At 58.3% G+C, this 57,671-nt stretch carries 48 protein-coding genes (1 of these 48 running past the window's edge); 42 read left to right on the forward strand and 6 right to left on the reverse strand.

Going from position 1 to position 57,671, the window contains the following annotated elements:
* From TX82_RS02525 to neuC, 17 genes are all read left to right on the forward strand, one after another.
* Nucleotides 1–280 (forward strand): hypothetical protein (locus TX82_RS02525; protein WP_222822950.1); only part of this gene is annotated, 280 nt, incomplete at its 5' end.
* Between the two features lie 152 nt (nucleotides 281–432).
* Complete coding sequence (locus TX82_RS16120) at nucleotides 433–600, forward strand: hypothetical protein (protein ID WP_005006459.1); 168 nt, start codon at nucleotides 433–435, stop codon at nucleotides 598–600.
* A gap of 13 nt (nucleotides 601–613) precedes the next feature.
* Complete coding sequence (locus TX82_RS02530; RefSeq protein WP_005006461.1) at nucleotides 614–1,018, forward strand: hypothetical protein; 405 nt, start codon at nucleotides 614–616, stop codon at nucleotides 1,016–1,018.
* Nucleotides 1,019–1,092: 74 nt separating this feature from the next.
* The gene (gene murJ, locus TX82_RS02535) at nucleotides 1,093–2,619 is read left to right on the forward strand and encodes a murein biosynthesis integral membrane protein MurJ (protein ID WP_005006463.1); all 1,527 of its coding nucleotides are present in this window, start codon (nucleotides 1,093–1,095) and stop codon (nucleotides 2,617–2,619) included.
* A gap of 11 nt (nucleotides 2,620–2,630) precedes the next feature.
* A complete protein-coding gene (locus tag TX82_RS02540; protein WP_005006465.1) occupies nucleotides 2,631–3,188 on the forward strand; it encodes a sugar transferase in 558 nt (185 codons plus the stop codon).
* Between the two features lie 92 nt (nucleotides 3,189–3,280).
* The gene (locus TX82_RS02545; RefSeq protein ID WP_005006467.1) at nucleotides 3,281–5,044 is read left to right on the forward strand and encodes a hypothetical protein; all 1,764 of its coding nucleotides are present in this window, start codon (nucleotides 3,281–3,283) and stop codon (nucleotides 5,042–5,044) included.
* 38 nt (nucleotides 5,045–5,082) lie between these two features.
* Nucleotides 5,083–6,768 carry a hypothetical protein gene (locus TX82_RS02550; protein ID WP_005006473.1) on the forward strand — a complete coding sequence of 562 codons (1,686 nt, stop codon included), beginning with the start codon at nucleotides 5,083–5,085 and terminating at the stop codon, nucleotides 6,766–6,768.
* Between the two features lie 117 nt (nucleotides 6,769–6,885).
* Nucleotides 6,886–8,226 (forward strand): hypothetical protein, encoded by a 1,341-nt coding sequence (locus tag TX82_RS02555; RefSeq protein WP_005006476.1) that lies wholly within the window; start codon nucleotides 6,886–6,888, stop codon nucleotides 8,224–8,226.
* An 8-nt stretch (nucleotides 8,227–8,234) separates the two neighbouring features.
* A complete protein-coding gene (locus TX82_RS14985; protein ID WP_052338178.1) occupies nucleotides 8,235–9,014 on the forward strand; it encodes a class I SAM-dependent methyltransferase in 780 nt (259 codons plus the stop codon).
* A gap of 49 nt (nucleotides 9,015–9,063) precedes the next feature.
* Nucleotides 9,064–9,723 carry an LbetaH domain-containing protein gene (locus TX82_RS02565; protein WP_005006482.1) on the forward strand — a complete coding sequence of 220 codons (660 nt, stop codon included), beginning with the start codon at nucleotides 9,064–9,066 and terminating at the stop codon, nucleotides 9,721–9,723.
* Between the two features lie 8 nt (nucleotides 9,724–9,731).
* A complete protein-coding gene (locus TX82_RS02570; RefSeq protein WP_005006483.1) occupies nucleotides 9,732–10,964 on the forward strand; it encodes a hypothetical protein in 1,233 nt (410 codons plus the stop codon).
* Between the two features lie 121 nt (nucleotides 10,965–11,085).
* Entirely contained in the window at nucleotides 11,086–12,063 is a 978-nt protein-coding gene (locus TX82_RS02575; protein ID WP_005006485.1) for a Gfo/Idh/MocA family protein, read from the forward strand.
* Nucleotides 12,060–12,431, forward strand: a complete 372-nt coding sequence (locus tag TX82_RS16460; RefSeq protein ID WP_222822951.1) for an acylneuraminate cytidylyltransferase family protein — start codon at nucleotides 12,060–12,062, stop codon at nucleotides 12,429–12,431. The genes TX82_RS02575 and TX82_RS16460 overlap by 4 nt, the downstream gene beginning before the upstream one ends.
* The gene (locus TX82_RS16465; RefSeq protein ID WP_222822953.1) at nucleotides 12,410–12,751 is read left to right on the forward strand and encodes a glycosyltransferase family protein; all 342 of its coding nucleotides are present in this window, start codon (nucleotides 12,410–12,412) and stop codon (nucleotides 12,749–12,751) included. Before TX82_RS16460 ends, TX82_RS16465 begins: the two co-directional genes overlap by 22 nt.
* Entirely contained in the window at nucleotides 12,738–13,547 is an 810-nt protein-coding gene (locus TX82_RS02585; RefSeq protein WP_005006488.1) for an SDR family oxidoreductase, read from the forward strand. The genes TX82_RS16465 and TX82_RS02585 overlap by 14 nt, the downstream gene beginning before the upstream one ends.
* Entirely contained in the window at nucleotides 13,541–14,587 is a 1,047-nt protein-coding gene (gene neuB, locus TX82_RS02590; protein ID WP_042250395.1) for an N-acetylneuraminate synthase, read from the forward strand. The genes TX82_RS02585 and neuB overlap by 7 nt, the downstream gene beginning before the upstream one ends.
* Complete coding sequence (gene neuC, locus TX82_RS02595; protein ID WP_005006492.1) at nucleotides 14,584–15,714, forward strand: UDP-N-acetylglucosamine 2-epimerase; 1,131 nt, start codon at nucleotides 14,584–14,586, stop codon at nucleotides 15,712–15,714. Before neuB ends, neuC begins: the two co-directional genes overlap by 4 nt.
* 10 nt (nucleotides 15,715–15,724) lie before the next feature.
* On the opposite strand, the gene TX82_RS02600 is transcribed toward neuC, so the two are convergent.
* Together TX82_RS02600 and lhgD are read right to left on the reverse strand one after the other, a co-directional pair.
* Nucleotides 15,725–18,361 (reverse strand): YfhO family protein, encoded by a 2,637-nt coding sequence (locus TX82_RS02600; protein WP_005006493.1) that lies wholly within the window; start codon nucleotides 18,359–18,361, stop codon nucleotides 15,725–15,727.
* A gap of 107 nt (nucleotides 18,362–18,468) precedes the next feature.
* Nucleotides 18,469–19,743, reverse strand: coding sequence for an L-2-hydroxyglutarate dehydrogenase (gene lhgD / locus TX82_RS02605; protein WP_005006495.1), 1,275 nt, complete (start codon nucleotides 19,741–19,743; stop codon nucleotides 18,469–18,471).
* Nucleotides 19,744–19,924: 181 nt separating this feature from the next.
* On the opposite strand from lhgD, the gene TX82_RS02615 reads away from it, so the two are divergent.
* Complete coding sequence (locus TX82_RS02615) at nucleotides 19,925–21,148, forward strand: O-antigen ligase family protein (RefSeq protein WP_187291896.1); 1,224 nt, start codon at nucleotides 19,925–19,927, stop codon at nucleotides 21,146–21,148.
* A 68-nt stretch (nucleotides 21,149–21,216) separates the two neighbouring features.
* Here the strand turns inward: TX82_RS02615 and TX82_RS02620 are convergent, their stop codons facing one another.
* Complete coding sequence (locus TX82_RS02620; RefSeq protein WP_005006506.1) at nucleotides 21,217–21,822, reverse strand: DapH/DapD/GlmU-related protein; 606 nt, start codon at nucleotides 21,820–21,822, stop codon at nucleotides 21,217–21,219.
* A gap of 192 nt (nucleotides 21,823–22,014) precedes the next feature.
* On the opposite strand from TX82_RS02620, the gene TX82_RS02625 reads away from it, so the two are divergent.
* From TX82_RS02625 to TX82_RS02675, 11 genes are all read left to right on the forward strand, one after another.
* The gene (locus TX82_RS02625) at nucleotides 22,015–22,857 is read left to right on the forward strand and encodes a glycosyltransferase family 2 protein (RefSeq protein ID WP_222822956.1); all 843 of its coding nucleotides are present in this window, start codon (nucleotides 22,015–22,017) and stop codon (nucleotides 22,855–22,857) included.
* A gap of 296 nt (nucleotides 22,858–23,153) precedes the next feature.
* Nucleotides 23,154–23,912, forward strand: coding sequence for a glycosyltransferase family 4 protein (locus TX82_RS17125; protein ID WP_371828204.1), 759 nt, complete (start codon nucleotides 23,154–23,156; stop codon nucleotides 23,910–23,912).
* A gap of 141 nt (nucleotides 23,913–24,053) precedes the next feature.
* A complete protein-coding gene (locus TX82_RS02635; RefSeq protein WP_005006518.1) occupies nucleotides 24,054–24,578 on the forward strand; it encodes a glycine cleavage system transcriptional repressor in 525 nt (174 codons plus the stop codon).
* Between the two features lie 2 nt (nucleotides 24,579–24,580).
* Nucleotides 24,581–25,108 (forward strand): peptide deformylase, encoded by a 528-nt coding sequence (gene def, locus TX82_RS02640; RefSeq protein WP_005006521.1) that lies wholly within the window; start codon nucleotides 24,581–24,583, stop codon nucleotides 25,106–25,108.
* 156 nt (nucleotides 25,109–25,264) lie between these two features.
* On the forward strand, nucleotides 25,265–26,077 hold the full coding sequence (locus tag TX82_RS02645) for an ABC transporter permease (RefSeq protein ID WP_005006523.1): 813 nt from the start codon (nucleotides 25,265–25,267) through the stop codon (nucleotides 26,075–26,077).
* On the forward strand, nucleotides 26,077–27,459 hold the full coding sequence (locus tag TX82_RS02650; protein WP_042250406.1) for an ABC transporter ATP-binding protein: 1,383 nt from the start codon (nucleotides 26,077–26,079) through the stop codon (nucleotides 27,457–27,459). Before TX82_RS02645 ends, TX82_RS02650 begins: the two co-directional genes overlap by 1 nt.
* Nucleotides 27,452–28,747, forward strand: a complete 1,296-nt coding sequence (locus TX82_RS02655; RefSeq protein ID WP_005006533.1) for a class I SAM-dependent methyltransferase — start codon at nucleotides 27,452–27,454, stop codon at nucleotides 28,745–28,747. The genes TX82_RS02650 and TX82_RS02655 overlap by 8 nt, the downstream gene beginning before the upstream one ends.
* A 118-nt stretch (nucleotides 28,748–28,865) precedes the next feature.
* Complete coding sequence (locus tag TX82_RS02660) at nucleotides 28,866–31,796, forward strand: B12-binding domain-containing radical SAM protein (protein WP_005006538.1); 2,931 nt, start codon at nucleotides 28,866–28,868, stop codon at nucleotides 31,794–31,796.
* Between the two features lie 97 nt (nucleotides 31,797–31,893).
* Nucleotides 31,894–32,814, forward strand: coding sequence for a glycosyltransferase family 2 protein (locus TX82_RS02665; RefSeq protein ID WP_005006541.1), 921 nt, complete (start codon nucleotides 31,894–31,896; stop codon nucleotides 32,812–32,814).
* Complete coding sequence (locus TX82_RS02670; protein WP_005006543.1) at nucleotides 32,811–33,659, forward strand: SDR family NAD(P)-dependent oxidoreductase; 849 nt, start codon at nucleotides 32,811–32,813, stop codon at nucleotides 33,657–33,659. The genes TX82_RS02665 and TX82_RS02670 overlap by 4 nt, the downstream gene beginning before the upstream one ends.
* A 16-nt stretch (nucleotides 33,660–33,675) precedes the next feature.
* Nucleotides 33,676–35,511 carry a tetratricopeptide repeat protein gene (locus TX82_RS02675; RefSeq protein WP_005006546.1) on the forward strand — a complete coding sequence of 612 codons (1,836 nt, stop codon included), beginning with the start codon at nucleotides 33,676–33,678 and terminating at the stop codon, nucleotides 35,509–35,511.
* A gap of 11 nt (nucleotides 35,512–35,522) precedes the next feature.
* Here the strand turns inward: TX82_RS02675 and TX82_RS02680 are convergent, their stop codons facing one another.
* Nucleotides 35,523–37,391 carry a radical SAM protein gene (locus TX82_RS02680; RefSeq protein ID WP_005006549.1) on the reverse strand — a complete coding sequence of 623 codons (1,869 nt, stop codon included), beginning with the start codon at nucleotides 37,389–37,391 and terminating at the stop codon, nucleotides 35,523–35,525.
* A 127-nt stretch (nucleotides 37,392–37,518) separates the two neighbouring features.
* Here TX82_RS02680 and TX82_RS02685 point away from each other — a divergent pair, with 127 nt between their 5' ends.
* The 13 genes from TX82_RS02685 (at nucleotide 37,519) to TX82_RS02745 (ending at nucleotide 52,854) form a co-directional block, all read left to right on the forward strand.
* Complete coding sequence (locus TX82_RS02685) at nucleotides 37,519–39,693, forward strand: glycosyltransferase family protein (protein ID WP_005006552.1); 2,175 nt, start codon at nucleotides 37,519–37,521, stop codon at nucleotides 39,691–39,693.
* Between the two features lie 343 nt (nucleotides 39,694–40,036).
* A complete protein-coding gene (locus TX82_RS14990; protein WP_005006556.1) occupies nucleotides 40,037–41,500 on the forward strand; it encodes a glycosyltransferase family 2 protein in 1,464 nt (487 codons plus the stop codon).
* 212 nt (nucleotides 41,501–41,712) lie between these two features.
* Nucleotides 41,713–43,206 (forward strand): B12-binding domain-containing radical SAM protein, encoded by a 1,494-nt coding sequence (locus TX82_RS02695; RefSeq protein ID WP_005006560.1) that lies wholly within the window; start codon nucleotides 41,713–41,715, stop codon nucleotides 43,204–43,206.
* Nucleotides 43,207–43,250: 44 nt separating this feature from the next.
* Nucleotides 43,251–44,276, forward strand: a complete 1,026-nt coding sequence (locus tag TX82_RS02700) for a thiamine pyrophosphate-dependent dehydrogenase E1 component subunit alpha (RefSeq protein ID WP_005006562.1) — start codon at nucleotides 43,251–43,253, stop codon at nucleotides 44,274–44,276.
* 15 nt (nucleotides 44,277–44,291) lie between these two features.
* Nucleotides 44,292–45,332 (forward strand): alpha-ketoacid dehydrogenase subunit beta, encoded by a 1,041-nt coding sequence (locus TX82_RS02705; RefSeq protein ID WP_005006564.1) that lies wholly within the window; start codon nucleotides 44,292–44,294, stop codon nucleotides 45,330–45,332.
* Between the two features lie 42 nt (nucleotides 45,333–45,374).
* Nucleotides 45,375–46,307: an NAD-dependent epimerase/dehydratase family protein gene (locus tag TX82_RS02710; RefSeq protein WP_005006566.1), complete on the forward strand. Its 933-nt coding sequence runs from the start codon at nucleotides 45,375–45,377 to the stop codon at nucleotides 46,305–46,307.
* Nucleotides 46,308–46,354: 47 nt separating this feature from the next.
* Nucleotides 46,355–47,371 carry a GHMP family kinase ATP-binding protein gene (locus tag TX82_RS02715; protein WP_005006570.1) on the forward strand — a complete coding sequence of 339 codons (1,017 nt, stop codon included), beginning with the start codon at nucleotides 46,355–46,357 and terminating at the stop codon, nucleotides 47,369–47,371.
* Complete coding sequence (locus TX82_RS02720; RefSeq protein ID WP_005006572.1) at nucleotides 47,368–48,084, forward strand: nucleotidyltransferase family protein; 717 nt, start codon at nucleotides 47,368–47,370, stop codon at nucleotides 48,082–48,084. Before TX82_RS02715 ends, TX82_RS02720 begins: the two co-directional genes overlap by 4 nt.
* A 17-nt stretch (nucleotides 48,085–48,101) precedes the next feature.
* Nucleotides 48,102–49,274: a DegT/DnrJ/EryC1/StrS family aminotransferase gene (locus TX82_RS02725; protein ID WP_005006574.1), complete on the forward strand. Its 1,173-nt coding sequence runs from the start codon at nucleotides 48,102–48,104 to the stop codon at nucleotides 49,272–49,274.
* Nucleotides 49,271–50,200, forward strand: coding sequence for a GDP-L-fucose synthase family protein (locus tag TX82_RS02730; RefSeq protein WP_005006576.1), 930 nt, complete (start codon nucleotides 49,271–49,273; stop codon nucleotides 50,198–50,200). Before TX82_RS02725 ends, TX82_RS02730 begins: the two co-directional genes overlap by 4 nt.
* Nucleotides 50,201–50,249: 49 nt before the next feature.
* The gene (locus tag TX82_RS02735) at nucleotides 50,250–50,846 is read left to right on the forward strand and encodes an NUDIX hydrolase (protein WP_005006578.1); all 597 of its coding nucleotides are present in this window, start codon (nucleotides 50,250–50,252) and stop codon (nucleotides 50,844–50,846) included.
* Complete coding sequence (locus TX82_RS02740; protein WP_005006580.1) at nucleotides 50,843–51,865, forward strand: glycosyltransferase family 2 protein; 1,023 nt, start codon at nucleotides 50,843–50,845, stop codon at nucleotides 51,863–51,865. Before TX82_RS02735 ends, TX82_RS02740 begins: the two co-directional genes overlap by 4 nt.
* Nucleotides 51,862–52,854, forward strand: a complete 993-nt coding sequence (locus TX82_RS02745) for a glycosyltransferase family 2 protein (protein ID WP_005006583.1) — start codon at nucleotides 51,862–51,864, stop codon at nucleotides 52,852–52,854. The genes TX82_RS02740 and TX82_RS02745 overlap by 4 nt, the downstream gene beginning before the upstream one ends.
* Before the next feature lie 7 nt (nucleotides 52,855–52,861).
* On the opposite strand, the gene TX82_RS14995 is transcribed toward TX82_RS02745, so the two are convergent.
* Nucleotides 52,862–55,534 (reverse strand): sigma 54-interacting transcriptional regulator, encoded by a 2,673-nt coding sequence (locus TX82_RS14995; protein ID WP_005006586.1) that lies wholly within the window; start codon nucleotides 55,532–55,534, stop codon nucleotides 52,862–52,864.
* A gap of 19 nt (nucleotides 55,535–55,553) precedes the next feature.
* Nucleotides 55,554–57,671, reverse strand: the 3' portion of a protein-coding gene (locus TX82_RS02755; RefSeq protein WP_005006588.1) for a DUF4384 domain-containing protein. 36 nt of this gene lie beyond the right edge of the window; 2,118 of the gene's 2,154 nt are visible here — the last part of the coding sequence; the start codon falls outside the window, past its right edge — the gene reads right to left on this strand; it ends in the stop codon at nucleotides 55,554–55,556.

Consider the following 57,671-nt stretch of genomic DNA (forward strand, 5'->3'; position numbering starts at 1 on the left):
GGCTTTCCTCTTATTGAAAACCCCCGGACAGGGACCCACCCTGATTTTTCTTTTACGGGGCCCCGCCGTACCGCATACTGGTAACATGACCCCCGTGCCGGAGACCCCCGACTCCCCGTTCAACGCATTTGAATTCCTGGTGAGTTTCCTTTGCGGCATGGTCGCGTTTGCCGTCCTGACCCTCCTGTTCATCGCCGCGGTGTTTCTCTACATCTACCTTGTTTTCGATGTGCTCCCCTTCATCGGCCGGGAGTGCAAAAATTTTTCCTGCCTTCCCTGACCTGAACCACGCCCCGGAGTTTTCCAATGCGAGGAAATTTCAACACTTCTCCCAATCCAGCTTCCGCTCTCTCCCGCAATGCCCCCATTTTTTTGCGCCCGGAAACGCATTTTTTTCTCACGGTATGCCGATGTTGACCGCATAATGTTTTCATGACCTGGCCGCAAGACACACCACCACCGCCTGCAAAACCCCGGTTCCATGCCCGGGATTTTTTCAACAGCTACCTGTACGGCCTGTTCACGTTTCTGGGCATCGCCGCCATCATCGGGGGCATCATCGCGGTGTTTCTGTTTTACGTAATGGGAAAGATGTCCTGACCGGGAGCGACGCGTGAAACTGTTTCCACCCTTCATTTTTCAGAACCGCTGGAACGTCGGCGGTTTCGTGCTGGGATTCATCACCCTGCCCCTTCTGTGGTGGATCCTCTCCAGCCTGGACAGCGAGGAGGCCATGATGCAGCGTTTTTACAAGGGGGAAGCGGAGTCGGTGCTGGGCGGCATTTACTGGACCTGCAAGATGCACTGGGACGACCACGACCCAAAAGACGATTGCACGCGCGAAATCATCACCAGCGACGACTACCCGTTCGAGCCGGCGGACATGGTTGAGTTCGAACTCAAGGGCAACGCCACCACCTTTCGCGCCACGGCCCGGCATACCGGCGACCCGCTCCGCATCGTTTACTCGATCGATGCCGACGGCAATATCCATGACGGCGTGCCCGGGCCGGGTTGATTTTCATTCCGTTCCTTCCAAGGTACAATGGCCGACGGTTTGAAGGCCATGTTTCCAACCCGGGGTAGCTTTTCATGGAATCAAAATCGGTATTCCGCCAACTGCTTTCGGCAGGCCTGTGGGTCTCCGGAGGCGTCCTGCTGGGCCGCATGGCTGGATTCGTGCGCGAGATCGCCATCGCCTCGCAGTTCGGCGTCTCGGAGGACGCGGACGTGGTGCTGTTCGCCCTCACCCTGCCGGATTTCCTGATCAGCATCCTTCTGGGAGGTGCGCTGGCGGCCGCCCTCATACCGCAGTACCAAAGCCACGCGCAAAAAGAGAAAAACGCCCTTCTCCTGCAGTCGGCCGCGGTCGTCGGGCTGACGTTCGTGGTGCTGGCACTGGGACTGATCGCCGCCGCCGAATTCGTGGTCGCCGTATTCGCACCGGGGTTCGAAGCCGAGGCGGCACGCAAGGGAGAGTCCCTGCTTGCCATCGTACTGTGGCTGTTGCCGCTCACCGCACTGGCGGGGGTGACCACGGGATTCCTCCAGGCACAGGGGCATTTCGCGGTGCCCGCACTGGGCACACTGATCTTCAACCTCACCCTGATCGGAGCGTTGTGGGGATTCCTGGACGGACCCAACGGTCTCGTTCTGTTCGCCGGGGCGATGATCGTGGGTGGACTCCTGCGCCTGCTGTCACAGGTGCTGTGCCTGCCGAAGTACGGCGTGATGCAGGGCACGGCGCCGGGATGGTGGATCGATAAAGGTCTCCTGCTCCGCTACGGGCAGGCGTTGGGCGCGGGAAGCCTGTTGTTCCTGCTGCCGGTGATCGCCCGCGCGCTGGCGTCGCTGGAAGGGCCCGGCGGGTTCGCAACGCTCAACTACGCAACCAAGCTGATCGACCTGCCGATGGGAGTCGGCCTCGGCGTGTTCTCGGTGGTGTTGCTGCCCAAAATGTCGGAATGCTTCATCCAGGGACGCGATGAAGAAGGCGTGTCGCTGGCTCGCAACGGCGTGCTCGGCATCTTCGCCATCTCGTACACCTTGATCCTGATTTTCGCCTGGTGGGGCGACGCGTTGACCGAGATCGTGTACGGCTGGGGCGCGATGTCGGAGCAGGATACGAAAGAGATCGCGTTCCTTGCGGTGCTCGGCATGACCCTGCTTCCGGCACAGGGTGCGGCCACGCTTCTGGCCGCCACGGCCAACGCCAGAAAAGACACGGCGCTGGCTTTCCGTGCCAGCGTGGGGGGCCTGGTGGTGTTCCTGCCGGTGGCCTGGTTCGCCGCAAGCGCCTTCGGCCTGACAGGCATCGTGGCGTCCCTCATTCTCACCTACTGGGTGGTGATGGGGTACCAGTCGATCCTGTTGAAAAAACGGCACGGGATTCATCTGCTTGACGGCCCGCTGGCCCTCGATCTGCTGCGCATCGGCCTGGTGTGCCCGCTGGCCTTGGCCCCGTTTGCGCTGGCCACCACCGCACTGGAATCCGGCCTGCCCGGCATTCTGCTGTTTGCGTCGCTGGCCGGGGTGACGCTCCTGTTCGTCAGCGGTGCGGCGATCCCGCGCTACCGCGAGTATCTCATCAACCGATTGCGTCCGCGCCCGGACGCCTGACCCGGAGTGCCATGAAACGTTTGTTCGACCTGACCGCCAGCCTGTTTGCGCTGACTTTCCTGTGGCCGGTGTTCCTTGCAGTGGCCGTGGCCATCCGGCTGGACTCGCCCGGCGGCATTTTCTATTGCCAGGAACGGGTGGGGCGCGGCGGCCACTCCTTCCTCATGTTCAAGTTCCGCACCATGGTGGCGGACGCCGACCAGGTGGGGTCGCACCAGACCGCCTTCGGCGACCCGCGCATCACGCCGGTCGGTGTGTTCCTGCGCAAGACCAGCCTCGATGAACTGCCGCAGTTGCTCAACGTGGTGACCGGCGACATGAGCCTGGTGGGACCGCGCCCCGACGTGCCCGCCCAGCGCAGTGATTACACCGAGGAACAATGGAGAAAGCGCACCAGCGTCCTTCCCGGCATCACCGGGCTGGCGCAGGCAACAAAACGGTCGCTGGCGACCCCTGAAGAACGGCTGGCGCTGGACCTGGAATATGTGGAACGCCAATCTTTTTGGTTTGATATGAAGGTCATTCTCCTTACAATCAAACAGGTTCTGAATATCAAAAGCGCCAGTTGAACGAACCGAACGCGTCATGCCCCGATCCCCGGCATGAACCAGGCAGAACATCCAAATTTTAATAAAACCCGGTTTCACCAACCCAGACGCCTTTGACCCTTTTGCCCGCGACATCCAAACCCTGGAAAGATTACGCAGGCCTCGTCGGCATCGCCCTGCTGGCACACGGGCTGGTGCTGATCAACGACGGCAACTACGCCGACGGCTGGCTGTTCAACTTCTTCGCCGAGCGGGGCGACTGGGACCGGATGAAAGCCATGTGGTACGAGATCGGGCGGCCGTTTGCGTTCTGGTGGGTGTACCTGCCGTTTGAAAATTTTTTCAACATTTACCTGTTCAAGTTTTTGTCCCTGCTCCCGCTGGTGCTGGTCAGTTTCATCCAGTTCCATTTCCTGCACCGATTCACTCCGCTTTCCCGGAAAACCGCATGGTTCGTCGCCGCCTTCACACTGTGCTGGCCGTTCTACCACATGATCGTGTGGGGCGCGTTTTCCGATCACATTCCCCCCGTGCTGTTCTTCGGCGGCTGGCTGTTGTATTTCCTGCATCTCGATAAAAACGGAAACCGACTGTTAAAGGGCGTATCCCTCGCGCTCCTGTTCGCTTCGTATTTCTACCAGGCGTTTCTGGTTTATCATTATGTCATCGTCCTCGTCCTGTTTGCGTACACGATGGGCTACCCGCCGCGTCCCGCATGGACGGACATCCGGCAGCACCTTCCCGCTTTCCTCAAAGCACACTGGGCGATTGTGCTGGTGCCCTTGGTTTTCTTTTTTGCCAAGCCGTACCTCTTTCCCGTGGTCGGCCGTTACACCGGGTATTACAGCATCGACTTTCTGTCGCTGAAGACGCTGGCATTTTTTGCGGGTAGCGTGGCCAACGCGCTGTTCGCTCCCCTCATCGGCCTGGGCGCGTATTACACTTCCCTTCCGCTGTTGCTGATCGTTCTTGCGGGGGCGTATTGGGTGTATAAGAAAAAGTCAAGCGACCCTGCGTCCGTTCCCACTGCACGGCTGGTATGGTACCTCGCTTTGGGATGCGTCCTGATCGCCTCCCTCGCCTACGCGCATGCAGCCAACCACAAGATGGGAATGCTGTTGTCGTACCAGGCCAGGCACAACCGGCAAATGGGATTGGGTGCGGCGTTTCTGACCCTGGCGGCGATCGGTTACATCGGCAACCGCTTCGTGCGGGTACGCTGGCCCGTGCAACGGTTTCTCGGTTTTACAGCGCTTGCGATTCTGGTGTTCATCAACATCAGCATTTACCTCACCCAGCAGGCGCACTGGGCCAAGAACCAGGCGGTGATCCATCAGTTGAAAAAGCAGGAGCCATTGCCCGGTGTCGGCATGTATTTCATGACCAATCACCTGCCGATGGGCATGGGAGTGGATTACCACTACGCCGAGGTATCGCTGACCCTCGATGCCGCCTGGGGCGGAGAGCAGTTCATCGGCGTCCCGCCTTACCTGCAGAAACGGCGTTACGACCGCGAATGGGTCGGCATCGTGCTGAACGAACTCAGGCAAGGAAAAAATCCCCTGCCCGCATCGGAGGCTTACCTGAACGAACCCATCGCCCGCACCGGCATCGCCCGGCGCATGGAAGCGGAGTGGGGCAAAGGACTGGGCTTTCGCGCCGGCTCGAAACATTTTCAACCGGGAGGATGCCTGGGCGAACTCATCGTCCACGCCAGAGAAGACATGACGGAGGCGCTCGTCGCGCTTGGCTATTTGTGGCGGCGCATGGTTTCCCCGGAGACCCTGCCCGCACACTACGACCGGCTGGCTGCGGTCGATCTGAAACCACTGGGCATCGACGCCACAGGCAGGTCGTGCCCGCTTGAAGGCACGTGACCGATGTTCCATTTTCCTCCCATGAACAGGAAGCATTCATGAACGTTTCCGGCCAGACGGAAGCCACGCACTGCCGCTACCTTTGGAGCCTCGCCGCGCTGGGCGTCGTGGCGCACGGTTTGCTTCTGGTGAACGACGGCATCTTCCTCGACGACTGGTTTCTGTGGCTCCAGATATTTGAAAACGACTGGGCGGGGTTCGAAAAGTTTTGGCGCGACCTCGGTCACCGTCACCTCATCCCTTTTTACGACCTGATGTACAGCAGTTCCGCCGCGCTGCTGCTGCAGGGATTCCTGCAGGCCGCGTCGCTGATCCTCATGGCGCTCAGCCTGTTCGTCATCCACACACGCACCCTTCACCTGCCGCCTATGGCCGCGTGGTTCGCCGCCGCACTGGCGCTCACCTATCCCTTCTTCTGGATTTCCGTGCACCACCTGACCATGCACTACGTGGTGAGCATGGGACTGTTCTGCCTCGGCTGGGCGCTGGCGCTGAACTGGCAGGCGCACCGCGCGGTGAAAGTTCCCGTCGTCGTCCTCCTGCTCGGTCTTTCCATGTACACCTACAACTCGCTGCTCGCGTTTTATTTCGGGTTTGTCGCGTTGGCGTGGTACGGCGTCCTGGTTCGGGAAAACCGCCTGCAGGCACCGATCGCATCCACCCTGCTGCCTTTTGCGCGCCGGTGGTGGCCGCTGCTGGCGTTGCCGTTTGTCGTGTATGTGATGAAACGCAAGATGTCGCCGCCCGGCGGCTTCAACCAGAATTACAACGAGCTCATTTTCTTCACCAGACCGTTTGGCGAAGCGGTCGGCACCTTCCTTTACATCATGCAGAGAAACCTGGTCGGCGCGGTGCGGGAAACCATCCGCATCTTCCGCCAGTTCCCGGGATGGTACTGGCTGGTGTTCGCGCTGGTGATGTGGGGCGTGGTGACGCTCTGGAAACGGCGCGGCGCCGAAGCGAATCGCGCCACACTTCCTTCCGGCTGGCTGAATACGAGACTCACCATCGTGGTTGCGGTGTGGCTCACGCTCAGTATCGTGCCCTACGCCATGGTCGGAAAGGGCGTGTATTCGGAATGGGGCTACCGCCACACGTTTCTGATGTCGATTCCGCTGGGGCTTTGCTGGGTATTGATCCTTGCCACTCTACCCCGTTTTCTGCCAAAACTGCCGCCGCATTTTACCGGCGTGGCACTGAGCGCGTTCCTCATCCTTTTCACCTGCGGCATCATTTACAAGTACAACCGGATGCTGGTGCGCAGCGCCGTCGATCACGCCACCATCGAAAGCTTGAAGGCGCAGCCCCCGCCCACTGCGGGCACGCTGCTATTTTTCGAAACGCCGCTGTACACCCGACGCGATGTGTACCGCCGTTACGAGTTGTCGGGCATGCTCTACCGCGCCTACGGGGAGTTGAAATGGTACGCCGTGCATGACCGGAACGCGCGCACCGAGGCCCACATCGAACAATTCATTCGGCAGGGGCGGGAGTTTGATGACAGGCTGTTGTGGCAGGTGTGGGGAAAAACGCCCGGCGTGCGGCCGAACGGCTGCGCCGCGGTGATGAGGGTGGTGCCCGGGAAGGAGGGCGTCTCCCCTCTACTGGGACTGCGCTACGTTTTCACCCGCTGGTTCGCGGAGGAACGCATGCAGGAATTCCTGCAACCCGTGCTTAAGATCGAGTTCGAACCGCTGCCGCATGCCGGATGCACCACACCGTGATTTCCGCGCCTTGCGCTTGCCGCATCGTTCTGAAATAATTGCCGGGCCTGAAGATTCGCGGTATAAATGGAACCGCATGCGAATTCGTTTCCTTATCAACTTCTCCCGCACTGATTTATGACCGATTCCAACGTGGTTCACATTGTCCACGCCATCGACACCGAAGGACCGCTGTACGAACCGCTCTCCGCCACCTTCGAGCGCCTGCGCGACACCTTCGGCATCGAAATCGACCCCACCCACGCCAACCTGGAAAAACTGAAGAACAAACAGGTACCGCTGGACGGACGCGAGGATGTGGTCGCGGATTTCCTCAACCCCTTCCGCATGAAATACCACGAAACGTGGGCGAGCCTCGAGGCCATGCTGGCGAACATCATGGGCGACAAGTTCCGCCGCGAGCTGCCCGACTCGTTCGGCGGCGGCTGGGTATACAACTGGCACTGCGTCGATCACGTCGGCTACACCTCCAACCCGCGCCACAAGGACCTCGGCTTTCACAACATCTCGGACCGCTACGAGGAGTTCCTCGACAAATACAACAGCCGTGACCGCGACGCCATCGAGTGGCACTTCCACCCCATGTCCACGTATCAGGAAGCGCACCGTTGCGCCACGTCCTACGAAAACTCGCCACATCTGCATGAGGGGTTGTGCCGCAAAATCATTGATCGGAATTTTTTCCCGGTGGTGTTCCGCGCCGGGTTTCACACCGAGCGGCCGGACAGCCACTGGTTCCTCGAGCAGTGGATTCCCTACGACTGCTCCAACATCGCGGCCGACAACGCCGAACAGCGCGAAGCGCAGAACGATCTGCGAAATGGACGCTTCGGCGACTGGCGCCGCGCTCCGGCGGACTGGTCGATTTACAATCCCGATTTTTACGATTACCAGAAACCTGGCTCGTGCCGCCGTTACATCGCACGCTTCCTGAACATCGACAGCCGCGTCGCGTGCATCACACAGGAGGAAGTGGACAAGGCATTCCGCCGCGCTGCCGGAGGGGAGCCCACACTGATGGGCGTACTCAGCCACGACTACCGGGACATTGCCGTCGAGGTGAACCGGGTGCGCGAGCTCGTCGCCGAGGCAGCGAAGGCACACCCGGAGGTACAGTTCAAGTACTCCACCGCGCGCGAGGCGTTCAAACAGGTGGTGCACCGGGGCCGGCACGAAAAGCTCCAACTCGAGGTGAAGCTCGGCAAAACCGGAAGCAACTTCCATCTGGAGGTGAGAACGAAGGAAAGCCGGGTGTTCGGTCCGCAGCCGTACCTGGCCATCAAGACCCGGAGCGGCCGCTTCATCCACGACAACTTCGACTTCGGCCTAGACGGTCAAAGCTGGCATTATGTTTTCGATGCCGACAGCGTCCTGAGTTCCGACCTTGAGGTCGTGGCCGTCGCCGCCAACAACCGTTTCGGCGACACGTTCCTCGAAACCATTCGCGTCAACGAATGAAGGCGGATATGGACCGCAAAGAATACTGGGACCAAAATTATCTCGAATACTGGAAACAACGGGTGGAGGAAGCCGACGACCGCGCCGCCGAAAGCCAAGTGATACCCAAAGACCCGGTGACGGGGAGCGACCGGGTGATCCGCGATCTTTTGATGCGTCACCCTTTTCGTCAGGGCAACGTGCTCGAGGTCGGGTGTGCGTGGGGACGCTGGTTCGCTTTCTACCGGGAGCACGGGCTGGAGGTGCACGGCGTGGACATCTCGACCGCCATGGTCGAGGCCGCGCAAAAGGACTGGCAGGAACAGGAAGGAATCGGTTCCATCAAAGAGGCCGAGGCCGAGGCCCTGCCGTTTGAAGACAACCGGTTCGACAATGTCACCTGTCTCGCCGTGTTCGATGCGACTTACCAACACCAGGCGCTGGCGGAAATGTTCCGCGTTGCCCGGCCGGGCGCGTTCCTCGTGGTGACGGGCAAGGGCGACCGGTACTTTGAAGACGACACCGCGGCGCTGGATGCGGAAGCGGGAGCGCGCCGCAAACAGCATCCGAATTTTTTCACCGACGTCCCGGCCATGCTGAACCAGATCACCGCACAATCGCATACGCTGCTGTCCGCCTATTACTTTCCGCGGCGCGGGGATTTCGGACAGAGCCGTTTCGTCACCGAAACCCAAGACCCGTTTTACGAGTACATGCTGTTTTTTGAAAAAGGGGAACACCGGTTCGCCTTCACGCCGTTCTCCGCGGACCGGTCTCTAACTTTCAACGCCGTGCGCGGCACCGGTTGAGTCTCCTCGCGCCGGTGAAAACACCGGCCCGTCACTTCGGGAACCCGTCATGGACCTGTCCTTAACCCGTCCGGAACTGCTTCAGTTCACTGTCGACCAGTTGAACCATTTCTTTCCCGATTCCCGCCCGGCCCTGCCGGACGAAATGCAAAGGGCCTTCGACCAGTCCCTCGAACGGTTGGAATTTTGTTTCGCGCGGGTGCGCAATCCTTATTTCCACAAAGAGGGTGCGCCGCGGTTCAACCATCTCAACTCCGACCAGTACGCCATGTACCTGTACACCCTTTCGCGCGTCCTGCACGAAAACGGCGGCGACCCGTCGCTTTGTGAAAAGATTTTTTACATGAACAAAACCTTGCACGGTCTCGACTGTTTTTTCTCGGTACAACTTCCCGACGTGTTCCTGTTCATGCACCCGCTGGGTACGGTGTTGGGCAAGGCGGAATACGGGAATTATTTTTTCGTCTCGCAGAACTGCACCGTGGGCGACAACTTCGATGGTGAGTACCCGCGCCTGGGCGAGGGGGTGGCGCTTTACGCCGGGGCGTCGGTGATCGGGGCCTGCGACATCGGCGACAACTGCGAGGTTGGGGCGGATGCCAGCCTCTACAAAAGGAAAGTGGAAAGCGGCCGCATGGTATTCGGCAAGCATCCCCACAACGAGTCCCGTCCCGTTTCCACGGATGTCAAAACCAAACACTTCCGCTGACCTCCGCCATGGCCGCTAAAAAGAAAATCCTCTGCATCGCTTACGGCGGCGGCCACGTGAACATGATCGTACCCGTCGCCCGCGCCCTCCGTTCACGATCGGAGTACGATGTCACCGTGCTGGGACTCACCACCGCCGGAGCCGTTTTCGAACGAGAAGGCATTCCCCATATCGGCTTCCGCGACCTCGTCCGCGACGGCGACGCCCCGGCTCTGGAAATGGGCGAACGGCTGGCGGAGGGGCTTTCCAATCCCGCCGTGCCGCACGCCGAGACCGTGGCCTACCTCGGCCTTTCATACTGGGACCTCGTCCGCAAGCACGGCGAAACGGAAGCGGCGAAATTGTATGAAGAAAAAAGCCGCCGTGCGTTTTTACCCACGACGGTGTTCGAACGGTGGTATCAGGAAGTGCAACCCGACCTGGTCGTTGCCACCAACTCCCCGCGTGCGGAACGGGCGGCCTTGACGACAGCTTCTCGAATGGGCATTCCCTCGGTGTGCATCGTCGATTCCTTCGCGCTCATCGAATACGAATGGATTCGCGAGAACAGCTACGCCACCAAAGTCTGCGTGTGGCTCGATTCCATCAAGGACTTTCTTGTGGAAAAAGGTCGCAATCCCGAAGATATTTTAATCACCGGCAACCCGGCTTACGATTTTCTTGCAGGGGAAAATCTCGCACCACAGGCCGAGGAGCTTCGGAAACAGAAAGGCTGGAATGAACGCAAGGTCATTTTATGGGCTTCCCAGTTTCTGCCTGCGGTGCATCCGCGTACAGGAAAACAAGGCGACCCCGATCTGCCACGCAAGGTCGATTCCACACTGTTCGACATGCTGGAACGCCACCCGGACTGGCAGCTGGTCCTGCGCCTGCATCCGAGCGAAACACGCCCGCTTGCATCCCTGCCGGACCGCGCGGAGTTCAGTCCCCTGACCGACGACCTCAACGTGCTGTTGAAAGCCACCGATGCGGTGGTCTCGTTCACCTCGACCGTCGGGGTCAAGGGCATGCTGCTGGGGGTTCCGTTCATCACGCTCGATTTTTCCGTGTATGCCGACGACGCACCGTTTTCTCAACTGGGCCTCGCCCGCGGGGTGAACAAGCTGGACGATTTGGAACCGGTGCTGGCGGAAGTGCTGGCAGAACAATGGAAGCCTTCCGTGTCTCTTCCCCATTTCGGATGCGCCACGGAAAATATCATGGATGTCATTGCATCCCTTCTTGCCGGAAAAAACGGTTGATACTTTGATACGTACCCATGCCTTCTTCCCCTTCCCCATTGCCTTTCCGCCATTTCGCGTTATTCTAAACATTCATGTTTTTCTGAAAGAAACCACGAACCATGAAAAGTAACAGGAGACCATGCGCGCCCTGATCATCGGCACCGGGTCGATCGGTACCCGGCACGTGGAGAATATTCGCGAACTGTTTCCGGAAACGGAGTTTGTATTCCTGCGGCGGGAAGCGGTACGCGATGCCCTGGCCGATGCCTGCCGGGCGGAAGTCGTCGCCAATTTTTACGAAACCCTGCAACCACGTCCGGACTTTGCCGTGGTCGCGACGCCCTCCGGCCTGCACATGGACGCCATCACCCCGCTCATCGAAGCGGCGATTCCGTTCTACCTGGAAAAGCCCGCCGTCACCAGACAGTCTGACGTGGACGCCCTGCGCCGCCTGTTGAAGGAAAACAAGTTCAGCGGTCCCACGTTTGTCGGCTGCAACCTGCGGTTTCTGGAATCCATCGTGCGCATCCGCGATATTTTGAAAGAGGGTTCGCTGGGCACCGTGGTGCGAACGCAGTTGACCGTCGGTCAATGGCTGCCGGACTGGCGCAAGGCTCAGGACTACCGGCAGAGTTACAGTGCACGGAGCGACCTGGGTGGCGGGGTGATCTTCGACCTCATTCACGAATTCGACCTGGCGCGCTGGTGGTTCGGTGAGTTCGAACACGTCACCGGCCATTCCGGGAAATTCAGCATGCTCGATATCGATGCGGAAGACACCGCCACCATTCTGCTCAAAAAGAAAGAAGGCCCGCCGCTGGTGACGATCAACATGGATTACGTTTCCCGCCAGCCCGTCCGGCGGTACGAGCTGGTGGGCGACCGCGCCACCCTGGTCTGGGACCTGGGAGAGCGGACTCTGAAAAAAATCGGCGCGCGCGAAACCGAGATCATCGATTGCGGTGTTTCGGGCTTTGACATGGTGGATTCCTACAGAACGGCGATGCGGCATTTCATCCAGTGCGTCGAAACCCTGCAACCGACCTGCCTGGATGTCACCGACGGATTGAAAACCACCGAACTGGCCCTCAAAGCCAGGCTGGGAGTGGGCTTGTGACCACCATCGCCACCATTTGCGCCCGCGGCGGTTCCAAAGGGGTGCCCCGAAAAAACATCCGGCCCGTCCTCGGCCGACCGTTGATCGAATACACCATCGAACAGGCAAAAGCGTGTACGTTGATCGACCAGGTCTACGTTTCCACAGAGGATGAAGAAATCGCCGAAGTGGCGCGCCGGGCGGGAGCGGAGGTGCCGTTTCTGCGTCCGGCGGAACTTGCCAGCGACAACGCGGCGAAGATTCCCGTCATTCGGCACCTGGTGGACGGCGTTTCCAGACTGGGCGTGGATGTCCGCACCATTGTCGACCTCGATCCCACCTCCCCCTGCGCGAGGTGGCGGACATCGTGGCCTGCATCGCCCTGCTAGATGAGGAGACCGACGTGGTCATCACCGGATACGAGGCGGAAAAAAATCCCTACTTCAATATGGTCGAGCAACAGCCGGACGGTTATTATAAACTGGTAAAGACCCCCGAAGGAGCACTGGCGACCCGGCAGACCGCCCCGAAAGTGTTTGCCATGAATGCCTCGATTTACGTCTGGCACCGAAGCACCTTGTCCAAAGGGTTATGGGAAGGCCGCGCGCGGCTGCATGCCATGCCGCGGGAGAGATCGATCGATATCGATGCGCCCATCGACCTCAAGCTCGTTGAACTTTTGATGCAGGAAAAACGTGAAACATCCTGATCCCAATTTTTCCCTGGATGGCAAAACGGTTCTTCTTACCGGAGGCGCGGGCATACTGGGGAGCCGGTTTTCCCTGGCTCTGGCCGCAAACGGCGCGCGGGTGGCGGTGGTGGACCGCAATGCGGAAAAAGCGGACGAAGTGACCGCCGCGGTGAATGCCGTCCACCCGGACGCGGCGCGTGCGTATCCCGCCGACATCACGAACAAGGACGCGCTGGTGTCGCTCAATCACAAGATCGAGGCGGAGTTCGGTCTCGTGGACGTGCTCATCAACAACGCCGCCTTCAAGAGTCCCAATTTTTTCGAACCCTTCGAGACGTTTCCGCTGGAAGACTGGAACCAGGTGATGGAGGTCAACACCACCGGCGTCATGCTGGGGTGCCAGGTGTTCGGTTCCGCCATGGCGGAACGCGGGAGCGGCAGCATCATCAACACGCTTTCCATTTACGGCATCACCGCGCCGGACCAGCGCATTTACGAAGGGTCGGAATACGAAGGCCGGGCCATCAACACCCCGGCGGTGTACAGCACCAGCAAGGCGGCGGTGTGGGGCCTCACCCAATACCTCGCCGCCTACTGGGGCGGCAAAGGTGTGCGGGTGAACGCCGTCACCCCCGGCGGCGTGTTCAGCGGTCAGAACGATACGTTCGTTCGGCGCTACAGCCAGAAGGTTCCGATGGGGCGCATGGCCGAACCGGACGAGATGTGCGGCGCGGTGCTGTTTCTCGCATCGGATGCATCCTCCTACATGACGGGACAGAACCTGGTGGTCGATGGCGGGTGGACAGTATGGTAGAAAACAAGCGTTGCTTCATCATCGCTGAAGCGGGAGTCAACCACAACGGAGAGGAGCGGCTCGCCTTCCAGCTCATCGATGCCGCGGCGGATGCCGGAGCCGACGCGGTGAAGTTCCAGACTTTCCGCGCCGACAAACTGGCCACCCCTACCGCCAAAACCACCGGCTACCAGAAACACCTGACCGGCCAGGACAGCCAGTACGAGATGCTCAAAAAACTCGAGCTCTCCACGCAATTGCACCAGCAGCTCAAGGCTTACAGCGAAAAACGGAAACTCGAATTCATGTCCACGCCGTTCGATCATGAATCGGTGGACTTCCTCATGAAACTCGGCATGAAGCGGTTCAAGGTGCCCTCGGGGGAAATCACCAACCTGCCATTCCTGGAGCACATCGCGTCGAAGGGCCTGCCCGTCATCCTGTCCACAGGCATGGCGACGCTGGAAGAGGTGCATGACGCCGTGGAAACCATTCGCAGTACCCGCGCCCGTTCGGGGTTCCCGGAACCGCTGGCGGAGATGCTCACCATCCTGCACTGCACGTCCAACTATCCCGCCGCGTTCTCCGACGTCCACCTGAACGCGATGGTGACGTTGAACGCGGAACTCAGCCTGCCCGTCGGGTATTCCGACCACACGGTGGGGACCCTGCTCGCTCCGGTGGCAGTGAGCATGGGAGCGAGCATAATCGAAAAGCATTTCACGCTGGACCGCCACCTGCCCGGTCCCGACCACGCCGCGTCGCTGGAGCCGGACGAATTGAAGGAACTGGTACACCACATCCGGTCCATTGAAGAAGCGCTGGGTTCCAAACTCAAACAACCGACCGAATCCGAGTTGCCGGTGCGCGACGTGGTGCGGAAGAGCGTCACCCTTTCGCGCGCGCTCAAGGCGGGATCCATCATCACCCAGGACGACCTGGTGCTACTGCGGCCGGGAACCGGGATTCCTCCACGGGACATGAACAAGGTGATCGGTAAAAAACTTCTGATGGACTGCCCCGCCTTCCACACTCTGTACTGGCCGGACCTCGAAACATGAGGAAAATTCTCTACGTTACGGGCACCCGCGCCGATTTCGGCCTTCTTCGCTCCACTCTGGAGAGCATTCACCACGATCCGGATCTCGACCTCGCGCTCTGCGTCACCGGCATGCACCTGTCCGAACACTATGGGAACACCGTGACGGAAATCGAGTCCAGCGGACTGCGCATCGCCGCACGCGTGCCGGTGGCACTGGATGAAACGTCCGGAGCCGCTATGGCCCGTGCCCTGGGATCGGAACTCATCGGCATGGTCGATGCGTTTGAATTCGAACGGCCGGATGCGGTGCTGGTGCTGGGCGATCGCGGGGAACAGCTTGCCGGCGCCCTGGCAGCGGTCCACCTCAATCTTCCCGTAGTCCACCTGCACGGCGGGGAGCGGTCCGGGACCGTGGACGAACCGGTGCGCCATGCGATTTCCAAACTGGCGCATTACCACTTTGTCGCCACCGAAACATCTTTCGATAGACTGGTGAAAATGGGTGAGCGCAGGGATCGCATCTTCATTACCGGGGCTCCGGGACTCGACGGCTTGAAAGAACTGGCCCGGCACACACGCAAAGACTTGTGCGCGGCTGAAAACCTGGACCCCGACCAACCCGTCGCGCTGGTCCTGTTTCACTCCGTGGTTCAGGAAATCGACAGCATGGCCCGGCAGACGGTGCACCTGATGGAAGCGTTGGTGGACAGCGGTGTTCAGGCCGTGATCCTGCTGCCCAACGCGGATGCGGGGGGCAACCATATTCGCGGCGTCATCGAGCAGTACCGCAACCGGAAGGATTTCCGCGTGCGGGTGCACATGCCGCGCGAGGAGTTTGTATCGTGGCTGGCGTGCGCCGATGCCATGGCGGGCAACTCCAGCAGCGGCATCATTGAAGCGGCGAGTTTTGGACTGCCCGTGGTGAACATCGGCACCCGGCAGGCGGACCGAGAACGCAACGCCAACGTGATCGACGTCCCCGCCGAAAAAGAGGCGATTGGTGACGGATTCCGCCGCGCGCTGGAATCGGATTTCTCCGGCATCGAAAACCTGTACGGAAAAGGCGACGCCGGGAAACGCATTGTCGAACTGCTAAAAACCATTCCTCTCGATCCCGCCATCCTGCAAAAATTCAATACCTACTAACCTGGCCAAATCAGGAGGGGGTGCTCGCCTCCAGTGGGGTGTCCTTCATGGCCGTGCGACCCCCAGGCAAACGGATTCCACTCAGCCACCACAGAAATCCCGCTCCGCCCAACAAACCTGTCACGATGTGCAGGATAACGAGATTCGGATAAAAGGACCGAAACTCGAATTCCACCGTGTGTTGCCCGGACGGAACGGACACCGCCTGAAAGTTGGGAGACACGCGCTTGATGGGAACCGCGTTTCCGTCCACGGTCGCGGTCCAACCGGGATGATAATTTTCCAGACGCAGCAGGTAGGCGTCGGAAGGCAGGTCGAGGTCCACCGTGACCCGGTTGGAACCGGGGTTGTGACGCTGGATCAGGGTCCCTCCCTCCTCAACCACAGCCTGGCTTTTCTTCGCTCCGCTCTCCACCAGTTGCACGCTGGAGAAAAGGGAAATGTGGGCGGCGTCGATCACCAGTTTGAAAAACGGCTGGGTGACCGGTTGCTGCAGTCTGAACGTATAATAGTGATGTGTCTTGTCCGGAACGGCCTCTTCCAGCTTAAGCTCCTGGACAATCTGCCACGAGCGGCCGTTTTCACTTTGCCACACTTCCACGCTCCCGCCTTTCCAGGAGCCCAGCCACGGCCAGGATTTGATTTCCAGTCGGTCCGGAGAAAATCCTTCCTCGATGGAAAATGAAAACCAGACCTGCGCTGTTTCTGCATCCCCCGCTTCCCCGGCCTTCTCCGACCTGCCACTCATACCGGTGACCTGCATCACCGGCCGATCCAAATTCAGTATTTTTTTCAAAGCGGGAAACACCCGTGTCTCCGGATCGGTATGGTTTCCGGCGGGAAGAGCGTAGAACAGGTTCCCCGCCGCCTGTTTGAGCTCAAGGTTTTTGTGATAGAAGGGATTGGCGTAAGCAACCTCTTCATCGAGGAATCGCTGGTGTAACAAAAACCAGGTCAGGTCCTTTTGCAGCCAGAGCATGGTGTCGGGAAACTTGTTTGCCCAGATGGCTTCCTTGTTGTAGGTGGATTTCATATATTGCGGGACGGGAATACTTGCTTCCGGCCGGACCTGCCAGGTTGCAGGGTACACAATGGGGTCCATCGTGTACTGGCGGGGATAATCGAATTTGCCCCAGAACGGACTTTGGGGTAGCGGGTGTTTGCGCGTGACGTCGATGAGGTCATACGCATGAAACGACAGCAGGACCGCCAAACATGCGACAGAAGCCCCCGCCTTCGGGATCCACCGGCTGGCGGCAAAAAGAATCAGTACCATGCCCGCCAGCATGAATTTCATCTGAAGGCCCATCGTCCACTCATCCCAGAAGAGTCCCGCCCAGAAGACCGCTCCCAGCACCACCGCCAGCGTTTTTCTAAGGGGGGTGGCTCCGCTGCTTTTAAGAGACATCAAACCCGCCAGCGAAACCGTCAGCAGGAAAAAAGCCGCGAGGCGCGCAAACATGAACGTATGCCTCAGGGTGTCCCCGAGCGGCAGGAAACCCCGCAACCACTCCCACAGGGGCAGACCAAAAATATCCTTTGCGGAAATCACAACCAGGAACAGGGACAGGATCATGAACAGACGGTTGCCTCCCACCATCAGCGACGCCACCACGGCAATGCAGGGAATGAGTCCGATGTAATAAGCGCTGTGCAGGTCCGTCATGCTGGTCATGCGTGGGTGGATCAGCATGCTGTAGGCGGACCAGGGCACCGACACCCCCTTTTGATGCGTGTAGTCGGTTGTCTTGGCATCGTTGGTGGAATATCCGCGGGTGGGGGAGGCGTAATCCTGGATCTCCGCGTAGTTATAGAACATGGGGGCCGCCGTTGCAGCCATCAGCAGCAGCGCCGGCGGGATCACCCACAGTTGCTTTCGCAGCGTCAGTCCCAAAGAACGCACCTCGGCGCGTACGGACACGTCTTCCCGCAATCCCGCCGCCAACCAGGCCGCGAGCAAAAACATCAATAACGTGTAGGCCATGTAGGTCGGGATGTAATAGTTGACCGACATCCCCAGAAAAACCGCAAACAGGAGAAGCGGCGGCCACGTGCGTTCCCGGTAATACTTGATGAGAAAGAACAGCATGTAGGGAAGAAAACTCAGAACGTAAATCACCACGCCCTGTCCGAGTTCCACAAAAAACAAGCCGCCGAAGAGCAGGGTTGTCATTCCAAGCAGGCAGACCCAGCTGTCCCGGTACAGCAGACGGAACAGCAAAAGCGCCCCGGTGCAGATGTTGAGATGCCCGAACGTCCAGATCAACTTAAAGTTCTGCGTGGAATCAAAGGGCAGGCCCAGCGTTTTGAACAGCCAGGCGAAAAAAACCGAAGGCAGGGAGGAAAGGACATTGTGGTAGAGCGCAAACGGCTGGCCCGCGCCGATAAAGGGGTTCCATCCCAAAGGTTCTCCGCTGTACACCCATTGCTGAATGATGGCCGACCATCCTTCCAGGTTCCACGCGGTGTCGTGGTAGGTCATCCGGTCGCCGGCCACAATGTCCCAGTGAAGCCACAGGAACAGAATATAGAACGACAGAACGATGGGGGTGAGTCGGCGGGTATGCGGCCAGGCGAGGACGGGACTCAGCACCATGAACAGGATCACGCCCAGGGCCAGAAAGATTTGGGAATCAGGGGAACTCAACCGGTCTCCTCTTTTTTGAAATCTGCGTGCACACCGTTTCTATTAATGTAAGGGTGGAAGGAGCAAATGAAAAGGACTAAGAGAAACGGGCTTTTGCAAAGCTGGAGCTATGAATTGGATTCCCCGCGATATTGATCGATGCGGTCGCACACGTGCTCGGCGAAAGGAAACGCGCAGGTGAAGCCAGGAGAGACGGCATTGAGGATGTGAAGCGAACGGGCGTCGCCTTCCAGCAGGAAGTCCATCACCAGCGAGGGTCCCCGCAGGTCAACCAGTTGCGCGCGAATGCCGGGGGCGCCCCAGGTTTTGTACTGACCCGGCCGCACACCGCGCGCCATGCGCGCCGCCTGGCGAACCATGTACGGGGCGTACTGCTTTTTCATTTCTTCCAGCGCCAGCCGACGGAAATCGAAATCCGCGTGCAGGGCCAGGCTCAACTGGCGCAGGCAGATGTCCGCCATTTCCCACAATTTGAAATTTTTGAATCCACCGTAATGTTCCCGCCAGAATGCAGGAATGGCCGTCGGCCCGATCTTGGCGCGTCCGTCCACCGTCACCGTGAAATGAACTCCGAGGAACGGTTGCTTCAAATCCGGTACCGGATAGATGTGGGTTTGAAACGCACCTGGCGGTTCGCTTGAATAGAGATACAATCCCTTGAAAGGCAGGATGCGGTAATGCTGCGAGAACCCGAACTGCTGCGCCACGGAATCCGCATGCAACCCGGCGCTGTTGACGACGTAGCCGCACTCGATGGAATCCTTCTCCGTGGTCACCACTCCGTTTCGCCAGCCCGCGAATCCCTCGCCCAAGCGCAATTCGATGCCCGCATCGATCACCTCCCGCTCCAGCGCGCCGAGCACCTCCGAAGGGTTGACGGTGGACGTGGTCGGTGAAAACAGGGCGCGTCCGCAGGTGCGCACGCGCGGCTCGATCTTTTTCGCTTCGTCTTCCGTTACCGGCTCGAGCTGAACGCCGTTGACCCGGGCACGGCGCAGGAGTTCGTCCAGACCTTCCAGCTCGGATTCGTTCTTGGCGACGACCAGCTTGCCGCATTTTCGGATGGCCAGCCCGCGTTCCTCGCAGAATTCGGTCAGACGGCGGTTGCCGTCGCGGGTGAAGCGGGCCTTCAGGCTGTCGGCGGTGTAATAAAAACCCGCGTGCAGCACCCCGCTGTTGCGGGTGCTCGCGTGCGCCCCGCACCGCAATTCCTTTTCCAGCACGACCACCCGCGCACCGGGAAACCGCCGCTTCAATTCGCGCGCCACCGACAGGCCGATGACGCCGCCTCCAATCACCACGTAATCCGCAGTCATGAGTTCCACGCGAAAAATGAGAGAGGACCGGTTCGCTTCCAATACCACTCGACGAAACGGGCGCATCATGGTATCCAAAACCAAACAGGCTGGCAAAGGAATTCCCCCGCAACCGCTTCAATTCCAATTGATCCCCTATGGCAATTGCGTTATTTTTGTCAGGATTCATCCCGCTCGTTTCATAAGCAGCGAGCCGCCAACCCCGGCCCGGGTCCGCAAGGCGCCCTCATCCCTTTCCCCCGACTCCATGGCCCGATCGACAGACATTCTAGACCGGATCCACATCGCGGGCTTTTTTCTCTTTCTCCTCTTCTCACCGTTTTCCATATCGCTGGCCACCATCGCATTGTTCATCGGTTTCCCGGCCTGGGCGTTGCGCCACATCCTTTCCCAAAGCTGGAATGAAATGCGGTTTCCCCTGGCAGTGCCGTTCCTTCTGTTCATCGCCGCATCCACGATTGCCATTTTCACCGCGCATGCTCCGGCCGTGAGCGCGGTGCAGGCGAAAAAGTTCGGCGAGCCCCTGATCGTTTTCTGGACGCTGAACACCCTGCTTTCCACCGCACCGCAAAGAGTGATTGCCGACCTCGCATCCTGGTTGCGCAGCCGCAATGCCGAAAGCCGCCTGGCCACTCGCGTATCGAAGTGGGTCTCACTGGATACCCCCGCGCTGTGCGTTGCGGTGCTGGGGCTGGCAGCGGCGGTATCCGGTCTGATCGGGTTCTACCAGCACTTTGTTGCCATCGACGTGTACGGGCCGCGCGCCCGGGGTCCGTTCGGCTCCGTCAACACCTACGCGCAGATGATGATGCTGAGCGGGCTCCTCCTCGCCTCGCGGGGATTGTTCTTCAAGGACCGGAGCGTTGCGGTGGGTGTCGCATTGGTTTGTATCGCCGGGGGCCTGGTGTGGACGCTTTCGCGCGGCGCGTGGATGGGATTTCTAATCGGGTTGGGCTTCCTGCTGTTTATCCGCAACCGCCGCATCTTTTTTGGCCTGGTCGGCGCCACGGTGGTGGTCGTGGCTCTCCTGCCCGGCCCGATGCAACGCAGTCTCCTGAATTACGAACTGGATGCCGAACGCAACCTGTTCCTGTTCGACCAGAGCATGCAGGACCGCGTTAACATCTGGCGCGCGTCGGTTGAAATCTTCCAAGATCACCCGTTGACGGGGTGCGGGTTTCGGTGCAGCGTTGAGATTGCCGACCAGTACCCGCACCATCCCATACTGAAACGTTTTCGTGCCGCACACAGCAACGTTCTTCAACTGATGGTGGAAACCGGTGCGATCGGCCTCGTCGCGTGGCTGGGTATCTGGTTTTTTATTTCAGGTATGCGTTTCAGGGATTCGGCCGGGTGTGGCAGAACCCCGCTTCAGGATGGCCGCGGCTGGGAGGAATGGCGGCGGTACTGGCGTTTCACACTTACGGTCTGGTGGAATCCAACTTCTTTGACTCGGAAGTCGCCATGCTGACCTATTTCATGATGGGCCTGAGCCTCGCGCACCCAACGCCAGCCGGCGATGGGGAATACACGGCCTGATCAGCGGTTGAACTCCATCTTCATTTTTCGGCCCATTTCACGAGTGAGGGGAAACACCTTGGCCGGCCGGCCGGATGCCATGCACAGGGGGGGGATGTCCTCCGTCACGGTGGTGCTTTCAAGGATGTAGCAATCTTCCCCGATATTGACTCCCGGATGGATCACCGAATGGGAACCGATGATCACCCGGTTGCCGATGACCGTGCCGACGTTTCCCATGAACTTGCGGGGAACTTCCTCCGTGTGACGTCCGAAGCTCAACACCACATCTTCACCCAGTATCACCTGATTGCCGATGATGACATCGTGGGGCACGTAGGACCGTGCACCGATTTTCACGCGGTCGCCGATCTGCACGTTGCCTTCGATGATGACCCCGTTATCCAGTTCCACATCATTTCCCAACCGCGTGTTGCCGCGCACCACCACGCCCTTCCCGGCGTGGAAGTTATCGCCGATCACCACGTCCCCGTAAATCAGGCTCATGGAGCGGATCACCGCGTTGTCGCCGATGCGCGCTTTCAGGCAATGATCCCGGTACTGGAAACCGAGGCGGACCCGGTCCTCGATCAAGCAGTTACTGCCCAAAGTGGCATAATGTTCCATATTCGAAAATAAATGAATGGCGCTCTCCGCCCGTACCGGTCCTTCATTCCGGTACGATACAGACCCTTGCCGGGTGGTTCCGGCAATCCAAATGTCTGTTTACTTGGTTGGGGTTTCCTTTTATGCTGACCTCACTCGGTCACACGATTCCGCTCCGCCGGTGCGGATCTAACTTGCGACGGAAACATGGACTTGACGTTCATCATTGTAACCTACAATCATGGTGACTGTCTGGACAAATGCCTGCAATCGATCCATGATTCTGTAAGGGACGAACAATACGAAGTGCTGGTGGTGAACAATGCCCGGCGCGACCGGTTGGGCGATGTTGAAACCCGCTTTCCGAAAGTTCGCGTGACCACCAACGCGCAAAACACAGGCTTCGCCCGGGCCTGCAATCAGGGGGCAAAAGAAGCGCAGGGCGATGTCCTGGTGTTTCTCAATCCGGATGCCCGGCTGCACGAGGGGGCGGTGGATGCATTGAGGCATCAACTGGAATCGGATCCGGGGATCGGCATCGTTGCACCAAAAGTGCTCAACCCGGACGGAACCGTGCAGGCGTCATGCCGGCGGTTTCCGCGTTTGGGGACGGGATTGTTTAATCGCCGTTCGTTGCTCAGCCGGTGGTTCCCCGGCAATCGTTTCACGCGTGAATACCTGATGCTGGACTTCGATCATGCGACCACGCGCGACGTCGACTGGGTATCGGGGTGCTGCCTGATGATCTCCCGGGATCGATTCCGGGAACTGGGTGGATTCGACGAGCGGTATTTTCTGTTTCATGAAGACGTGGATTTGTGCCGCATGGCCTGGCAGGCCGGGTACCGGGTGGTGTACCATCCGGAAGCGGTGGTCACCCACGATACCGGGGCCAGCAACCGCAACCTGCCCGCCATGGTGATCGTCAAGCGCCACCGCGGCATGGCGCATTACTGGAAAAAACACATGCGGCCCAATCCCGTGGTTTACGGACTGGTGGGCATGGCGATCGGTCTGCGCTGCCTTTTGCAACTGATGGGTTCGAGGTGGAAGTGATGTCCATCAACTCTCCCATTTCACTGGAAACACACCTGTTGGCGTTTGCCGGAACGCTGGGCGCGTCCCTGTTTCTCACCTGGTGGGTGACACAGTTTTTAAAAGGCACGCATCCCCTCGCACAGTTTCTCCTCAATCATTCCCGCGCCCACAAAGACCAGGAGGAAGTCAGTCCCTTTGGCGGGCTCGCGGTGATCGCCTCTTTTCTTTTCGTTTTGTGGTCGTGTTTTTATCTAGGCGCCCTGCACAATCACTACATGACGTCGTTTCTATTGCTGACCGTGGGTGTGCTGGCCATGATCCTTCTGGGCTTCGTGGACGACCTGGTGAATCTGAAAGCCCGTTTCAAACTGGTTATGCAGATACTCATCGCACTGTTCCTGGTGCTCAATGGGATGAAGGCCAACCAGGTTGGGGTTTTGGATTGGGCCTGGCTGGGCGCCGGGTGGACACTGTTGTGGATTGCGGGCATCACCAACGGCTTCAACCTGGTGGATGGCCAGGATGGATTGTCCGGAGGTCTGGCTTTTCTCACCTGCGGATTTGCGGCGATGGTGTTCTGGGACCGGGGTATTTATGAAGCCTCGTTTCTGGCCGTCCTTCTGGCGGGCAGCGTGCTCGGTTTTCTGTTCTTCAATTTCCCCCCCTGCAAAAATTTACCTCGGCAATACGGGCAGCCTGCCTCTGGGCCTCCTGGTATCTCTTATTTTTGTCAGCGTCTGGACAGGCGGGTTTCAGGACGAGGTGTATTTCATCCTGCCCATTTCCATGCTGGTGGTGCCGATCAGCGACACGGTGTTTGCTTTCTTCCGTCGTATTTTCAAGGGGGAAAGTCCCTTCTCCCGGGATGCCGACCACCTGCACCACCGGCTGGCGAAACTCGGCTTCACCCCTCGACAGTCCATCTCCATTCTGTTCGGGGTGACGCTGTATTTCGATCTGATCACGCTGATTTACACACACAATATCGACCGCATTCCGTTTTTCACTCCCCTCTTTCTGCTGTTTCTGGTATTGAATGTCAGCCTTCTGATCCTGACGCTGATTCATTTTGAATACACCCGGAACGGGGATCGCCTGTTCATCCAGCAGCTGATGCCCCGTCCCTACCCCCTGATCGGGTGCCTGGTGGTACTGAATGTCGGGTTTTTCATCGGAACCTGGTGACGGTTGAGTCTGTTTGAATCGAGGGGTCCATGGCAAACTGGTACATGCTCACATTGGTAGGACGCGACGGGCCGGGCATCGTCGCCGCCGTCAGCCGGGTTTTGTACGAAAACGGCGGCAACATCGGCGAGGCCAGCATGGCACGGCTGGGCGGCAACTTTTCCATGATGCTCATGGTGGAATGCCCGCTGGAGTTGAACGAACTGGAAACGCGCCTCCAACCCGCGGTCGAGCCGTGGAACCTGATGGTGCACCTCGATGCCATCGACGCCGACCTGCATCATCACGTCGAGCCGGACGTGAAGATCAGCATCTACGGGGCGGACCGTGCGGGGATCGTCGCCGCCGCGACGAGCGCACTGGCGGAAGCGGGTCTCAACATTTTCAACCTCGAAACCGACGTCGGCGGCACCGAAGCGGAACCCATCTTCATCATGCACATCGAGGGGGTGGCCGAACGCGGCCTGCCGCCGCTGGAGGCCGCCTGCCAAACCCTGTCCCGCGACCAGCAGGTGGAAACGCATCTGTCGCCAATCGACACGCTGATGGGGTGACGATGGCGGTCCTGCCAGTTCTAACGTATCCCAACCCCCGGCTCAAGCAGATTTCCAAACCGGTGGCGGAAGTGAACGACGAGGTACGCGCGTTCATTCGTGACCTGGAAGAGACCATGCGCGCCGGGCCGCCTTCGGTGGGTATCGCCGCGCCCCAGGTGGGGCGGCTGGAGCGCATCGTGCTTCTCGACGTGTCGATGAAGCCAGACATCCGGCATCACGGCCGCGTGGTGCTGATCAATCCGGAGTTCATTCAGCAGTCGGGAAAGACCAAGGGGCGCGAGGGGTGTCTTTCGGTTCCCGATTTTCTTGGCAACGTGGTGCGCTCGAAGAAGATCATCATCCGCGCGCTGGATGAGGCTGGGGAAAAACGGGTGTATGAGATGGAAGGCTACGAGGCTCGCGCGGCACAACACGAAATCGATCACCTCGATGGAAAACTGTTTCTCGACCGCCTCGTCAGCCGCCGCCACGATCTGTTTTCCCGTAATTTAAATCCAGATACTTCTTGCGAGGGCCAATCCGTGTGACAAATACGCTCCCGGTTTTTAATACTAATTGGAATGTGAACCTTATATAATTGAATTCACCGAATTTGCCGGATCATTGTGGACTATCTGGCCTCTGCTAACGACCTTACGGCCCCCGATCCGCCGGGACCCAAACCGCAAGGGGGGCGCCGCCCTATGACGAAAGCCTGGAGACTATTCACCCAATACCTGAGCACGGTATATGCCTGCCGCAACACAATTAAGGCGCTCACGGTGCGGGAAATCAAGGTTCGGTATGTTGGCAGTCTGGGTGGACTGGCGTGGTCCATCATTCATCCCCTCGTGATCATCCTCGTTTACTGGATGGTGTTCTCGGTGGGCTTCAAAATCCAACCGAGCAGTAATATTCCATTCATTGTTGCATTCCTATGTGGATTTATTCCGTGGAGCTTGTTCAATGAAACCCTGATGGCGAACACACAGGCGATAATCAAGAATACTCACCTTGCCACCAAAGTGGTGTTCCCGACGGAGGTCCTGCCGCTGGTCAATTTTCTAGCGAGCCTCATCACCCACGGCATCATGCTGGTGATCCTGCTAGGAGTCATGATTTTCAATGGCATTTCGCCTACGTTCTACAATCTGCAATTTCTGTATTACCTTCTACCTCTTACCATCTTCATTCTGGGTTTGAGTTGGATCACTTCTGCGCTCAACGTGTTTTACCGCGATGTCGGGCAGGTGATTCTAGCTCTTCTGAACCTGTGGTTCTGGCTGACTCCGATCGTGTGGATGCTGGAGATGATGCCGGAGCCTTACAGCTTTTATCTGAAATTGAACCCGATGGTCCACGTCGTTGAAGGTTATCGCAACAGTTTTCTGCATGGCGTGCCTTTCTGGCAACACCCTGGAGCCGAAATATACCTATGGGGTTGCAGTATTTTATTTTTCGTTTTAGGAGGGTGGGTCTTTCGCAGATTGAAATGGGAATTCGCGGAGGTGCTTTAATGACCACCTGCCTGCCCATATCCCTGCGCGGCGTCTCAAAGATGTACCGTCTATATGCTTCACTACAAGATCGCGTTCGCGAAGTATTCCATCCTTTTCAGAAAAAATATCACCGGGAGTTCTGGGCACTTCGTGACATCGATCTTGAAATCGAGCAGGGGACAACCGTCGGAGTCGTTGGCCGGAACGGCTCAGGCAAATCCACATTACTGCAAATAATGGCAGGCGTTCTGAAACCGACTGCCGGTGAAGTATTCGTGGAAGGAAGAGTGTCACCATTGTTAGAGCTTGGGGCAGGATTCGATCCAGAATTCACCGGGCGCGAGAACGTGATGTTCAGTGGTTCACTAATGGGCTTCGACGAAAAACAAATGTCCGAACGCTTGCACGACATTGAAGCATTTGCCGACATCGGACAGTTCATCGACCAACCTGTCAAGGTATATTCGTCCGGAATGTTCGCACGCCTTGCGTTTGCGACAGCGGTGCACGTAGATCCAGATATCCTCATTATTGATGAGGTGTTGGCAGTAGGTGACGCGCGATTTCAGCACAAATGTTTTCTAAAGTTCCGCGAGTTTCAACAGGCAGGCAAAACCATCCTATTCGTCACCCACGACGTCAATAAGGTACTCCAGCACTGCGACCGTGCTGTATTCCTTGAAGGCGGACGAATCCTGGAAGACGGCAAACCCAAAAATGTGGTGGACGCTTACCTCGACCTCGTGCTGACGGGGACGCTGGCAACCGATGAGCACCGTGGCAGAATGGCCGAAGTGTCTAACGCGAGTGAAGAAGAGGCATCCACCGAAGCACAGGCGACCGTGCAGGATCTCGATCAATTTCTACGACACACCTATGAAAACGACCAATGTCCGCAACGCCCCAATTACAACCAGGAGGAATACCGGCTGGGCGACAGCCGCGCCACCATCCTTGATTACAGGCTGGTGGTCGATAATCGGATCGATCCTCCTTCCATACCGTGGGGAACCAATACCGACATCTATATGAAAGCGACGTTTCATGAAACCGTCGAGACACCCATGTTCGGAATTTCGCTCAAAACCGTAGACGGGGTGATGGTTACCGGCACCAATACGCGCTTTACCAAACTCGACCTACGGCCCGTGCACGCAGGCGAAACGGTGGTGTTCAAATTCACCCTTCAGTTGAACCTGCAACCAGGCGATTACTTTGTGGACCTGGGTGTGGCAGAAAAGTTACCGGACCAAGACCGTCTGCTGGACGTACGCAACAGTCTCATCCACCTGCACATCGAGTACATAAAAACCTTCACTGGTTTTTCGGACTTGAGCCAGTTCGCGGAAGAAATCGTGCGCCTCACCCCAGCTTCCCACACGGTGGAAAAGAATGGATAAAATAAGTTCGCAACAGATGGTACCCGAACAACGCCTTGTGTTGGAAGCGCTGGCGCGCGCCGCTGCAATCCCCAACCTGAAGTTCCTTGAACTAGGAAGCTGGGCTGGAGACTCCACGGTTGTACTCGGCAATGTAGCGAAAGAATATGGTGGCAAGTTGTATTGTATCGACTGGTGGAAAGGCAACGAAGGCACACCATTGGTAGACATTGCCGCTCAAGAGGACGTCTCCTCCTTTTTCTGGAAACGCATTACCGAAGCCGGCCTGGAAGATACCGTCATCCCCATTCGAACCTCTACAGACCAGGGTGTGGAACTGGTACGGAGCTTGGAATTCGATCTAATATTCATTGACGCCGATCACCGTTTCGATGCTATTTCACGGGACATTGAGAATTATGCTCCGCTAGTGAAAAAAGGAAGCGGCATTCTATGCGGTCACGACTGCGAAGGGTTTCTATCTGATTTCGATTTGGCATTTTTAAAACGCGGCAAGGATCGCGACTGTTACCAGAGCGTCCACTGCGGTGTGGTGCTGGCGGTGGGCCAGGCGTTTTCAAAGGTCGCCATCGATTACAGCGTGTGGAGCGTGCGGCGGCTTGAAAAGGAGGGGCCGGGGTGGACGCCGACGGATATCTCTGTTCCGGGCCTGCGAAAAGCCGCTTACCTGCCTCCCCCGCCTTTTGCCCATTCCACTAACTACAATATTTTCCGTCTGGGGCGGGATCTGTTTGCCGTGCCCAAAAACCTGGGACATTACGATCTCACTAGCAATGACGCCTTTCCCCAAGAGGTCCTCCAAGCCACGTCCCTGAAAGCGTTGAAAGAGACCATCAACGAATCGCTGCACCCACAAGGCAGGGAACCCGTTCTAATCGAAACCTATAAAAGTTTCAACCTGATCAGTCACAACAATGAAATCATAGCGGTTCATCACAGTCTCGGCCCAATGGACCTGACCAAACTCACACCCGAAGAAATCAAAGAACATCGAATTTCCGAAAGAATGGTGTCCGGTAACTTCGCGGAGGAAGTGCGGGTCCAGATCGACCACCTGACCCCCCTGCTGGTGGAGGAGAGCTACCGGGGCTTCAATATCGTTCTGTACAAAGGACGATTTCATGCCGTAGCGCAGAGCCTGGGCGACATCACCGACTGGCCGGCCCATGATTTTTCCAAAGAACGGGTGCGAGGCCGATACTTTGTACTCGATTCCCTCCTCGAGGCACGCTCCATCATAGACACCGCAAACGATCAAATTTCGGAGAATCGAACATTAAATCAGTAATTTTTATTGAGTTTTCGCTTACTAATTTATTCGGAATAAATTAAAATGTTGGCGTTCCTCTACGGCCATGAGGCCTGCTTTCATTTCCCAATCCATATTCTTTTGAAGGGGGAAGATTATGGGCGCACTTACGGTGGACATCACCTTAAAGAACAAGAGGGGGAGCCACCAGCTCTCCGGAGAGAAAGTTCGCTTCAGCGCCCACTGTTGCTTTGCGCATGATGGCGGAATTGAAGACCTGCAATGCATGGAGACTCTGGGGCACCAACTGAACCAGCGGAACGGTGAACTGGCCCTGTATGGAACCGGTCGATTTTTTACGGAATTACTAAGTGCCGTACCGCAACTCAAATCGAAAATCCGTTGCGTGATCACAGACGATGGAGACACCGCCGTAACCGAAGTGGAAGGCCTGCCTGTCGTCTCACCTTCGGCCCTTCCTGAATCCATCGACACCGTGTTTCTGTGTGAAACCCTCACCCTTCCGCGCTGGCGCATGAAAAAACGCCTGCCGGATTCGGTCACCGTCCTCGATCCCGATCTTTTAGTGGATCTGGACGACTCCGTAATCCCGGCCCGCGCGTGGGTGCCATTCGTCGACTGCATCTATCCCATCGACGTCCCCGAAATCGAATTCAAACCCAACCAGGACATGCTGTTGATCGACTGTCCGTCACGCAACCTGTCCTTCATGCCCAACGGCTTGGGCTACGTTCACAATGCTCTCAAAAAAACGTCGATCGACTTCCAGACTTTGGACCTCGACATCATCGTCTATCACCGCTTCCACATTTACCGCCTTTTCGACACCCCCGGCCGGGTGGTGACGGCGAGCGGCCGCGAGATGCCGGAGGATCCCTGGGCGGTGGAGGAATACGACATCTGGCAGAATCCGGACACGCTGGAATTTTTCCAGAAAGACATCGACGAGATCATCCAAAAGATTGTCGCCGCCAAACCGAAAATCCTCGGCCTTTCCATTCAGGCGTGCAACATCAATTTCTCCAAACGGGTCGCCCAGGGCGTCAAGAAGGCCCTGCCGGACACGATCATTCTGGTCGGCGGTTTCAGTTGTTACCAGGCAAGCGTCGGCCTGCGCGCGTTTCCGGATTGCGATTACATGACCATCGGCGAAGCCGACCTCACTGTCGGCGACCTGGTGGAAAAGCTGGCCCGAGGCGAGCGGCCCACCGGCCTGCCAGGCGTGCTGTCTCGATTCGATCCACCGGACATGACGTTCATCCCCGGCCCCATGCCCGAAGACCTGGACGCCATCGACCAGCCGGAATACGAATGGTATGACCTGAGCGTGTACCGCAACTTCAACCATTACCAGTTGACGCCGGTCATCGCCAGCCGCGGGTGCCGCTGGTCGTTGTGCACCTTCTGCGCGGAACGCTTTTACTGGCGCATCCGCTCGCCCAAAAGCGTGGTGGATGAACTGGAATGGCTGGCCGATCGCGGATGCGACCTGTTCATGTTCAACGAAAGCGACTTCAACGGCAAGCCGGAGATCGTCATGGCCATCTGCGACGAGATCATCCGACGCGGCCTCAAGGTGCGGCTCACCGGGCAACTGCGCATCCACCGCGAAAACACGCGCGAGTTTTTCGACAAACTGCGCGCCGCCGGGTTCGTCACGCTCCGCTTCGGCGTCGATGCCTGGGCCCGGCGCACACTCAAACTCCAGGTCAAAGGCTACACTCCCGCCCGCATTACGCAGAATCTGCGCGACTGCACGGCGGCGGGCATTTTCAACGAGGTCAACACCGTCATCGGCGTGCCCGGAGAAACGGAAGAGGACATCGACGAGACCATCGACCTCATCATCCAGAACAAGGAGAACATCGGCCGCATCGCCAACATCAACCCGCTCCTGTTCGTCATCGGCAGTGTGTACTGGGAGGAACCGGACAAGTTCAACGTCAAGTTCCGCGCAGACCGAGAGGAGCTTTACCGCAAGTATTCGACGGTCATTCCCTCGCATCTTTGGTACAGCACCGATCCGTACATCGATGAGCATGTGCGCAAAGACCGGTTCATCCGCGTGGTTAAAACCTTGGATCAGAATGGGTTCAACATCGGCGACCTGGCCAAGCAGGTCATCAAGGACGTAGAGGAAGGGCGCGGTGCGGAAGCGCACGCCCGCCCGGACGACTGGGAAGATGAGGTCATCGCCGAAAAGGAAGCCAATCAGAAAGACAAACCCTCTCCCGCGTGGCCGGAAGCAATGAAGGACGACCAGTTCGTCTATGTGAAAAGCGAAGAGGCTGCGGCGCCTCCACCGCAGGAGAACACCTGCATCTTCAAATACAACGGTGTACATTACCGCATCCTACTGGAAGACGGCATGGAGCTTCCCGGCGATACGTGGATTAAAAACGTTCGCAAGGGTGGCGCGGTGACTTCCGCCAAAGGGACCGTTGGCAATCTGGCGCGCAAATTCTTCGGCGACCGCCAACGTTTCCTGCATTACTTCAAACGCGGCACACAGATTCTGAAATCGCGCGGCGTGTCGGGATTCCTTGAACAGTTTCGCGTGCACGTGCAACAGGCCAAAGGCACGGAACGCTTCATCCTCGCCACCGGCGAGGACGTGGAAATCAAGCGCAACCTGGGTGAGGACGTGCAGTTGGTTTATGAAGGGGTGCGCGGATACAACATCATCCGAGTGCTTGGCGACGTGTTTGCTATCAAGCAGGGCCACCCCTTCCACCTGGAATGGTATGAAAACGGCCAGTACGAAGAAGGGGTCTGCATCAATGCCAAATCGGTGCGTGAAGCAGAACGTCTGATCGACCAGCACCTCGCCCAAGAGACCCGGCAGGTCGCGCCGCAACCGGCCACTCAACAGTTGCTGTGTGAGGGGTTTCATGGCTACAATCTGGTTCAGGTGGGCGACCGCGTTTTCGGCGTCAAGCAGGGTTATCCGCTCTACCCTGATAAGGTGAACACGGAATTTTATCCGGAAGGCACACTTTTCGAGGCGGGCAACCAGGGTGAAATCGAATCAGTCATCTCTGCCTATCTGACTGAAGAGCGGGTATAAAGAACCGGATTTCTCCTTCCACGCCTTGCGGGCAGAAAAGACGGGCTTCCAAGGGTTCCCGTCGTTTTGAACTCAAGCTTCTTGATGAAATCGAAGTATGGAATACCTGCGGCGCGCTTCCTTTAAAACGCCCCCTGTTCTGAGTTTCATTCTCCTCGACTGGACGGTGCGGGAGAGTTTTCACACTCTCGATTACCTTAACCACCAGATCGCCGACCGCGGATTGTTCGAGGTCATCTGGATTGAGTTCTACTCGCGGCGGAGCGATGCCATCCGGAATCGTATCGAACGCGCCGAGGCCCTCGGCCTGCCTTCCCCGGTGGACACGTGGATCGTCATGGACCACCCGGAGGATGAGTACTACCACAAACACAAAATGTACAATCGCGGCATCCTCGATGCCTCCGGATCCATCGCCGTGGTGCTGGACTCCGACGCCATCCTGCGCACCGATCTCGTTCAGACCATCCTCGACGAGTTCGGGAAAAACGACAACCTGGCGCTCCATTTCGAACAGATCCGCAACTTCGATCAGAAATTCTATCCGTTCGATTACCCGTCGATCGAAGAGATTATAGGCGAGGGGTGCGTGAACGCCACCGGCGGCGTGCCGCACGGGTTCCCCTGCGCCACGAGTTTGAAGGAAGACGTGACGCTGTGGAACCGTTACAACTATGGCGCCTGCTTCTGCGCCAAACGCGACGACCTTATCCGCATTGGCGGCGCGGACGAACACATCGATTACATGGGCCACGTGTGCGGACCCTACGAGATGACGGCACGTCTCATCAACGCCGGCGCGCAGGACTACCTGCATCCGACGCATTACCTGTACCATGTCTGGCATCCGAACCAGGGCGGCACCAATAACTACTGCGGACCCAGCGACGGGCGTGGCATGTCCACCACCGCGATGGCCATTCCGGAAAACGGCCGTATTCTGCCGCTTCTAGAAAACGAAGACATTCGCCGACTTCGTCTGAACACCGCCACCACCGCGCCCATTTCCGCCTCATGACCGCATCCACACCCGGCATCGTGCAGGAGTGGGACCCAAAAGACTGGAACCGGCACCGTTTTGGGCTGGCCGTCGACCGTTGGACGTTTTTCAGGGGCAAGGCGTTCTGGGTCACTGGCGCGGGTACGGGATATGGGCGTTGCCTTGCCATTGTGCTGGCGGCGGCGGGAGCCGTGGTGTTTTTAACCGGACGACGCGCAGAAAAGCTTCAGGAATCCATCGAAGCGGCGCGGGCTTTGGGCATCGACACAGCACACTGCCGCGCCATGCCGGCGGACCTCGCCGATGCGGATCAAATCAAGCTCGCCTGCGAGCGCGTGCACCATGCCGTCCCCGCGCTCACGGGCTTGATCCACAGCGCAGGACTCCCTGCACGCCCAGAAGTAAGCAATCCCCTGCGTGACGAGTCGCTGGAATACTGGGACCGCATGCAACGCATCAACGTCACCGCGCCGTGGCTGGCGACACGCGGCATCTTTCCGCACATGGTGAAAGGCGGGATGGTGCGTGTGCTCATGCTGACGTCCGAAGCGGGGTGGGCGTTCACCCCGGGGTTCGGTCCGTACAACCTGTCGAAAGCGGCGATGAACAGTTTGACCGGATCGCTGGCGGCGGAGTTCGCGGCACAGTATCCGGATGCGGACATCCAGATCAACGCCCTGGTGCCGGGCGAGGCGAAAACCGAAATGAATACGGGCTCGACCCTCAGTCCGTTCACCTTGGTGCCGATGGCACTGGTGCTCCTGTCGTGTCCGGCGGGTGGGCCCAACGGCAAATTTTTCCACCGCGACGGCCGCCACCTGGCATTTGCCTACGCGGAACCGTTTCCCAAACCTTTGTTGTGATCGTCTAGAGCAAATCATGATCCGTTCCATTTCATTTTGCGTCATGCCCATTTCAAAGGGAAGGACGTTTCTCAAGACTTGCCTGGAAAGCATCGCCGTCCAAGGTGTGCAAGATTATGAGATCCTCATCGACGGCCCTGGAAACAATGACGGCCACATCCGTTATCTGCCCTGGTCCAGCGGCTCCGCGGGATCGATCAACCAGACGCGCAACCGCCTCTGCGCCTCAGCACAAAAAGAACACATTGTGCTGATCGACGCCTCGCTCTCGCTCGCCCCGGACTGGTTTGCGAACCTGCGCAACGTAACGTGGCTGGATGTCATCGGGTCGCGGCTGGAGACGAAACGCGGCGGACGCGGCATCGACTGGTCGTTCTCACACACCTTGAAATCCGGCAAGTGGGTTCTACCCCTGGAATACGAAGAGTGGCTGACGCGCGCGTTTGTCAATTGCAACCTCGTGTTGTTCCGCAAAGCGGTGTGGGAGCGAGTTGGCTTTGAAGAAAACCGGTCTGCGCTCGACGGATCGGAGGATTTCTGCCTACGCGCCGCAGAAATGGGTTACCGCGTCGGCATTGCGTCGAAAGCGCGCGGACTGTTCCAGGCCAATGGATCTTGGTGGAGGCCTTTCAATCCGGGTAAAGAATACGACGAAGCACGAAAGGTGGTGGGGCGGTTTCGCAAAACCCTGTTCGAGGGCAGCCAGCAGTTTCTGGCCGGGCAATACGAGCAGGCACTCGACTGTTTCCACACGGTGTTGGAAGAAGACCCGGACAACATCGACGTGCTGGCCAAGACGGGCCTCGCATTGCGCAACACGGGCAAGGCATACGAGGCGATCGAAACCTTCAACCATGTACTGGCCGCCGAACCGGGAAACAAGGTAGCGCTTCGTGGACGCGGCTGGGCCTATCTGCAACTGGGCGATGCGGCCCGCGCCATCCCCGATCTTCAGTTTGTCATGCAGAACGTGCCGCCGGGCGATTACGGTCCGTGGCTGGAAGCGGCGCGTGGGCTGGCCACGGCGCTGGGCCAGACGGGAGACACCACGGGATCCATTCAAGTTTACCAAGAGATTCTGGAAAAACTTCCACGCGACTTCGTTCAACCACCGCTCGATGTATACCAGGGTCTGGGTGAGGCACAACTGCGTGCGGGCAACCCGGCACTGGCGGAACCGCATCTTGCGAAAGCGCTGGCGCTGGCGGAAAAAGAACAGCCCGCTCTCGTACCTGCGTTGAAGCAGAAACTGGAACAGGCACGCCAGCCAGGGATCGCGCTGTTGCAGTCCGGTCAATTCGAACAAGCGTTGAAATTATTCCTTCCCATTCTAGAAAACGAACCGGGCAATCCTGACATCCGTAACCACGTTGGCTGGGCCATGCATAATCTCGGCCGCTATGCGGAAGCCATCGATCACTTCAATATCGCTCTGGAAACACATGCCGGCCACTTGGCAGCTCGGCGCGGGCGCGGGTGGGCACAACTGCAATCACAACAACACGAGTCGGCACTCGCCGACCTTCTACGGGCTTTCGAAGAAACTCCCGTAACAGATGCGGCGGAAAGGCTGGAAGCGGCGCGCGGTCTCGGCTGGGCTCAATACCATTGCGGCCATTTTATAGATGCTATCAATACATTTGAAAACGTCCTACAAACGTTTCCCAAAGAGTGGGGCGAACCGCCCTTCGATGTCTATCACGGACTCGGTCACGCTTGCTTTCAGGCCGGGCGCATGGCCGACGCAAAACGCCACTTGGCCCGGGCGAAAGAGAAAGCCGATCCCACCAACACCGACCTCATCACCGACCTTCAACACACTCTCGATCAGGCGGAACGCGGATTAATTTAGCCCAACTCCAATCAATGGATAGTTCCCGGCTTCAAAAACAACTTACGATAAACCCAGAATAGCGGGTTGTGTACATAGAACCACCTGGTATCGATCTTCTTTTTCAGCGCTGTCATGTTCTCCGCCCACACCAGCCCGTACTTTACGAACCCCTCGCGGCACAGGAAGTGGTAGGTATTCACCGGCCCCAGTATTAGTGGAATGCCGTAGTACTGATCCAACCACGGTACAATATTAAATCCCTTGTATTCCTCCAGCACCGAATCCGCAGTCAGATACTTGTGCTGATTGAGCACGAGGTCGCTGTAAAAATTTTCCTGCAAATTCAGGTTCACTTCCCCCGCCTTGATGCAGAAATTGTAATACTCGCAGGCGTGGCACACCTCGGGGCGTCGGCGAATGTTTTCGCGAATGCCCTGCGCGCGTTTGCCGAACCAGATGTCGAGGAACGGCTCTTCGTGAACGTTGCCGACGATGAACTGGTAGCACAACTGCACGTCGCCGTTATGCAGGATGCGCGCGAACTTGAAGGGAGAACGGCAGTCCACCGGCATGCCGGGATACGCCCCGTCCTGAAAATAATTGCGCGCGTCGAACGGTAGGCGCGCCCGGGGATTGCGCGAGCGCACGCACCCGCCGGAGAACAGCTCCGGAAACCGCTCGCGAAGAGGGAAGGTGTGGTTGAGCGCCGCCGCGCTCAACGTGATGCGGCAGTCGTTTTCGATGATCCACCGCGCCGCCGCCTCCACCTTCTCCGTCACCATGTCCATGACCGGTTCCAGGCTTTCCGCGCGGAGCGTGGGGTTGTCGTCGCGGAGCACCATCACGATCAGACCGAGGTGATCGAATCCCGCCCGCTCCCAATATGCCACCGTCTCCGGCAATTCGTCGAGACTGCTCCGCATGAGCGTGTTGTTGACGGCGAAGTACGCGTTGGGCGAGGTGACCGCTTCCTTGAACTGACCTATGCGCTCCAGCGCCGCGGCGTGTTCCGCGTGGCGGCGGATGCGTTCGTACGTTTCCCTGCGGATGCCGTCGAAGGAGATGACCACGTTATGGAAATCCGCATGTCGGATGCGCTCAATCACGCGCGGCGTCAGCAGGGTGCCGTTGGTAGTGAGGTCGATCTTCATATCTAGCGCGGCCAAACCCTCGACGATCTCAGCGAACTGCGGGTGCGCCATCGGCTCGTAATTGGAGCCAAGCACCACCCACTTGCCCTCCACCCCACGCATATGGTCGAGGAACTTGAGGTCCAGCCGCTCCTCGGACAACCGCTGGTAACTTACATGGCATTGAACACAACGCAAATTGCAGTTGAGCGTCGGCTCGATCTCGATATACTCCGGAAGGTCGAACTGGGTGAGCGGCACGTGTGACAGCAGTTTGGGGTTGGCAAGAGAGTCCACAAACGGCAAGCGATTGTCCGCCGCCAGCATCGCTTGCGCCAGCGCGCGGCCGCGTTCGATTTCTTCCGTGACATCGTCGAGTCCTTCCTCTGAAACAACCAGGGCAACCGCGCGATTGAAGTGGTCGACTGCGCGGTCAGCATCCCCCTGTTTTTGGAAGCACCAACCGAGAAGTCGATTCGCTTCGCGGTGAACACCACGCGTATCCGGCACTACGAGATCGAAGATGCGTGCGGCCGTTTCGATGGCATCCTCGAGTTCAGTAAGGTTTTCGTCACGGCAAGCAATATGGTAAGCACACCAGGCGAGGCCGCGCAGGATTTCCTGGCGGGCGTAGGGATCGGTGTCAATCTCCGGATGTTTGAGTGCTTGGGAGAGCGCGCGGCGAGCACCTTCGTGGTCACCGTCCTGCAACGCCGCCCAGCCGCCTGAGCAAATTGTGGAAAGATCGTCTTTGGGAGCGTCGGTCATGGTTGCCTGAAAGCAATGGAAGAAAGTCTTTACTATTTTACCAGTGACCGCCCGGGTGGGGAAAGATTGATTCCTAGATGCGATATTTTGGTGTTAAAATTTGCTCCAATTTCAAATAGGGGCTTAGATGAAACCGTTTTCCGAGACAGAACCTTCCTTAGTGACGGAACCACCCGGCTCCTTCCTATTACTGTCCTTTCTAATTACGGGCATCACTGCATTACTCTACGTTTTCACATATTCCTTTGCCCTCCAGCATAGCGAAAACGTTATCCCGGTAGGGGATCAGTATGTATACATAACTCAGCTTTTCGATTTAATCGAAAAAGGCCGCAAGGATTATTTAAATACACTCACGACCATTGTTTCCGATAAAAACTGGTACTGGCTTTACAGACTGTCCGTTGGCGTGTCTTCTCCCTTCTTAATAAAGGAACCGTTTTCAATTTGCATTGTCAATTACATCTTTTTAGCGATCGCATCACTTTCTTTAGCTCGCTTGGCCATCCGTCTGAAATTATCCTTTAACACCACATTTTTTTTATCCCTGACTTTCTGGCTGGCTCCCTGGATTTACGGCTATTGGACCACGCTAAGTCTGTTTGCCCTCCAACTGGAAACCAGCTTTTACTGGATTCTGACCATCGCAACCATTAACTCCATTTTATATGCACTTGAACCCAAAAGCCTTAAAAATGCTTTTATCTCGGGTTTGTTTGCCGGCTTAGCAGTATGGGGCCGGGGCAATTCACTCCCCTATGTCTTGTTTGTTCTATTCTGCCCCTCCATTCTAATTTTCTGGCGTGCTTATAAAACAAAGAATCGAAAACTGGCAAAACCCGCTCTTCTTTTTCTGTTAACTTTTGTTATTTTCGCAAGCTGGTTTTATTTTTTCACTCTGAAGAATATTGCTTGGTATTACGGGAGGGGTTTTGGAAACATCTACGACAAGGGAGGGGGAAGTATTGCCTACTTCTTCAATAATTTTACCCGAATCATGTCTGATATGGGCTGGACAGTCAGCCACTTCCCCGGTGTATTTTTAACAAGGAATCCAAGCTCCAACTGGTCCGTTATTTTATCTTGGCTTTTTCATGTATTCACAATTGCATCGCTGCATTTCTCATTCAATTTCTGGAAAAGAAAACCGGCCAAATCTCACCGGCTGATCCTCTACACTTCTTTAACGGCATTCACGGTGTATGCTGCCAATTTGGTTATGGGGTTGGTGCTGTTCTCGGAACATTTTGCCAGTGGTGAGCTTCTGGTTTATTTTCCGATGTTGCTGATGCTGGTAGGGAGCATGCTGAATAGCTTCTGCCTATTAGCAATTATTTCAAAGACTTTCAGCTCTCAGTTTTTTTCTAAGTCCAAACTGGCTTGTCCCGCAATTCTGGCTATTATTATCCTCTACGGAGTTATCTGTACCCGAACATCCACACCGCTCACCCAAGAAGCCAGTTTACCCAAACCATATTCCGTCGAAAAATTCTCAAAAAACCTCGACCGCATTGTGGGAGGCAAACCTCTCAACTTTCTCTGGTATGGGATTGCATACAATCCAAGCATCATAAATTTTTATCGGGCCAAGGCAGATATGCGTCCTTTTAATTTCACAATATCCCCAGAGGAAGCACAGGTCCTTCATGAAAATTTACCCAATGAAACTTATAATCGGATCGTCTCCGAGGAAAAATTTAAAAACACATTTAGAAAGGTATTAAGTCGTTCGCAATACATCATCATTCCAGAAAAGTTAAGCAAATTTGATTACATGTTAGGAAATCCAGGATTATCAAAGAAACGGAAATTGGTTGGACAAATTTTAAATGGCCCAGAAAGCCCGACCTATGCAGTTAAAATGATTCTTCACGACCACTACGCTACCCGTTTACTTCTATTAAATAGGATAAATACCGGAAATATTCCTAAAGGAATGGACTCCCTTGAAATTCCCTATGGGAGCAATGCCCATCAAGGCAATTATCCAAATACCCTAAAATATGATCAGCCTTTAAGCGACCCAGCTCCTTCTTTTCCCCTTTACTTACTTTGGGATGACTCCACAAGTTCCTTCTGGGAAAGTGCAACAGAACTTCCTCAATCTTTGTTTTTTCGGTTTTACCAAGAACTCCAATTAGAAAAATACACGCTTTCCAGTGGTGTCCATGGCCAATCTGGAAAAAGAATGCCAGTGGCTTGGGAGCTACGAGGTTCCAATGATGGGGAACAATGGACCCTTGTCGATAAACAAAATTTAATGTCCGCTTGGAACGAAAACGAAAAAAAGAGTTTTCAGTAACCAGCCCTGGTTCCTATCGCTATTACAAATTTGATTTTCAGAGAACCAGCGAGCCCCCGGTGATACGAATCTATGAAATAGAGTTATTTGGGAAACAATCTGAAGATCAACTCCGGAAACTTGAAGAATGGGATTTCTTTGCATGGGAAAATGATGGCTGAATCAATCCCTTTCCCTGCAGCATTTTGAATTGCTTTCCACATACCATCAAAATTTCCTTCATGTATGCCTCAGGTTCAATCGCTGGGCATTTGGCATTCCTGCAGGGCTCCGGTATAGTTGGCCTGTTCGCCTTGGGAGACGCTTTTGCCTTCTCCTCACTTGTTCCATCCACGGTTCGCGCATGGAAATCCTGTTCAAAAACGAATTGGCGGCACCGCCCCAGGTCACCTTCGTTCTGCTCGACTGGTCCTGCCGTGAAAGTTTCCACGCGCTGGATTACTTCAACGACCAGTCCCTGCCGCGCGATCGGTACGAGATTCTCTGGATCGAGTTTTACTCGCGCCGCGCACCGGAAATCGCCACACGCCTGGAAGCGGACCTGAAAGCGGGCCGCCCGCCCGCTGTCGACCAATGGATCGTGCTCGACTTCCCCGATGACCTCTACTACCACAAGCACCTGATGTACAACGTCGGCCTCGCCGCCGCGCGCGGCAGGATCGTCACCTTCTGCGACTCCGACGCCATGGTCCGGCCCACATTTGCAGGCAGTGTCGTTCAGGCATTCGAAGAGGCGGCCGGGACCTCCGGAGAGGCCCCCGGCATCGTCCTGCACCACGACGAGGTGCGCAATGCCGACCGCCGGCACTACCCTTTCAATCAGCCGGATTTCGAAGATTTCTTAAACGGCCACTGCCTCAACTGGAACGCAGAGGCACAGACCACCACCGGCCTCCTCGACCACGAAGACCCGATCCACTCCCGCAACTACGGCGCCTGCATGTCCGCCCGGCGCGCGGACCTGATCGCGCTCGGCGGCGCGGACGAGCACACGGACTTCCTCGGCCACATCTGCGGACCCTACGAGATGACCTGGCGCATGGTCAACGCCGGACGGCGCGAGTTGTGGCATCCGTCGGAATTCCTCTACCACACCTGGCATCCGGGCACCGACGGCAGCCACGATCACCGCGGCCCGCACGACGGACGAAACGTTTCCACGACCGCCCTTGCCCACCGCATCACCGGCCGGACGCGTCCCTTCCGCGAAAACGCGGCCATCCGCCTCCTGCGCGAGGGAGAGAAACCGCAGGGTACCAGCGCGCTCGTTCAACTGGCCGTCGAGCAGGCGGACACCGCCCATATGAAAAAACCGCCCTCCGCGACCCACCACCGGCTGAAGGCGCTGGATGCTTCCGCCCTTTGCGGCATGGCCCATCAGTTCGGCAAACGCGCCCGCCGCGCGCTGGCCACGCACCGCACGCCACGCGACCTCACCCGCGCCCTGTTCGTCACCCCGTTTTATTTTTTACGCGAGTTGCTGCACCAGAACAGCCAGTTCCACGTCAACTGCGAAACCTTTCTCGACAACCTGGACGCGGAGAAAATCCCGTCCATCGCCCTGTTCGGAGGAGGCGACGTGGCGGAAAAGTTGTCGCGGCTGGCGCCCGGTCACAACGTGCGGATCGAAGCGGTGTACGGACCCAACGCCGGCACCACCGCTTTCGGCCAGCGCATACAGAACGCGAAGAAAATTATTGAATTTACAGGACCGATCATCATCGGCTCGCGGCAGGACGCGGAACGCCTGGCCGGACAACTGCGCGCATGGGGTGTGGATGCAGACCGCATTCGGGTGGTGCTATAATCGGGATTCCGAAAAACACTGCCTGCCCTTCTCTACCCGGTTCATGCGGAAACAATCCACCTTCACAGTTTCGCCTGCAAACCGGTTGTTATTCCGAATTTTTAAGCATAAAATGGGGCACCTCAAAAACACGAAGGGGTGTTTCAGAGAAACAGCAGGGCCAACTCTCCTTTTTTTGATATTTTTTCGGATCATCTAAAACGGTCGCGATTATGGACGTCCTCCTCGTCACACCGCCCAGCAAGGATCGCGTGTTCCAGCAGCTGGGTCAGAGCCTGACCGCCATCGAGGTGCCGGTGTGGTCCATGCTGATGGCGACGTTCCTCGAACGGCACGGCCTCTCGGTGGAGATTCTCGACGCGGAAGCGGACCAGATCGGTTACGACGCGACGACGAAACGCATCCTCGACGCCAACGCAACGCTCACCGTGTTTGTCATCTACGGTCACCAGCCTTCGGCCTCAACGCAGTGCATGCCCGCCGGACGCGAGGTGGCCCGGCGCGTTCATGATGCCGCGCCGCACCGGCCGACACTCGTCATGGGCACGCACGCTTCCGCCCTTCCCGAACGCACGCTTCTCGAAGAACCCTACACGTTCGTCTGTCACGGCGAAGGACCCTATACGGTATTGCGTCTGGTCGAGGTGTTGAAAGCGGGAGAGCAGGACTGGGCCAAGGTACCGGGATTGACCTACCGTCTGGAAAACCGCGCCGCCTCCACCCCCGCGGCGGAAAACATCCGCGACCTCGACACCGAGATGCCGCGACAGGCGTGGGAAAAAGTGGACATGACAAAATACCGCGCGCACAACTGGCACTGCTTCGACCACATCCATGCGCGCCAACCGTACGCTTCCATCCAGACCAGCCTCGGTTGCCCGTACAAATGCTCGTTCTGTTGCATCAACGCACCGTTCGGCAAACCCAGCATCCGCTACTGGTCGCCCAAAACCGTGCTCGACCAGATCGACCTGCTGGTCAACAAGTACGGCGTGACCAACATTAAAATTCCCGACGAGATGTTCGTGCTGAACGAAGAGCACGTCCTCGGCATCTGCGACGGCATCATCGAGCGCGGTTACGATCTCAACATCTGGGCCTACGCCCGCGTCGATACGGTGAAGGACCGCTTCCTGGAAAAACTCCGGCGCGCCGGGTTCCGCTGGCTGGCGCTCGGCATCGAGTCGGGAAGCCAGTACGTGCGCGACGGTGTCGAGAAAGGCCGCTTCGGCGATACCGACATCCTCTGCGTCACCAACAAGATCCAGGATCACGGCATCTACATCATCGCCAACTACATCTTCGGCCTCCCGGACGACACGCACGACAGCATGCAGGACACGCTCGACCTCGCGCTGGAGATCAACGGCGAATGGGCGAATTTTTACTGCGGCATGGCGTACCCCGGCTCGCCGTTGTACGACCGCGCCAAACAGTTGAAACTGCCGTTGCCGGACGATCCCGAAGGCCCGGGCTGGATCGGTTATTCCCAGCACGCCTACGAATCGTTGCCCCTGCCGACGGACACGCTGACGGGGCAGGAGGTGCTGGATTTTCGCGACCAGGCGTTCGACACCTATTTCACGCATCCACCTTATCTCGGCATGATGCGCGAGAAATTCGACGGCGACGTCCTCCAGCACATCGAGGACATGGTGAAGATCAAAATTCGACGCAAACACCGCGACGCCCCGGTGGCGTCGTGACCGCATCAGGCGGCAAGAAATAACGTTACGGATGATTTTTTAAAATGCTTCGATACAAGTACAGCGATTTCGAATTCACTCCGGTGCCGAACGGCGGACCGCCGCCCTCCGCGGAATTCCTGCTGGGCCTGCACCGCGACATGCTGCGCATCCGCATCATCGAAGAGGAAATCGAGAAACGCTATCACGAAGACCAGATGAAAACGCCGATCCACCTGGTCATCGGACAGGAGGCGACGTCCGTCGGTGTCTGTGCCGCATTGCGTCAAACCGACCTTGTGTGGAGCAGTCACCGCACGCACGGCAATTACCTCGCCAAGGGCGGCGACCTCAAGGCCATGATGTCGGAGTTCTTCTGTCGCCAGAACGGATGCGCCGCCTCGCGCGGCGGCTCCATGCACCTGCTGGACAAAAGCGTCGGCTACGCCGGGTCCTCCGCCATTGTCGCCGGCGCGGTGCCCATCGCCACCGGTTCCGCTTTCAGCGCGCAGTACCTGAAAAAAGACCAGGTCAACGTCGTTTTCTTCGGCGACGCGGCGACGGAGGAAGGCGCGCTGTGGGAGGCGGTGAACTTCGCCGTGCTCAAGCAGTTGCCCATCGTTTATGTCTGCGAGAACAATTTCTACTCGGTGTGCTCGTCCCTGGAAGTGCGCCAGCCGCACATCCGCATCGACAAAAAGGCCGAGGCCTTCGGCATCCAGAGTTGCCGCGTCGATGGCACCAGGGTGCTGGACGTGCACGCGGTGGCGCAGGACGCGGTGGAACGCGCGCGCAACGGCGGCGGGCCGACGTTCATCGAATCCATCGCCTACCGCTGGCGCGGCCACGGCGGTGCGGGCGACGACTCGGCCAGCGGTTACCGCGACCCGAAGGAGGTCGAACACTGGCAGGAGTTCTGTCCCATCGAAAACCTGGCGCGCTCCCTCAGGGAAAGCGGCCTGCTCGACGACGCGAGAGAGACAAACCTGAGGCAGGAAATCGTAAACGAATTTATGGAAGCCCTGCACCATGCGGAAACCAGCCCGGATCCCGGTCCGGAGGACCTGATGACGCATGTGTACAGCGATTGAGAGAGGAGAAACCGGATGCCCTGGGCGGAAGCACTGATTGCCAAGCAGACGGTGGACAAGGCCCCGGAAGGGGAAGGCCGGGTGCTGACCTACGTCGATGCCCTGCGCGAGGCACTGGCCATCGCGCTGGACCTCGACCCGAAAGTCTTCGTCCTCGGCCAGGGCGTCAACGACGCGCGCGGCATGTTCGGCGTCACCACCGGCCTGAACCAGGACTTCGGCGAACACCGCGTGTTCGACACGCCGCTTTCCGAGGAAGGGCTCACCGGCATCTGCACCGGCGCGGCATTGAACGGCGCGCGCCCCGTGTACCTGCACAACCGGCCCGACTTTTTACTGCTTGCGTTCAACCAGATCGTCACGCACGCGAGCAAGTTCCATTACATCGATCACGGCCAGTCGAAGGTGCCGTGGGTCATCTGGGCGGCGATCGGCCGCGGTTGGGGTTCCGGCTCGCAACATTCGCAGGCCATCCAGGGCATGTTGCTGGGCGTGCCGGGATTGAAGATCATCATGCCCAGCACGGCGTACGACGCGAAGGGACTGATGCTCGCCGCCATCGCCGACAACAACCCCGTGCTCATCTTCGAACACCGCTGGGCGATGAAGACCAAAGGCATCGTGCCGGAGGGCATCTACCGCGTGCCCATCGGCCGGGGCGTTTACCGTTCGCACGGCGAACACCTGACCGTCGTCGGCACCTCGCACGCCCTCCTGCTGGCGCAGGATGCGCTGGACGATCTGAAAGCCGACGGCATCACCGCCGACGTCATCGACCTGCGCACACTGAAGCCACTGGATGAAGACATCATTCTGGAGTCGGTGAAGAAAACCGGAAAACTGCTGGTCGTCGATACCGGCTGGGCAATGGGCGGCGTCTGCGCCGAGATCGGTTGCCTGGTTGCCGAAAAAGCCTTCGAGCACCTCAAGGCGCCGGTCAAACGCATCGGCCTGCCGGACGCACCGACGCCCGCGGGTTACACGCTGGAACAGTATTATTACCCGGACAAGGAACGCATCGCCCAGGCCATCCGCGAGCTGGCGAAGCGGGCATAAGACAACATCCACGCCTGCGGGCGTTTTGAAAGAAAGCGATTCATGAACATTCTGGTTACCGGAGGGGCGGGATACATCGGGTCGGTGCTGGTGCCGATGCTGCTGGAAGCGGGTCACACCGTGACGGTGGTGGACACGCTGATGTACAACCAGACCTCGCTTCTCGACTGCTGTCACCATAAAAACTTCACCTTCATCAACGGCGACGCGCGCGACCGCGACCGCCTGAAGGACCTGCTGAGAGACGCGGATGCCGTCCTGCCGCTTGCCTGCCTGACCGGTGCGCCTTTGTGTGCGCGCGATCCGTACGGCGCGCAGTCGGTGAACTTCGACGCCATCCAGAGCATTCTTGAGTTACGCAAGCCGTCTCAGATAATCATCTTTCCCACCACCAACAGCGGTTATGGCGTGGGGAACAACGGCATCCACTGCACGGAGGAGACGCCGCTCAACCCCATCTCGCTGTACGGCAGGCTGAAGGTGGAAATCGAAAAAATATTGCTGGCCTCGGAGAACTGCCTCACGCTCCGTTTCGCCACGCTGTTCGGGCTGAGCCCGCGCATGCGGCTGGACCTGCTGGTGAATGATTTCACCTACCGCGCGGTGCACGACCGCTTCATCATCCTGTTCGAGGCGCATTTCAAGCGCAACTACCTGCACGTGCGTGACGCGGCACGGTCGTTCATGCACAGCCTCGATCACTTCGACGCGATGAAGGGCCAGGCCTACAATGTGGGTCTCAGTGACGCCAACCTGAGCAAGCTGGAGTTGTGCCAGGAAATCAAAAAGCACGTGCCGGAGTTTTACTTCACCGAGGCGGACGTGGGAGAAGACATCGACAAGCGCAACTACATTGTCAGCAATGAAAAAATCGAGGCGACAGGATTCAAGCCGCAGCACTCGCTGACCGAGGGCATTGCCGAGTTGGTTAAGGGGTACCGCATTCTGAAAAGGAACCAGTTCGCCAACGTATAGAAGCAGAGCATCACATTCGCGGGTAACTTTCAGGGGGAGGAAGGGGCATGATCATCACGCGAACACCGTTCCGCATTTCGTTTTTCGGAGGCGGCACGGACTACCCGGCCTGGTACGAGGAAAACAGCGGCTCGGTTCTGGCCACCACCATCAACAAATACTGCTACATCAGTTGCCGTTACCTGCCGCCGTTCTTCGAGCACAAGCACCGCATCGTTTACTCGAAAGTCGAAACCGTTCAACGCAACGAGGAAATTCAGCATCCCGTGGTGCGGGCCGCCCTCGAATACATGAACATCGAGGAGGGACTGGAGATCCACCATGACGGCGACCTGCCGTCGCGCACCGGCCTCGGATCCAGCTCTTCCTTCACTGTTGGCATGCTCAACACCCTTTACGCCTTGAGGGGGGAGATGGCGTCCAAGTGCCGCCTCGCTTCCGAAGCCATCCACATGGAGCGCGACATCCTGAAGGAAAGCGTCGGCTCGCAGGACCAGGTGCTGGCGGCGCTGGGCGGTTTCAAGAAGATCGACTTTCATCCCGACCACACCATCTCCGAGACACCCGTCATTCTTGCGCCCGAAAAGCAGAAGGAACTGGAAAGCCACATCATGATGTTTTACACCGGCATCTCGCGCATCGCCTCGCAGGTGGCGGAAAAGAAGATCCAGAGCATCCCCAGAAAGGGAAAGGAACTGCGCATCATGCACCAGATGGTGGGCGAGGCGATGGACCTCCTCACCAACGGTTCGTGCCTGACGGAATTCGGCAAACTGCTCCACGAGTCGTGGAAACTGAAGCGGTCGCTGGCCGACGGCGTCACCACCCCGCTGGTGAACGAGATTTACGATACCGCGATGAGCGCCGGGGCGCTGGGCGGCAAACTGCTGGGCGCGGGCGGCGGCGGCTTTGTCATGATCTTCGCGCGGCCGGAGGACCAGCCCTGCATCCGCGAACGGCTGGAAAAACTGCTTTGTATTCCGGTGTCGTTCGAAACCCACGGCAGTCAGGTGATCGTCTATCAACCGGAAGGACAGGAAGCCGAAACGATCACCAAGTTATGATACCCGGCGACCCCAGCTGTACCGATGTGCTCATCCTGTGTGGCGGACGCGGCACGCGCCTGCAATCCGTCGCGGCGGACAAACCCAAACCGATGGTGGAGGTGGACAACCGCCCCTTCCTCGATCTGCTGATCGATCACGCCGCCACATTCGGGTTCCGCCGTTTTGTTCTGCTGGCAGGCCATCACGCGGAGGCCATCGCCTCCCATTACGAAACTCCCCGCGACGGCCTGGCCATCGAGGTGTCCGTGGAACCGCAGGCGATGGGCACCGGCGGCGCCGTGCGCCACGCTCAACCGTTGATCCAAAGCGATCCGTTTCTTGTTCTGAACGGCGACTCCTTCTGCCGGGTGGATTTAACAGCGTTGCTCCATTATCATTTTCAACTCGAAGATGCGCTGGCCATCATTGCGCTGGCTCCGAAAAAAGAAGCTGCGGATTACGGCGGCGTGACTGTGGATGAAGCCGGACGCATTCTCCGTTTTGACGAAAAAAATCCGGAAGCCGCATCCGGTCTTGTCAACGCGGGCCTTTACGTTTTCAATTGCGGCGTGCTCGACCGCATTCCGGCCGGACGGACCATTTCGCTGGAAACCGAAGTGTTTCCCGCACTCGCCGGACAGGGCCTTTACGGATTCACAACCGACAGCGAGCTGTACGACATCGGCACCCCGGAGCGGCTGGACCGCGCGCGGCGTGAGTTGAAAATTTAAATCATCAGGAAAACCACATGACCCTCGACTGGCCGTTGATGCACAACAACATCCCGCGCGAAGACCTCGATGCCGTCATCGAGTTTCTGCAGGACGATCCCATCCTCACGCAGTCGAAAAACGTGCGCGCGTTCGAGGAGGAATGGTCGCGCTGGCTCGGCGTGAAATACAGCGTGTTTCTCAACAGCGGCTCGTCGGCCAACCTGGTTTCGATGTCGGTGCTGAAACAACTGAAAGGCGAGGGCGAGGTGATCGTCCCCACGCTCACCTGGGTATCGGACATCGCTTCCGTCCTGCAATGCGGCCTCACGCCGGTGTTTGTGGACATCCATCCGAAAACGCTGTGCATGGACGAAGACCAGGTGATCGCCAGACTCAACAAAAACACGCGCGCCGTGTTCATGACCTACGCACAGGGATTCAACGGCCTCTCGGACAAACTCCTTGCCGCACTGGAAGAACACAACGTGCCGCTCATCGAGGACGTGTGTGAATCGCATGGCGCGACGTTCAAAAATCAAAAATTGGGATCGTTCGGTTTCATATCGAACTTTTCGTTTTATTACGCGCACCACATGAGCACCATCGAAGGCGGCATGGTGTGCACCAACGACGAAAGCATTTACCAGATGTGCCGCATGTTCCGCTCCCACGGCATGGTGCGGGAAATGACCGACGACGCGGTCAAGCAAAAATACATAAAGGAAAACCCGGAACTCAACCCGGAGTTCGTCTTCGCCTTTCCCGCCTATAACCTGCGCAACAACGAAATCGGAGCGGTGCTGGGCCGCAATCAACTGAAACGCCTCGACGCCAACAACGAAAAACGCCGACACAACTTCGAACTGTTCCTGAACGGACTCGATCCCGAGAAATACCGTACCGACTTCGACCTGGAAGGAAGTTGCAATTACGCCTTCAACCTGGTGCTCAAGCACGCCGACTCCGCGTTCTGCGAGAAGGTGATGTCCGCCCTGCGGGAACACAAGGTCGAATTCCGGCGCGGCAGTGCGGGAGGCGGCAACCAGCTGCGCCAGCCGTACCTGCGCGGCATTGTGGGTCACGACGAGTACAAGAATTTCCCGCAGGTCGAGCACATTCATTTTTACGGGTTTTACATCGGCAACTACCCGGACCTGGAAGCAGACAAGATCCGTAAACTCTGTGACATCCTGAACGCCGTCGAATGAAAAAGACCTCTCGCATTTATGTGGCCGGGCATACCGGGCTGGTGGGATCGGCCCTCATACGTGCGCTGCGGGCGCGCTCGTTCACCAACCTGATCACACGCACACACAAGGCGCTGGACCTCACTCAACAGGGCGCAGTCGAGCGTTTCTTCAAAAAGGAACGTCCGGAATACGTATTTGTCGCCGCCGCGAAGGTGGGCGGCATACACGCCAACAACACCTATCCCGCCGAGTTCATCCAGCAGAACCTGGCCATCCAGACCCACGTCCTCGACATGGCGTACAAGTACGGTGTGAAAAAACTGCTCCTGCTGGCCAGCTCCTGCATTTATCCCAAACGGTGCAGACAACCGATGAAAGAAGACCAATTGTTTACGGGGCTTATGGAGCCGACCAACGAACCGTACGGCGTGGCGAAGCTCGCCGGCATCAAAATGTGCGAGGCGTACAACCGGCAGTACGGCACGCAGTTCGTGCCCGTCATCCCGGCGAACGCTTACGGACCCAACGACCACTTCGGCGAAAACGGCCATGTGCTGGCGGCGCTGGTCGCGAAATTTCACGAAGCAAAATCAAAAAACAAAAAGAAAGTGACCCTGTGGGGCACGGGCAAACCCAAACGCGAATTTTTCTTCGTGGACGATCTCGCCGACGCCTGCCTGTTTCTGATGGAGCGGTACCGGGAAATTGGCGTCATCAATTTCGGTCCCGGCGTCGAAACCTCCATCGCGCAACTGGCAAAGCGCATTCAAAAGGTGGTGGGATGGAAAGGCGACATCGAATTCGACACCACGCGGCCCGACGGCAATCCGCGCCGCCTGCTGGACTCGTCGCGCATCCGCGCGCTGGGTTGGTCCGCCAAAGTTCCGCTGGAAGATGGACTGCGGATCACCTATGATTGGTACACGCGAACGCAGGTCCGGTGAACGGGCGAATCCGGTCCCGCTATTGAAAACGCACACAGGATGGAGGCTCATGAAATCCACCGGCACCGACAGTCCGCCCTACAAGCTTAAAAAACGCAAACTGGTCGCCGAGAACACACGGTTCAATATTTATTTCGATCACGTCACCAGTGAAGAAGACGTTGATGTGCCGGATTATCTCGTGGTTTCCCCGAAACGGTTTGTCGCCGATGGATTCAGCGGCGTCGCCATCCTTCCGGTGGTGGAAGGCAAAATCGCCCTGCTCAAGATTTACCGGCACGCCATCAAGAACTGGTCGTGGGAGATCCCGCGCGGGTTCATCGAGCCGGGTGAAGACCTGGTGGAATCGGTAGCGCGCGAGTTGTTCGAAGAAACCGGACTGCGTTGCGCTCATGAAAATATCCAGCCCCTGGGATCGCTTCACCCCGACGCGGGCACATTGTCGGCGCGGATTCAGCTGTTCGCGGGAACGGAATGCGCCGTGGAACAGGCGTACCGGGCCAACGAAATCGGCCACTCCGGCATGGAGCTGTTCGACAAGGATGCGATCCAGGCGCAGATCCACGGCAATGAAATCCAGGACCCGTCCACGCTGGTAGCCATTTTCCGTTTCCTGCACCTGGATGACCCCGCGAAAACCGAATGAGTGGCGTGCAGGATTTGCAACTCCGTAATCACCCCGACCCCATGCAGGAATCCGGCAGTCTGCCTGCACGCATCTCGGTGCTGATGCCGACGCGTCACCGGCCGGAGCAGGCGGCGCGCTGCATTGCGAGTCTCGTCGAAACCGCGACCCACCCCGAAGCGCTGGAGGTCGTGGTGTACGTCGATGACGACGACCCTGAAAGCCACGCGCTCGACCGCAACGACATCGCCTTTCACAGAATCGTGGGCCCGCGCCTGAACCTGGGCGCGCTCAACAGCGCCTGTCTGCAACAAGCCACCGGCGACATCCTCGGTGCCGTCAACGACGACGTGGTGGTGCGAACGCAGGGATGGGACGACCGCCTGCGCGCCATCCATGCACGGTTCCCCGACGGCATCTATCTCGCCTACCCCAACGACCTGTTCTTCGGCGCACGCATGGCGAGTTTTCCCTTTATGGCGCGCGCCACCTGCGACGCGCTGGGAGAGCCGTTTCCCGCCGAATACCCCGGTGACTTCCAGGATCACCACCTGCTCGACCTGTTCCAGCGTCTAAAGCACCGCGGGCACGATCGCCTCGTTTACCTGGAAGACGTGGAGATGGAACACCTGCACGTGCGTTTCGGCAACGGCGAGGGAGATGCGGATACCTACAACGGGCGCGCCCTGGGGGAAGGCGATGACGTGTTCCTCGCGCTGCATCCGTATCGCAGACGCCTGACGCACCGCCTGCAGGCGGTGATCGAACAATGCCCCCTGCCCCCGGTTCCGGCAACGCCGCGCATCCGGCCATTGCCTGAAAGCAACATCGTGATGGGATGCCGCCTCATCTCCACATTTCTTCTCGACGGGTCCGTGCCCTTTCGCTGGCGCTGGTTCCTGTTCACCTTTTTCGGCAAGCTGTACTGGATCAAAAAATACCGCTATCCCCAACCGCGCTGGCAGTACACCCTGCTGAAAGGATTGGTCGATGCGGTGCGTCCGTCGCCCAAACCCAAAACGGAAACCAGTGAGTCATGAACGGGCCGGACTCCGTCGCCGTCATCGTGGTCAATCACAACAGCGGCGATTATTTGAAAGCCTGCCTCGCAGGCGTGAACGCGCAGACGCGGCAACCCGATCGCGTGATTGTGGTGGACAACGCCAGCAGTGACGAGTCGGTGGACAAGGCACGTCCCATTTTGCCGGAAGCGCAATGGATTTTGCTGGACACCAACACCGGCTTCGCCGCCGCCAACAACCTCACCGTGAAGCAGGCTTCCGACTGCCGCTGGGTGGCGCTGCTCAATCCCGACACCGTGCCCGATTCCGACTGGCTGGAAACCGTGCTCACCGCCGCCGCGTCCCATCCGGACTTCTCTTTTTTCGGCAGTCACCTGGTGCACTACGACGACCCCGAACGGCTGGACGGCACGGGCGATGTGTACCACGTGTGCGGGCTGGCGTGGCGGCGCGACCACGGCCGCCGCACAAAACGATGCCGACGCGAATCGAGTGAAGTGTTCTCGCCCTGCGCCGCCGCCGCGCTGTATGATCGCGAAGCCTTTCTCAGCGCGGGCGGTTTCGACGAACGCTTCTTCGCCTACTTCGAAGACACCGACCTCGCGTTCCGCCTGCGGCTGAACGGCCACTGTTGCCTGTACGTCGCGGAAGCCCGGGTGCGCCATGCCGGATGGGGATCGTCGGAGCCGGGAAGCGCGTTTTCCATTTACCACGCGCACCGCAACCTGGTCTGGACCTTCGTCCAGAACATGCCCGATCAACTGTTCTGGAAATACCTGCCGGCGCACTTCGCGCTCAACCTGTTTTCTGTTCTGTGGTTCGCGCTGAAAGGCAAGCCCGGTGTCATCCTGAAAGCCAAGTGGGATGCGTGGCGGGGATTGCGCGACGCCCTGAAAAAACGCAGGGTCATTCAGAAACACATTGCGGTGGATCCGGAAGCGCTGGAACAGGTCATGAACCGCAATTGGCTCGAACCGTTCCGCGTGTTTTTGCGGCGGCGGCGTTGAATCCGTTTTAAACGGAACCGGCGGGTGGGTGGTCCCGGGCGAAGCGGTCGCGCACCAGTTGTGCGATGGCGGGATGGTACGCGGTGGGCACGTTGCGCGACCGTTTCAGCGCATCGGCGACCGCACTCTCAACATCCGTCCACGTCTCACTGCCTTTGACCAGGTTCTGGTAGTACTCTTCGAGTTTCTGGAGAACGAAATCGTAATCCGAGCCATCTCCGCTCACCGATCGCGCCGCCTGGGCGCAGTCGCCGTTGTTCTCCACCAGCCGTTGAAAGCAGATGCCTTTGAAGCGGCTGGCCACGGTGTTGCGGCTGACTTCCAACTGCTTCGCCGTGGCATTGATCTCGAACCGATGAGCACGCAGGGTTTCGAGAAACGACGTGTCGCGGTTTCCCGGTGAGGCCTTTGCCGGAGCGGAAACCGCCGCCGCCTCCATTTCCCCTTTCAGTTGCAGGTCCTTTTCCTGGATCACGTTGCCCTCGGCCAGGGTCACGCCACGTTCGATCACGTTTTCGAATTCGCGCACGTTGCCCGGCCATGTGTGCGCCTTCAACACCTCCATCGCTTTTTTGGAGATGCCGTTGATGTTGCGCTGGTACCGGTGCTTGTAGCGGTCCATGAAATGCCAGGCGAGAAGCTCGATGTCCTTCGGCCGCTCGCGCAGGGGCTGCAGGGTGAAGGGGATGGTGTTGAGACGGTAATAGAGGTCACTGCGGAAACGCCCCGCTTCCATCTCTTCCTTCAAATCCTTGTTAGTGGCCGAGACGATACGCACATTCACCTTGTACGAACGCGTGCCGCCGACGGGCGTCACCTCCCGCTCCTGCAGCACCCGCAGGAGCTTGACCTGCAACTCCGGTTTGACCTCGCCGATCTCATCGAGAAACAGTGTGCCGCCGTCCGCATCGCGGAAGCGTCCCGCCTTGTCCGAGGTCGCCCCGGTGAACGCGCCTTTCACATGACCGAACAGTTCGCTTTCTACCAGACCCTCCGGGCAGGCGGCGAGGTTGATGTCGATGAACCGCCCGGTGCGCCCGCTCAGGCGGTGCAAGGCGCGAGCGAACAGTTCCTTGCCTGTGCCCGACTCGCCCAGAAGCAAAACACTGGAGGCATTGGGAGCGACCTGCTTGAGTTCGCGGAACGTTTGCACCACCGACTCCTCCAGCGTGACGATGCCGTGCTCGCGGCATTCCTGGAACGACGGTTCGGTGAGCCGGCCCAGGGCCGGGCCCAGACCCGTGTGCAGGCGCAGGTCGCGGATGCGGGCTTCCAGCTGCACCTTCTCCTGCCGGTACTGGCGCGAGAGCGCATCCATTTCCTGCTCCCGCGCCGTGAAGTCGCGTGACAGGTTTTCAATCTCCGCTTCCACCTTCTTTTTCTCACCGGAAAGCATCTCCGCCGTGTGTTTCATCATGTCGGCGGCTTCTTTCTCGGACGACGCGTTGTAGAGCGACACCCACAGGGTGGTGACGGCAATGGCGGTGAGCGGTCCCACCACCGGCAAAACCAGGTTCGACTGAAACAGAAACGCTGCGGCAAAGGCGTAGCCCGCAAACAGGATCGCGACGAACAACGCCTGCAATGTGTAATAGCGAATGGCCAGCACCTGCGCCGTCGCCAGGCTCAGAAACAACACGAGGAGAACGTGAAACGCAGGAGACGTTTCCCTGAGAAACGATTCGGTGAGCAGGGTGTTGATGATGTTGGCGTGCACGCCGACACCCGGAAAATCCTTTTCCATCGGCACCGGCTTGGCATCGTAACCGGAAATCGTGTTGGCGACGAGCAGCAGCTTGTCCTCCAGCGTGACCGAGGGGCCCGTCGCGGTCTCGCCCGCCTGGGGCCGGTCCAGAACCGCCGCCATCGACGCGTGCAGAAAGGTGTCGCTCCAGCGCCCGGCGTAGTTGATGAGCATCTGTCCCTGCTCGTCCACCGGAATGGCGATATCACGCTTCACCGTACTTCCGGGAAACTGCACGTCCAGGAGCCGAATGGTATTTTTACCCGGCACCACGTTCTGCGGCGGTATTTTCAGATATTGCAAAACACCCTGAAAGGCCAGCGAAGGCACCAGTTTTTTGTTGTAGTTCACGAGGAGCGGCACGCGACGGATGATGCCGTCGGCGTCGCGATTGGTGGCGATGTGTCCCAGTCCGGCGACGTGTTCCGCCAGCCGGGCCAGCGGGAAGATGGCGCGGTTGGCGAGGAAATAACGCTTTGCTTCCGGTGGCAGATCAAGCCCTTGCCACTTCAGCCCCGCGCCGCTGTGGTCGGGCGCATACGGCGCGCGTTTTTCGAGAAGCCGCACCGCCACCGGAAACACCACGTTGCCCGCGGTATCGATGGCTTGCTGCAGCGCACGGTCTTCCAGCGGGTCGCCTTTCAGCGCGAACAGCACATCGTACACCACGGCGCGCGCTTTCTGGTCCGCGAGGAGTTCGATGAGGTGGGCGTGGACGGTGCGCCTCCACGGCCAGCGGCCAAAGGTCTGCGCGCTTTCGTCATCCGCCTCGATGAGCACGAGGTTGGGGTCGGTCGACACCGCGCCCCGCCACTGGAAGCGAAGATCGAGGGTTTTCCATTCCCACGACTGCACCAGGTTGGGCAGGGTCCACAGCACGATGCCGGTGAGGGCGGCCCCGATTCCTCCCAGCACAATCTCCCTGAGTCTCAGCATAAGCGGCGTCCGGCGTCAGTCAGCGGCTCGGTTCGCGGCCGAAGGTGCCGATCATGTCGATCGGTTTTTCGGGGTCCTCTTTGATGGGAATCTTGCGGATGCCACGGGTGTAGGAATCGTTGCGGTTGAAGATGAACACTTCCGTGTGCGACTCCGCCCAGTTGCGGTCCGATTCGTTGGTGAAGGTGTCGGCGATGATCGAAATGTCGCGCGTGCCTTCCCGTGTACCGCGCTTGAAGGTGTGGAACCCCTGTCCCAGGTTGAGGTCCACCGGCAGGCCCGGCCGAAGGGTGGCGATGGCCTTCACCCGCTCCAGCCCGGCGGGGCCTTCTATGTTGAACTTGAAACCGTATTCCGGTGCAGGAATCTGGTACGTGCGCCCGGCGCGGATGAAGTTGTCCTTGTGGAACGCGTTGGGGAAGATCACCGTCGCATCGCCACCGGAACCGATGTCGAACAGGGTCAGGTAACTGTCGCGTTCCGCCTTCACGAAGAAAACGATCGTGTCGCCGATCTCGTATTCTTTTTTATTGGTCCAGACCCGCACGCCGAACTCGGCATTCTTCGGTGCCGCGTACACCAGCTTGTCCAGCTCCTGCCGGTACTCTTCATCCGCGTCCTTGATACCGGTGCCCCCGGACTGCGGCGAGGTTTCCAGTACCTTCAAATCCTCCGGGCTGATCGCCCCGCGGTCCATCAGCACACTGCCCGAACCGAGGTAGGTGTTGGATTTGACGTCGATCAGCTTGGCGATGATCTGCAGACCGCCGCGCTCCATGCGGTAGGACCCGTTCACGTAAAAATCGAGCTGGTTCTCCGTCGCGACCTTGTGCGGATCGATGTCCTCATCCCCGGCCAGCACGATTTCCTTGAGTGCCAGACTGCCCGCCTGCGCCAGGATGGCCTTGAAATCCTCGACCAGGATTTCCGTGAACGGCGTCACCTTTTTACTGCGCGTGTCTTCAAACTGAATAACACCGACGGTGGGCGTGGTGTCCGGCTTCACGTTCTTGATGACCGTTTCCGCCAGCCGCACGAGGCCCTGCCGCCAGGCGTGGGATTTGCCGGAGAAACCCTCGATTTTTTCGATTGTGTAATGGAACGTCGCCCCCTTGTGCTGCAGGGGAGCGAGCAGGGTTTCCTTGAAACGCGGGTTGACGCCCATCGCCAGCCGGTCGTAGTCCAACCGCACAGCGATGCGATGCTGGTCGGCGTCGTAGTCCTGAATCTTCACCACCGAGGCGCGGGCCTGCCCTTCCTGGTTGGTGTTCACGCTTTCGTTCAGCGTGCCGTTTCCTTTTTCAAACGAGAAGCGCACCGGCAGTCCCGCAAGCGGCGTGTTGCCGAAATCGGTTTGGATGTAAGCCTGCGCCACCAGCGCTTCGCCGGGAAGCTGGAAGGACTTGATGGTCTGCTTGTCGCCGGAGACCGCATCCAGCCGCACATTGCGGATGAGGCTCGTGGCGTGGTCGCGGAACGCGCCCTGGCTGAGTTCCATAGCTGTATCACCGGAAGGCGAAGTGCGGGCGATCACCGCCAGCGTGCTGCGCAGCGGCACCAGTTTCGGCGCGAGTTCGTAACCCTCAAAATAATGCGACAGGGCTTTCATCAACTCGCCCTTGGCCTCCGCCTTCTTACCCTCGTCGAGATGCTTTTTGAGAATGGACTCCGTCTCCCCAATGCGCTGGTTCAGTTTGCCCGCTTCCAGTGACCGGTCCATGACCACCAGCGCGTAATACTGGTTGCGGCACTTGTCGAAATAACCGTCCTTGCGCTCGACGCCTTCCAGCGCCGCGTCGACCACGGTTTTGACCGCCGACTCCGCATAGGTGCCCTCGGTGCTGACGAAATCTTTCATCACCGACTGGATGTTGACCTTGATGTTCTTGGCAAGTTCCGCGGTGGCGGTGTCTTTCGCGCCGGACGGGCTTTCGGCGGAGATGCCGACGCCGATGAGGTATTTGGCGGAGGGGAAATTGGGGTGGCCCTTGCCCAGCACCCAGCCCGGTTCCGGCGGGCAGGCGGTGCGCTGTTCCATCTGTTCCATTTTCCGCAGTTTCGCCAGGTCTTCGGGGCTGGTCCCCGGCCCGCCACCCGGCGTTCCGGTGGTGGCGCATCCGGCCAGGCCGATGAGAAC

It is taken from the genome of Nitrospina gracilis 3/211, from assembly GCF_000341545.2.
Classification (GTDB): Bacteria; Nitrospinota; Nitrospinia; order Nitrospinales; family Nitrospinaceae; genus Nitrospina; species Nitrospina gracilis.

What these genes read in the sequence shown, in the direction of transcription:
- TX82_RS16120 (WP_005006459.1), top strand. Translation starts at nt 433, where the DNA reads ATGACCTGGCCGCAAGACACACCACCACCGCCTGCAAAACCCCGGTTC.
- murJ (WP_005006463.1), top strand. Translation starts at nt 1,093, where the DNA reads ATGGAATCAAAATCGGTATTCCGCCAACTGCTTTCGGCAGGCCTGTGG.
- TX82_RS02540 (WP_005006465.1), top strand. Translation starts at nt 2,631, where the DNA reads ATGAAACGTTTGTTCGACCTGACCGCCAGCCTGTTTGCGCTGACTTTC.
- TX82_RS02550 (WP_005006473.1), top strand. Translation starts at nt 5,083, where the DNA reads ATGAACGTTTCCGGCCAGACGGAAGCCACGCACTGCCGCTACCTTTGG.
- TX82_RS02555 (WP_005006476.1), top strand. Translation starts at nt 6,886, where the DNA reads ATGACCGATTCCAACGTGGTTCACATTGTCCACGCCATCGACACCGAA.
- TX82_RS14985 (WP_052338178.1), top strand. Translation starts at nt 8,235, where the DNA reads ATGGACCGCAAAGAATACTGGGACCAAAATTATCTCGAATACTGGAAA.
- TX82_RS02565 (WP_005006482.1), top strand. Translation starts at nt 9,064, where the DNA reads ATGGACCTGTCCTTAACCCGTCCGGAACTGCTTCAGTTCACTGTCGAC.
- TX82_RS02570 (WP_005006483.1), top strand. Translation starts at nt 9,732, where the DNA reads ATGGCCGCTAAAAAGAAAATCCTCTGCATCGCTTACGGCGGCGGCCAC.
- TX82_RS02575 (WP_005006485.1), top strand. Translation starts at nt 11,086, where the DNA reads ATGCGCGCCCTGATCATCGGCACCGGGTCGATCGGTACCCGGCACGTG.
- neuB (WP_042250395.1), top strand. Translation starts at nt 13,541, where the DNA reads ATGGTAGAAAACAAGCGTTGCTTCATCATCGCTGAAGCGGGAGTCAAC.
- neuC (WP_005006492.1), top strand. Translation starts at nt 14,584, where the DNA reads ATGAGGAAAATTCTCTACGTTACGGGCACCCGCGCCGATTTCGGCCTT.
- lhgD (WP_005006495.1), bottom strand. Translation starts at nt 19,743, where the DNA reads ATGCGCCCGTTTCGTCGAGTGGTATTGGAAGCGAACCGGTCCTCTCTC.
- TX82_RS02615 (WP_187291896.1), top strand. Translation starts at nt 19,925, where the DNA reads ATGGCCCGATCGACAGACATTCTAGACCGGATCCACATCGCGGGCTTT.
- TX82_RS02620 (WP_005006506.1), bottom strand. Translation starts at nt 21,822, where the DNA reads ATGGAACATTATGCCACTTTGGGCAGTAACTGCTTGATCGAGGACCGG.
- TX82_RS17125 (WP_371828204.1), top strand. Translation starts at nt 23,154, where the DNA reads ATGATCCTTCTGGGCTTCGTGGACGACCTGGTGAATCTGAAAGCCCGT.
- TX82_RS02635 (WP_005006518.1), top strand. Translation starts at nt 24,054, where the DNA reads ATGGCAAACTGGTACATGCTCACATTGGTAGGACGCGACGGGCCGGGC.
- def (WP_005006521.1), top strand. Translation starts at nt 24,581, where the DNA reads ATGGCGGTCCTGCCAGTTCTAACGTATCCCAACCCCCGGCTCAAGCAG.
- TX82_RS02645 (WP_005006523.1), top strand. Translation starts at nt 25,265, where the DNA reads ATGACGAAAGCCTGGAGACTATTCACCCAATACCTGAGCACGGTATAT.
- TX82_RS02650 (WP_042250406.1), top strand. Translation starts at nt 26,077, where the DNA reads ATGACCACCTGCCTGCCCATATCCCTGCGCGGCGTCTCAAAGATGTAC.
- TX82_RS02655 (WP_005006533.1), top strand. Translation starts at nt 27,452, where the DNA reads ATGGATAAAATAAGTTCGCAACAGATGGTACCCGAACAACGCCTTGTG.
- TX82_RS02660 (WP_005006538.1), top strand. Translation starts at nt 28,866, where the DNA reads ATGGGCGCACTTACGGTGGACATCACCTTAAAGAACAAGAGGGGGAGC.
- TX82_RS02665 (WP_005006541.1), top strand. Translation starts at nt 31,894, where the DNA reads ATGGAATACCTGCGGCGCGCTTCCTTTAAAACGCCCCCTGTTCTGAGT.
- TX82_RS02670 (WP_005006543.1), top strand. Translation starts at nt 32,811, where the DNA reads ATGACCGCATCCACACCCGGCATCGTGCAGGAGTGGGACCCAAAAGAC.
- TX82_RS02675 (WP_005006546.1), top strand. Translation starts at nt 33,676, where the DNA reads ATGATCCGTTCCATTTCATTTTGCGTCATGCCCATTTCAAAGGGAAGG.
- TX82_RS02680 (WP_005006549.1), bottom strand. Translation starts at nt 37,391, where the DNA reads ATGACCGACGCTCCCAAAGACGATCTTTCCACAATTTGCTCAGGCGGC.
- TX82_RS02685 (WP_005006552.1), top strand. Translation starts at nt 37,519, where the DNA reads ATGAAACCGTTTTCCGAGACAGAACCTTCCTTAGTGACGGAACCACCC.
- TX82_RS14990 (WP_005006556.1), top strand. Translation starts at nt 40,037, where the DNA reads ATGGAAATCCTGTTCAAAAACGAATTGGCGGCACCGCCCCAGGTCACC.
- TX82_RS02695 (WP_005006560.1), top strand. Translation starts at nt 41,713, where the DNA reads ATGGACGTCCTCCTCGTCACACCGCCCAGCAAGGATCGCGTGTTCCAG.
- TX82_RS02700 (WP_005006562.1), top strand. Translation starts at nt 43,251, where the DNA reads ATGCTTCGATACAAGTACAGCGATTTCGAATTCACTCCGGTGCCGAAC.
- TX82_RS02705 (WP_005006564.1), top strand. Translation starts at nt 44,292, where the DNA reads ATGCCCTGGGCGGAAGCACTGATTGCCAAGCAGACGGTGGACAAGGCC.
- TX82_RS02710 (WP_005006566.1), top strand. Translation starts at nt 45,375, where the DNA reads ATGAACATTCTGGTTACCGGAGGGGCGGGATACATCGGGTCGGTGCTG.
- TX82_RS02715 (WP_005006570.1), top strand. Translation starts at nt 46,355, where the DNA reads ATGATCATCACGCGAACACCGTTCCGCATTTCGTTTTTCGGAGGCGGC.
- TX82_RS02720 (WP_005006572.1), top strand. Translation starts at nt 47,368, where the DNA reads ATGATACCCGGCGACCCCAGCTGTACCGATGTGCTCATCCTGTGTGGC.
- TX82_RS02725 (WP_005006574.1), top strand. Translation starts at nt 48,102, where the DNA reads ATGACCCTCGACTGGCCGTTGATGCACAACAACATCCCGCGCGAAGAC.
- TX82_RS02730 (WP_005006576.1), top strand. Translation starts at nt 49,271, where the DNA reads ATGAAAAAGACCTCTCGCATTTATGTGGCCGGGCATACCGGGCTGGTG.
- TX82_RS02735 (WP_005006578.1), top strand. Translation starts at nt 50,250, where the DNA reads ATGAAATCCACCGGCACCGACAGTCCGCCCTACAAGCTTAAAAAACGC.
- TX82_RS02740 (WP_005006580.1), top strand. Translation starts at nt 50,843, where the DNA reads ATGAGTGGCGTGCAGGATTTGCAACTCCGTAATCACCCCGACCCCATG.
- TX82_RS02745 (WP_005006583.1), top strand. Translation starts at nt 51,862, where the DNA reads ATGAACGGGCCGGACTCCGTCGCCGTCATCGTGGTCAATCACAACAGC.
- TX82_RS14995 (WP_005006586.1), bottom strand. Translation starts at nt 55,534, where the DNA reads ATGCTGAGACTCAGGGAGATTGTGCTGGGAGGAATCGGGGCCGCCCTC.